The sequence below is a fragment of the Ruegeria sp. HKCCE3926 genome, from assembly GCF_017872515.1.
GTDB lineage: Bacteria > Pseudomonadota > Alphaproteobacteria > Rhodobacterales > Rhodobacteraceae > Ruegeria.
Genome location: NZ_JAEDOU010000008.1, coordinates 110,496 through 163,266 on the forward strand (window position 1 = coordinate 110,496; position 52,771 = coordinate 163,266).

Sequence of the window (52,771 nt, forward strand, 5' to 3'; positions counted from 1 at the left end):
CAACTTGTCAGCAACGTTTTTGAAACCCAGTTGCGTCAGGGCGCACAGCAATCCGGGCAGAATGCCGGGAACCTGGACGTCAAGGATACCCTGTCTGGCCTCACCTTACCCGAAGGGGGCGAGGTTTTTGTTTATGACGCCAGTGGCACGCTGATCGGCTGGACACGTGGTGCCCCGCAAGCCTCTGACATGCCGGTTCTTCTGCAATCCGAGGCCGAGATGCAGACCGGCAGTACGGTGATCAGCGACACGCTGAATGCCGTTTGGACGGGTTTGTCAAACCTGCTGAACTGGTCGACTGACACCGAGGCACCGACGCTGGCGCAGCGTGTTCAGACCATTATTCCACAAGCGATTGCCGGTCAAAGCCAGGTGCAGGCGGTACAAGATGGCGCGGGTGAGACGGTCATCGTGGCTGCGGCACCAGTTCTTTATCAGGATGTACCCGCCGGCGCGGTGGCGATTACCGGCCCAGCTGGTGAAATCGACGCGCTTGCCCGCCGCGAGCAGGAGCGCATTCTTCAGATGTTTGTCGTGGCCCTGCTGGTTTCCGTGGGCCTCAGCCTTGTCCTGGCCTCGACCATTGCGAACCCGCTGGCCGATCTGGCATCCGCGGCAGAGATGGGCAAAGACCGGGGCACGGGTGTCAATCCCGGGCGCATCCGCATTCCCGACCTCAGCGCCCGTCCTGATGAAATCGGACGTCTCAGCCGCGCTTTGCGGGGTATGGTGACCGCGCTCTACAACCGGATCGACGCAAACGAACAGTTTGCCGCCGATGTCGCCCATGAAATCAAAAACCCGCTGGCCAGCCTGCAATCCGCCGTGGGAACGCTGCGGATGGTCAAGCGCGAGGATCAGCGCGACAAGCTGCTGGACGTGATCGAGCATGACGTACGGCGTCTGGACCGGCTGGTCAGCGACATATCAAATGCGTCGCGTCTGGATGCGGAACTGGTCAAGGAAGAAGAGCAGCCCTTTGACCTGCTTAAGCTGCTGGGCAATCTCGGCCAGTATCTGGGTGAAGATGCACGCTCCAAGGGCATCGATTACATTACGGATCTGCCCTCTGAGCCAATTGTGATCAACGGGCTGGAAGCGCGTCTTGCGCAGGTCTTTGTCAATCTGATCACCAACGCCATTTCGTTCTGCGAGGAAAATGACGCAATTCGCGTTTGGGTCCGGCAGCGGGACAACCGCGTGCTGGTGGTTGTCGAAGACACTGGCCCGGGGATTCCCGAACAGGCGCTTACCAAAGTGTTCAAGCGTTTCTACTCGCAGCGTCCGGCGGAACATTTCGGCAATAACTCGGGTCTCGGCTTGGCGATCTCCAAGCAGATTGTCGAAGCGCATGGCGGGGTGATCTGGGCTGAGAACATCCGCCCGACAGAGGCCGATATCACATCGGATCCGCTGGGTGCCCGCTTTGTCGTGGGGTTGCCCGTCTAAATCCATGCATATTGATTCGTTGTCACTCGCGAAAGATCAGGACAGCGCCTGTGTTCATGCCTCCTGCGTTTCGGTTGCCGGACGCGGGCTTTTGATCATCGGTGCGTCCGGCACAGGGAAGTCCGGGCTGGCGTTGCAAATGATGGCGTTCGGCGCGAAACTGGTCGCCGATGACCGAGTCAATCTAGAGATGCAGCAGAATCGGGTGATCGCTTCGGCCGTATCGCAGATCCGCGGTTTGATCGAGGCGCGCCAAATTGGCCTGATCAAAGCCGAACCCAGTGGTCCGGTTCCGCTGGATTACGTGGTGGATCTGGATCAGCCTGAGCCCGAGCGTCTGCCCGACCCTTTGACGGTTTCCGTGCTGAGGCAAACTGTTCCCTTGCTTCGGGGTGAAGGCGTGCCCAACTTGGCTGTAGCGATGATGCAGCTTCTAGGAAATGGGCACGTAAACCCGGAATGGCCGAACACATGACATCGCAAAGACGGATCGTACTTGTCACGGGGCCCTCTGGGGCAGGCAGATCCACAGCCATTCATGTGTTGGAAGATCTGGGCTTTGAAGCCATCGACAATCTGCCGATGGGTCTTTTGTCGCGCTTGCTCGACAGTGCTGACAGCGACCGTCCGATGGCTTTGGGTATAGATGCCCGCAACCGTGATTTTTCGACGATCGGTTTCATAGAATTGGCTGAAAAGCTGGGCCGCTTGGCGCAGGTCGATCTGACGGTTCTGTATCTGGATTGCAGTGATGATGTTCTGGTGCGTAGGTTTTCAGAAACCCGAAGGCGGCATCCCGTCGCCAAGAATGCCAGCCCGGAAACCGGCGTTCAGCGCGAAAAAGAGCTGCTGGCGCCGATACGTGAGATTGCGGATACACTGATCGACACCAGCCTTCTGAACGTGCATCAACTGCGGGAAGAGGTCGAGAACTGGTTCGCCCCGCAAGGCGGGCGGCATCTGGCGGTTTCCATCGAATCCTTTTCTTACAAACGCGGTCTGCCGCGCGGATTGGACATGGTGTTCGATTGCAGATTTCTGGCGAATCCGTACTGGTGCCCGGAATTTCGCGCAGCGGATGGTCGAAACCCTGACGTTGCGCACTATGTGCAGTCAGACGCTAACTACTTACCGTTTTTTGAACGTGTGCTGGACTTGCTGACCCTGTTGCTGCCGGCTTTTCGGGCCGAGGGCAAAGCGCATCTTTCCGTGGCGTTTGGGTGCACAGGGGGCCAGCACAGATCAGTTGCCCTGGCAGAGGCCGTTGCAAAGGCCCTTGCGGAAGACGGGCAGCAGGTGGCAATTAGGCATCGCGAGATGGAACGTCGGTCGTTGAATGTGAGGTCGGATTGATCGGAATTGTGATCGTTGCACATGGTGGGTTGGCTCAGGAATACCTGGCCGCCACACAACACGTGGTCGGACCACAAGCCAGCCTCGTGGCGGTCGCGATCGAGGCTGACCATGATCGGGACGAAAAACAGGCCGAAATCTGCCGTGCCGCGGACGAAGTGGACACCGGAGATGGTGTCGTTGTTGTCACCGACCTCTTTGGCGGAAGCCCCTCGAATCTCAGCCTGCGTGCCTGCGCGCCTCAGGATCGGCGTATTCTGTATGGGGCAAACCTGCCGATGCTGATCAAATTGGCCAAAAGTCGCCACTTGCCCATTGGTGATGCCGTCCGTCAGGCAATGGAGGCTGGACGGAAGTACATCAATGCGCAGAATGTGACATTGGATTAAAAACGGATTATTGAATATGACGAGCCGAAGCCTGAAAATTATCAATGAAAAGGGCCTGCATGCACGCGCCTCGGCAAAGCTGGTTGAGGTTGTCGAGGGGTTTGATGCACATGCCGAGGTGTCAAAAGACGGACTTTCTGCATCGGGCGACAGCATCATGGGCCTTTTGATGTTGGCAGCATCGCGCGGAACAACTATTGACGTCGAGACGTCCGGGCCGGATGCTGAGGCATTGGCAGAAGCTCTGGAAACGCTTGTGAACGACAAGTTCGGAGAGGGGTTCTAAGCCACCCCGCCGGGACAGGAAGAACGGGAAGACCAGGAATTGGCGGAAACGACGCACGAGACCAAGACAAACCCGGTGGTGGATGGGACCACAGATCAGGGTGAGATCTACGACCGTAGAACGCTGACCTATGCGAATTCATTCGACGATGCCTGGACAGCGACCGCCATTCGGGCCATCGAGTGGTGCACAGGCAAGCTGACCATTTTGCGCATGGTCAACAAGTTCGAAAAAAAGAACGAATACTATCGCGGCCAGCGGTTCTGGGGCGGTGCCCTCAAGACTATGGGAATCGACCTGACCACACCGCAGGAACAGATTGACCGCATTCCCAAGACCGGCCCGGTTGTTGTTGTCGCGAACCACCCGCACGGTATGGTCGATGGCATGATTTTGGCAGAACTGATCGGCCGGGTACGCAGCGATTACCGCATCCTGACCCGTTCGGTCCTGACAGGGCTGGACGAAGCGGCCACGTCATTCATGATTCCGGTTCCGTTCCCACATGACCCCGAGGCGCAGGCCAAGATGCTGGAAATGCGCGGCAAAGCCATGGAACATCTTAAAAACGGCGGCGTTGTGGCGCTGTTCCCATCCGGTGTTGTGATGTCCTCGGATGATTGGTTCGGGCCTGCGATCGAGCGGGAATGGAACGTGTTCACCGCCAAGATGATCCGCCGTTCAGGCGCGCGTGTGGTGCCGATTTTCTTTCCGGGCAGCAATTCGCGCTGGTATCAGATCGCCAACCGTGTCTCTGCAATTCTCCGGCAGGGATTGTTGCTGCACGAGATCGTCCGATCCTGCAACAAACCTCAGTCGCCGGTGATCGGCCAACCGATTTCAGACCGCGACATGGAACTACTGGAACGCGACCCGCGCGGTTTCATGGCCTGGCTCAGAAATCACACCATGTCTCTGGGCAAGTCGGAACAGACCTGACCCGCGTCTTCATCTGGCCAAAAATATCCCGGGGGTGAGCCCGGACAAAGTCCGGGCGAGGGGGTTGGCCCCCTTCAGCGTGTCGGTACCGGAACATCACCACGGTAATCATAAAAGCCGCGCTCGGTCTTGCGCCCGAGCCACCCGGCCTCGACATATTTCGTCAGCAGGGGGCATGGGCGGTATTTGGTATCGGCCAACCCGTCATGCAACACGTTCATGATCGCCAGACAGGTATCCAACCCGATGAAGTCCGCCAATTCCAGCGGGCCCATGGGATGATTCGCCCCAAGTTTCATGGACTGGTCGATGGATTGAACGTTCCCCACACCTTCATAGAGTGTGTAGACAGCCTCGTTGATCATGGGCATCAGGATCCGGTTCACGATAAAGGCCGGAAAGTCCTCGGCGCTGGCCGCCGTTTTGCCCAACCGATCCACCACCGCTTTGCAGGCCTTGAAAGTTTCTTCATCCGTGGCGATGCCGCGGATCAATTCCACCAGCTGCATAACAGGGACAGGGTTCATGAAATGAAAACCCATGAACCGTTCGGGCCGATCCGTGCGGCTTGCCAGGCGGGTGATGGAAATCGAGGATGTATTTGACGTCAGAATCGTATGCGGCAGCAGGTGCGGTTGCAGGTCCTCGAAAATCGCCTGCTTGATCGTTTCCCGCTCGGTTGCTGCCTCGATAACCAGATCGGTTTGGCCCAGTTTCGGCAACTCAAGCGTGGTCGTAATCCGTTTCAGTGCAGCCTTCATCGCCTCTTCGGTGATTTTGCCACGCGACGCCTGCCGCGCCAGGTTACCTTCGATTGTGGCAATGGCGTTGTCCAGAGCATCCTGGCTGACATCGTTCAGCAAGACGTCGTATCCCGCCAACGCCATAACATGGGCAATGCCGTTGCCCATTTGCCCCGCGCCAATCACCCCGACCGATTTAACTTCCATGTTCAGCTGCCTTTGCCCTGTAGGATACCGCGACAGTATCGGCAGACCGGGGCAGGCGGCAAGAGGATCAAGGCGGTCAATTTCGCTTCAAATGCGCGCATTAGGAAAATCTCAATACCTAAGGCCGCAAGATGGCACCGGGTGAGAAAACGGGGGCTTGATATGAGCTTTCATCAGACAAACAGCGGCGGGGAGTCTGCCTGCCAATATGCCAACTCGAAACTTTGGTTCCGGGGTCCACCCGGCACGTTGAACCAGCCCTATGTGGCCTGTCTGGGAGGAGAGGAAACTTTCGGCAGATTCGTCGATTACCCGTTTCCTGCCGTGCTTGAGAAGCGATTGGGAAAGCCATGCGTAAACTTCGGCAGCCTGTTTTGCGGAATCGAAGCGTTGTCCACTGATCCGGGGGTGCTGAATCTGGTCAATCAGTCAGACCTGTGCGTGTTGCAGGTGCCCGATCTTCTGCGTCAATCGAACCGGTTTTACCGCGTGCACCCGCGTCGCAACGATCGGTTCCTTGAACCCACCGCGGACTTGCTGGGGCTGTACCCGGATGTTGACTTCACGGAAATCCATTTTGTGCGCCATTTGTTGGAGCAGCTGAGCGCAACAGAAGACGCACGATTTGAAGTCGTAACGCAGGAGCTGCGAGAGGTCTGGATACGCGCCACCGGGGACTTGATAGAACGGATCGAACCCGGCGTGGTTCTGCTTTGGCTGCATGTGCAGCGGCAAACCGGATCGCATGTCGACCATATCGTGCCCGACGCCGCCATGATCGAACAGCTACGCCCGCTATGCGCAGATGTCGTCGAGGTTTCGGTCGCTGTATCTGCGCGATCGGATGCTCTCGAAGACGTAATGTTCGGAACGCTTCAGCAGCCAATTGCGGAACATATGATCGGCCCGTCCGCGCATCGAGAAATTGCCGAACACCTGCTAATCGCCTTGCGGAACCTGAACTGAAAAAGGCCCGCCTGTTGGCGGGCCTTTACAGATCAATCCGGATATCCGGTTCAGCCGAGCTTTTCGGTCAGTTCCGGTACCGCCTGGAACAGGTCTGCGACCAGGCCGAAATCGGCGACCTGGAAGATCGGCGCCTCTTCGTCCTTGTTGATCGCCACGATGACCTTCGAGTCCTTCATGCCGGCCAGGTGCTGGATCGCGCCCGAAATACCGACGGCGACATACAGATCTGGGGCAACAACCTTGCCGGTCTGACCCACCTGCCAGTCGTTCGGCGCATAGCCCGAGTCAACGGCCGCACGCGACGCACCAACCGCAGCGCCCAGCTTGTCAGCCAGGGCTTCGATCAGTTTGAAGTCTTCTTCCGAGCCGACACCGCGGCCGCCCGAAACAACAACGCCGGCCGAGGTCAGCTCTGGACGGTCGCTTTCGGCAACCTTGTCCTCAACCCAGGACGACAGGCCGGGGTTCTCGCCGACCGACACGGTCTCGACCGCGGCCGAACCACCTTCGCCGGCAGCGTCAAAGCTGGCGGTCCGGATGGTGACGACCTTCTTGGCGTCGTTCGACTTCACGGTCTGGATCGCGTTGCCCGCATAGATTGGGCGCTCAAACGTAGAGCCATCGACCACGCCCGAGGCATCCGAGATCACCATCACGTCCAGCAGCGCTGCAACGCGCGGCATCACGTTCTTGGCGTCGGTGGTGGCAGGGGCAACGATGTGCTCATACCCATCGGACAGGCCCACGATCAGGGCTGCGGTCGATTCCGCCAGGCGGTGGCCCAGCGATGCGTCTTCGGCGACCAGAACCTTGGATACGCCGTCGATCTTGGCAGCGGCCTCACCGGCAGCAGCGGCAGACCCGCCTGCGGCCAGAACGGTCACGTCGCCCAGCACTTTCGCGGCGGTCACGGCCTTTGCGGTCGCATCCATCGCCAATTCGCCGTTGTTCACTTCGGCAAGCAGAAGTACAGCCATTACACAGCCCCCGCTTCTTTGAGTTTCTCGACCAGCTCGTCAACCGAGCCCACGATGATGCCCGCCGCGCGCGCCGGCGGCTCTTCGGTCTTGACGATTTCCAGACGCGGGGTGACGTCGACGCCGTAATCGGCGGCGGTTTTCTCGTCCAGCGGCTTTTTCTTCGCCTTCATGATGTTGGGCAGCGAGGCATAGCGCGGCTCGTTCAGACGCAGGTCGACGGTGATGATGGCGGGCATCTTGACGCTGATGGTCTGTAGGCCGCCATCGACCTCGCGAGTGACCTTGGCGGTGTCGCCTTCGATGTCCAGCTCGGACGCGAAGGTGCCCTGGGACCAGCCCAACAGCGCCGACAGCATCTGGCCGGTGGCGTTCATGTCGTTGTCGATCGCCTGCTTGCCTGCCAGAACAATGCCGGGCTGCTCTTCTTCGACCACTTTGGCCAGGATCTTGGCAACGGCCAGAGGCTCGATATCGGTGTGTACATCGTCAGTCGCCACAACCAGGATTGCGCGGTCAGCCCCCATGGCCAGCGCCGTGCGCAGCGTCTCCTGCGCCTGCTTCACGCCGATCGAAACAGCAACGACCTCGTCGGCCTTGCCGGCTTCTTTCAGGCGGATAGCTTCTTCCACCGCAATCTCGTCGAACGGGTTCATCGACATTTTGACATTGGCGAGATCAACACCGCTACCGTCCGCTTTCACGCGGACCTTCACATTGTAGTCAATCACGCGTTTGACAGGCACCAGTACCTTCATTGTAGCGCTTTCTCCTCAAAAAAACGGTAAGCCGCGCAGGCGACTCCACCAATGCTCTCGACCGACTAGATAGCGCCTGCCGCAGTGGCACAACAGAGCAAAATCGTCACGTCATGGCGTCGGGACGTCGCGTTTTGCAATTTTTTTGCCAAGTGGCGAAAGAATATTACCCGCGACTCTGTATTTCGCGATCAGCGGTTCGCGCCCGGAACCCACAACACGTCGTCTTTGCCGTTTGCGTTTGCGCAGCGTGCTGCAACAAAGAACCAGTCGCTGAGACGGTTGAGGTATTTGACCGCCACGTCGTTGACGGGCTCCATATTCGTCAGCTCGACCGCAAGCCGTTCCGCCCGGCGCGAAACGGTCCGGCAGACATGCAGATGTGCTGCCAAGCGCGAGCCACCGGGCAGGATGAAACTGCGCAGAGGTTCCAGCGTCTCGTTCATTGCGTCGATCTCGGCTTCCAGCCGGTCGATCTGGGCAGGCACGATGCGTAGGGGGGGATAATCGGCCTCGGCGTCTTTTTCCATGTCGGGGCGACAGAAGTCGGCACCCAGATCGAACAGGTCATTTTGAATGCGCGACAGCGCGGTTTCGACATCACCTTCGGCCTCGGTCCGTGCCACGCCGACAAAAGCGTTCAGTTCGTCCACGGTGCCATAGGCTGCAACGCGGCCCGAATATTTTGCCACGCGCTCTCCGTTGCCCAGGGCGGTTTTCCCGTCATCGCCAGTGCGTGTGTAGATTTTGTTGAGTACGACCATTTATTGAACTCCCTGTCCGCGCAGATACACGAAAAGCACGATCAGCAACACGGCGATGAACTGAAAGAGAATGCGCAGGCGCATCATCTTGTTGCTTTTCTTGGCCGCTTCCATGCCGCCTTTGCCGAAATTCGCGATGCCTAAGGCCAGCACTACGACAACTGCCGCCATAGCCAGAAGCAGAATGACCATCACAAGGTCCATTTGAAGTCACCGTCCGGTTTTTTTCGATTACCACCCATCTAGCGTCAGGGCGTCGAAAAGCGAACGGGAAATATCGTCTCAGATATCCGAAAGGATTCGATCAGAGGCGTTTGTAGGCAGAATGCGGCGCAGTATCCCGGCGATATATGTCGGAGTGGTCACATAGTAACGTGGTTTGGGGCGTCGGGCCTCGACCGCATGGGCCAGCTTGTCCGTGACGGCAGAGGCGGGCAATTCAAATCGGTCTGGCCCACTGCTTTCATAAAGGCGATTAAGCAGTGAGCCTTCATACTTCTCCCGAATGGCCGAGTTTTCCCAGTCGATGTATTTCTCGAACAATGGGATCGCCTTTTCCCGGAGTTTTGAGGTGATGGGGCCGGGTTCGATCAGGGCGACGTGGATGTCGGTATCCCGAAGTTCCAGCCGCAGCGTGTCGGTCAGCCCTTCGATCGCGTATTTCGTGGCGACATATGCGCCGCGCCACGGGAAGGCGACAAGACCCAGAACCGAGGAACACTGCACAATCCGGCCATGACCCTGTTCCCGCATGACGGGAATGACCTGTCGGGTCAGCTCGTGCCAGCCAAAGACATTGGTCTCAAATATATGGCGCAGGCCATCCGTCGGAACATCCTCAACCGCGCCGGGCAAGCCATGTGCGCCATTGTTGAAAAGGGCATCCAGAGAGCCGCCTGTAGCCTCGAGAACGTGGGACAAACCCAATGTAATGCTCTCTGCATCAGTGTAATCGATTCTGGGGCTTTCAAAGCCTTGTGCGCGTAGGCGATCACAGTCGCGTTGCTGGCGGCAGGATGCAAAAACGCGCCAGCCTCGTGCACGCATCCCGTGTGCTGCGTCCAGACCGATGCCTGACGAGCATCCCGTGATAAGAATCGATTTCTGCATATGCCTTCCGAGCCTAATCCCCGCCCATAGCTATGGCGGGGTTTGCGGCAGGGCAATGACACTTCGATGTCAGTTCGTTGTTTTCCGGACGAGTGATGCCGAAACCCACCCAACCTGTTGCCCCGGCAACACGCGCAGGCGCAACCAGCCGGTACCTGAATCCCCAAATACCTCAACCTGCTGGCCGATCCTGGCTTTGCCGATGATCGGATAGATCGTCCCCGGCCCATCGCGCAGGTTCACGCGGGTTCCCGAAATTTCACGGATATCCTTGGCGGCTTCAACAGGGGCGGGCAGTTCGACCGTTGGCAGCTCGGCGTCGGTGGTGACTTGTTCGAGAGAGGCCAGACCCTGTTCCAGCGACGCAAGGGTCAGAGTGACGTTTTCGTCAGCGAACAGTGAGGGGTTTGCCTTCAGACCAGCCGCGACTTGCGACAACAGCGCTTTGGTTTCTGCTTCGTCCAATTCGGCGACAGGTTCAGTGACCGGTGCGACCGGCGCCGGAGGCTTCACCGCGGCGCGCACGACCAACGTTTCCGCGGGCGCGGGTTCGATAGCTGGTCTTGAAGGTTTCGGGACAATGGCAACACGCTCGGGCTCCGCTGTGCGGACCCCGCGCGGCTCAAAGTCCGGACCTCCGCTCATCACGTAAAAAGCCCAGCCGAGTGCGGCGAAAGTAACAAGTACAAGGCGCGTCATGGCGCATCCCCCAATTCAATCGTAACAACAAAAAAGGCAGCAATCATTCAATTGTTGGAATGGTAGCATAATAGAAGGGCAGAGTCGAAAATTCGGGGAAAACACCGACTTGCCTCCCCCTGTTGCAAAAAGCCCGACTTGTCCCCAGTAAAATACGCGTTGCTTGCTTTACCAAGGCGTTCTTGCGTCGTATCACATCATATATGAACGATACGATCGACGACCCCAACATGGAGGCCCCCGACCACGGGGGTGAGGTTGCAGAACCGCTGCGCCGCGCGATAGGCGAGCGTTACCTGACCTATGCGCTGTCCACAATCATGCACCGCGCCCTGCCGGACGCGCGGGACGGATTGAAGCCGGTGCACCGGCGAATCCTCTTTGCGATGAGAGAGCTGCGACTCAGCGCAACCGGAGGTTTTCGCAAATCCGCCAAGATTTCCGGCGACGTGATGGGTAATTACCACCCGCATGGCGACGCCGCGATTTACGACGCAATGGCGCGCCTGGCGCAGGACTTCAACGTGCGTTACCCGCTGGTCGACGGGCAGGGGAATTTCGGGAATATCGACGGCGACAATCCGGCGGCCTCGCGATATACCGAGGCGCGGATGACCATCGTGGCCGAGGCGCTGCTGGAAGGTCTGAACGAAGACGCCGTGGATTTCCGCGACAACTATGATGGCACGCTGACCGAACCTGTGGTGCTGCCTGCGCAGTTTCCGAATCTTTTGGCAAACGGCGCCAGCGGTATCGCCGTCGGCATGGCCACGAACATCCCGCCGCACAACATCTCGGAGCTTTGCGACGCCTGCCTGCACCTGATCAAAACACCGGACGCGCGGGACGACACGTTGCTGAACTATGTCCCCGGCCCGGATTTTCCGACCGGTGGCGTGATCGTCGAACCGCCCGAGAACATCGCGCAAGCCTATCGCACCGGGCGCGGCTCGTTCCGACTGCGCTGCAAGTTCGAGGTCGAGGATCTGGGCCGTGGCCAGTGGCAGATCGTGGTCACCGAGATTCCCTATCAGGTTCAGAAATCCAAGCTGATCGAAAAGATCGCGGAACTGATCCAGACCAAGAAAATCCCGATCCTCGCAGATGTGCGCGACGAATCCGCCGACGATATCCGTCTGATCCTCGAGCCACGCTCCAAGAACGTGGACCCCGAGGTGCTGATGGGCATGTTATACCGCAACTCGGACCTCGAGGTGCGGTTCAGCCTGAACATGAACGTGCTGATCGATGGGGTGACGCCCAAGGTCTGTTCGATGAAGGAAGTTTTGCGAGCCTTCCTCGATCACCGGCAAGAGGTGCTGCTGCGCCGCTCGCGTCACCGCATGGCCAAGATCGACCACCGGTTGGAAGTGCTCGAAGGCTTTATCGTCGCCTTCCTGAACCTCGACCGTGTGATCGACATCATCCGTTATGACGACGACCCCAAGGCCGCGCTGATGCGCGAGGATTGGGGCATCGACCACGTTCGCGCCACCGACGAATCTGACTACGTCACGCCTAAGCCGGGCGAGGGCGAGCTGTCGGAAGTTCAGGTCGACGCCATCCTCAATATGCGCCTGCGCTCCTTGCGCCGTCTGGAAGAGATGGAGCTGGTTCGCGAACGCGACGCGCTGATGGAAGAACGCGCCAATCTCGAAGATCTGCTGGCCGACCCCGCCCTGCAATGGGCCAAGATTGCCGAGCAATTGAAAGAGACGAAAAAGACCTTTGGCAAAGATTATGAAGGCGGTGCGCGCCGCACCCGGTTTGCCGAGGCGGGGCAGGTCGAGGAAGTTCCGCTTGAGGCGATGATCGACAAGGAACCGATCACGGTCGTCTGCTCGCAGATGGGCTGGATTCGCGCCATGACCGGCCATATCGACCTGAAGCGAGAGTTGAAGTTCAAGGACGGCGACGGCCCGCGTTTCATCTTCCACGCGGAAACGACCGACCGGTTGCTGGTCTTTGCCTCGAATGGCCGATTCTATACTGTCAGCGCAGCCAACCTGCCTGGCGGGCGCGGCATGGGCGAGCCCTTGCGCCTGATGGTGGATTTGCCCAACGAGGCGCAGATCATCGACATCCTGATCCACAAGCCGGGGCGCAAGCTGCTGGTGGCCTCGGACGCGGGCAACGGCTTTATGGTGCCGGAAGATGACGTGCTGGCGCAGACGCGCAACGGCAAACAAGTGCTGAACGTCAAGGGTGATGAGACGGCCATGATCTGTAAGCCTGTGGAAGGCGATCATGTCGCTGTCGTGTCCCAAAACGGCAAATTCCTGGTCTTCCCCACGGAAGAACTGCCAGAGATGGGTCGCGGCAAGGGCGTGCGTTTGCAGAAATACAATATGGCGCGGGGCCGTCAGGGAACGCTTGAACTGGATGGGGGCTTGTCCGACATCACGACGTTCAACTGGGAAGACGGTCTCAAATGGTCCATGGGCGGCGACAAGACCCGACATGAGGCGGATATGACGCAATGGCTGGCAAAACGCGCCAGTGTCGGGAAAAAACCGCCCTATGGCTTCCCGCGCGACTATAAGTTTTCGTAATCGCGCTGCTGCGCGGGTGAATTTCCGCCGATGCGGCTTTGCACAACCCGTATCGGTGCGCTAGATCAACAAAAAACAGGCCTATCGAGACGACACATGTTGCGCATTCTGACGCTGATCACCGGACTGGCCCTGATGGCCGCTTGCACACAGACACAGGTGTATGAGCCGCCTGAATCCCTCGGAGAATTTAAGCTTCGTGTGAATTATGCCTTTGCGGACAAGGCCGTTCAGGGACCTGTATCGCGGGACGCCACACCTGACGAATGGACAAAAGCGATCCAGAACGCGGTTGATATTCGTTTGGGGCGTTACGAAGGCTCACAGGAATATGACCTTGGCATCAGCCTCGAGGGTTACATGCTGGCCCCGCCGGGGATCCCTGTGATCTACAACCCAAAAAGCACTGCGATTGTGTTGGTCAACGTCTATGACGTGAAGAAAAAAGAGTTTCTGGCCAAGGGTAAGCAATTCCAGGTGCTGGAAGACACCACCGGCGGAAGTGCCCTCAAAGGATCGGGGCATGAGCGCACAAAAGAAGAACAGATGAGCGGTCTGGCCCTCAAGATAGCCGACCGTGTCGAGGAATGGCTGGCTGAAGAGCACAAGGAAAACGGCTGGTTTGACAAACGGCCGGACCTTATCCAGCCGTTGGAATCTGTCGAGGTCACGCAAAATCCGGCAGGATAAGCGCTTTTCCCTCAGGATGTGCTTGATTTTCCCCTTTGAACCAAATATCTCGCGCGCGCAGATGTAACCACGGGACCAAGGGTCCCCCAAATCGCAAAAGGGCGCCTGAGGAATGGCAAAGGAAAAGTTTGAGCGTACAAAACCGCACGTCAACATCGGCACGATTGGCCACGTTGACCACGGCAAGACCACGCTGACCGCAGCAATCACCAAGTATTTCGGTGACTTCAAAGCGTATGACCAGATCGACGGTGCGCCGGAAGAGAAAGCGCGCGGCATCACCATCTCGACCGCCCACGTGGAATACGAGACCGACAACCGCCACTATGCGCACGTCGACTGCCCCGGCCACGCTGACTACGTCAAGAACATGATCACCGGTGCGGCGCAGATGGACGGCGCGATCCTGGTTGTGAACGCCGCTGACGGCCCGATGCCGCAGACCCGCGAGCACATCCTGCTGGGCCGCCAGGTTGGCATCCCGAAGATGGTCGTGTTCATGAACAAAGTTGACCAGGTCGACGACGAAGAGCTGCTGGAACTGGTTGAGATGGAAGTTCGCGAACTGCTGTCCAGCTACGAATACCCTGGCGACGATATTCCGATCATTGCAGGTTCGGCTCTGGCCGCGATGGAAGGCAACAACCCGGAAATCGGCGAAGCGAAGATCCGCGAACTGATGGCGGCTGTTGATGACTACATCGACACCCCTGAGCGTGAAGTCGACAAGCCGTTCCTGATGCCGGTTGAAGACGTATTCTCGATCTCGGGCCGTGGTACCGTTGTGACCGGCCGTGTCGAGCGTGGCGTGATCAATGTTGGCGACGAGATCGAAATCGTCGGCATCCGCGACACTCAGAAAACCACCTGTACCGGTGTTGAAATGTTCCGCAAGCTGCTGGATCGCGGTGAAGCGGGCGACAACATCGGCGCCCTGCTGCGCGGTATCGACCGTGACGGCGTTGAGCGTGGCCAGGTTCTGTGTAAGCCGGGTTCGGTGACACCGCACACCAAGTTCGAAGCCGAAGCCTATATCCTGACCAAGGAAGAAGGCGGCCGTCACACCCCGTTCTTCGCAAACTACCGTCCGCAGTTCTACTTCCGGACCACTGACGTGACCGGCACCGTGACCCTGGCGGCTGGCACCGAGATGGTTATGCCTGGCGACAACGTCGGCTTCACCGTCGAGCTGATCGCTCCGATCGCGATGGAAGACGGCCTGCGCTTCGCCATCCGCGAAGGCGGCCGCACCGTCGGCGCCGGCGTCGTGTCGAAAATCATCGAGTAAGTCGGCTTTGCCGACTGGTGGGCGGCAGTTGCTCTGAAAGAGCAATGAGAGCCCACACCATCGAACTAAAGAAGGCCGCTCCAACACAGGGGCGGCCTTTTTCGTTTATCGGTTTGAGATGGGGTTACTTTGAGTTCATAAATTTGACAGAACTCGTGCAAGCGTCAATCAAATTGAATTTGGATCTTAATATCGAATTAGTTGAATGACGACATTTTGAATGACAGAAACATCGGTGCGAATGAGCAGAGAGAAGGTACACAATGGAAGCAATACTTACTCTGCTGTTCCTTGCTTTCATACTCTGGGTGATCTGGCAATTGTTTGCGCTGGTGGGTGATATGGCAGAGCGGCGGGGGCAAGATCGACTGCTTTGGCAAGTGGCAGCACTTTTTATCAACCCGTTTGGAGCAATTGTCTTGCTTTGGCTTTTCGTTTCTGTCCGAGAAAATCCCTAGGCGTTCTGTCCCGTCACTGGTGGATCAGATTTAGATTGGTGGCGACCTATAGGTTTTAGAGTTAAAAGATGCCGAAATTTACATTCGATACAAATTGTTTGATCGACGTGGAGTTGAGCCGAGACGGTAGTCTTTCGATAATGGAAATAGTTGCCGCTCACAGAGAAGGGCATTGTGACGCAGCTTTTGTCGCCGTTAGTGCCTCGGAAAGACAAGAGGGTGACTCCTACTTGAATTCGTATCGAGAATTTGAGGAGAGGCTGGCCAAATCAGGATTCAACGATATACCGCACATTTTGGGTATGGCGTACTTTGACATCAGCTATTTTGATCACGCGCTGATTGCAGGTGCTGATATGGTTGAAAGGGAGCGACAGTTTCACGAGGCATTGTTTGCAAATATCGATTTCAAGTCGTCGGAGTACATTGAAAGGGTGTCTCCATGTTCTGATGATATGTTGAACAAGTATCGTAAGAAATGGCGCAATGCTTGGTGTGATAGACAAATGATCTGGGCGCATGAACACCACAAGCGAGATGTATTCGTCACAAGTGACAAGAACTTCGACAAAAAGCTCTCAGGAAAGCTCGGATTTGAGCACTTGAAGATATGCTCACCAGATGAGGCCGCTGCTATGCTCTGATAAGCAGGTGAGCGTTCCATTTCCCCCTTGCCAAACCCCCTCAACCCCACTAATACGCGCGAGTTCTCAACAAGAACGTCAAGGCGGGGTGATTCCCGCCTTTTGGGTTCGATGAGGGTTGGCGATGCGCGTCTGTCCTCCTCTCAACTCCAACGCCTGAATAAAAGGCTGTTAATATGCAAAGCCAAAACATCCGTATTCGGCTGAAGGCATTTGACTATCGCGTTCTGGATGCCAGCACGCAAGAGATCGTCAACACTGCCAAGCGGACCGGCGCGAACGTGCGCGGCCCGATCCCGCTGCCGAACAAGATCGAGAAGTTCACGGTTCTCCGTGGCCCTCACGTTGACAAGAAATCCCGCGACCAGTTCGAGATCCGCACGCACAAGCGTCTGCTCGACATCGTTGATCCGACCCCCCAGACCGTTGACGCGCTGATGAAGCTCGACCTCGCTGCTGGTGTGGACGTCGAGATCAAGTTGCAGTCGTAATCGGAGGGTATGAGAATGCGCTCTGGTATTATCGCAAAAAAAGTTGGCATGACCCGCCTGTTCATGGAAGACGGCAAGCAGATCCCTGTGACCGTTCTTCACCTGGACAACCTGCAGGTCGTTGCACAGCGGACCGCTGAAAAAGACGGCTACACCGCCGTTCAGCTGGGCGCCGGTGCTGCCAAGGCAAAACGCACCTCGAAAGCCATGCGCGGTCACTATGCCGCTGCCAAGGTCGAGCCCAAGCGTAAGCTGGCTGAGTTCCGCGTCTCCGAAGATGGCCTGATCGAAGTGGGCGCCGAAATCTCGGCAGAACACTTCCTGGCTGGTCAGAAGGTTGACGTTTCGGGTACCTCGATCGGTAAAGGCTTTGCCGGTGCAATGAAGCGCCACAACTTCGGTGGTCTGCGCGCCTCGCACGGTGTTTCGATCAGCCACCGTTCGCACGGTTCGACCGGTCAGTGTCAGGACCCGGGCAAGGTGTTCAAAGGCAAGAAGATGGCCGGTCACATGGGTGCTGCCCGTGTTACCACCCAGAACCTCGAGGTTGTCAAAACCGACGCCGACCGTGGTCTGGTCTTCATCAAAGGCGCCGTTCCCGGACCGAAATCGGGCTGGGTCACCGTCAAGGACGCCGTAAAGAAGAAAGCACCGGAAGGCCTGCCTTTCCCGGCTGCTGTGAAATCGGCTGCAACCGAAGCACCTGCGGAAGAAGTATCCGCGGAAGGTGGTGAAGCATGAAACTTGATGTAATCAAACTGGACGGCGGCAAGGCCGGCGACATCGAGCTGGATGCAGACCTGTTCGGCCTCGAGCCGCGCGCGGACATCCTGCACCGTGTGGTCCGTTGGCAGCGCAACAACGCGCAGGCCGGCACCCACAAGGTCAAGACCCGCTCGGAAACCAGCTACTCGACCAAGAAGATCTATCGCCAGAAGGGCACCGGTGGCGCACGCCATGGTGACCGTAACGCACCGATCTTCCGCAAGGGTGGTATCTACAAGGGCCCGACCCCGCGTTCGCACGGCCACGACCTGCCGAAGAAGTTCCGCAAGCTTGGCCTGCGCCACGCTCTGTCGGCCAAAGCCAAAGCAGGTGAACTGGTTGTGATCGAGAACGCCGAAGCCGAAGGCAAGACCGCCGCACTGGCCAAACAGGTTGCAAACCTGGGCTGGAAACGCGCTCTGGTCATCGACGGCGCGACCGTGAACGAAGGTTTCCTGAAGGCGTCGCGCAACATCGAAGGTCTGGATATCCTGCCGTCGATGGGTGCAAACGTTTATGACATCCTCAAGCGTGACACCCTGGTGCTCACCAAAGCGGCTGTCGAAGCACTGGAGGCTCGTCTGAAATGAGCGCGAAGGCAGAACACTACGACGTGATCCGCAAGCCGATCATCACCGAAAAGTCGACCATGGCGTCCGAAAACGGCGCGGTTGTCTTTGAAGTGGCGATCGACAGCAACAAGCCGCAGATCAAAGAGGCCGTCGAGGCGCTGTTTGGTGTGAAGGTCAAAGCGGTGAACACCACCGTGACCAAAGGCAAGGTCAAGCGGTTCCGCGGCCAGCTGGGCCGTCGGAAAGACGTCAAAAAAGCATATGTGACCCTGGAAGAGGGTAACACCATCGACGTGTCCACCGGTCTCTGATCGGACCCGTCTTTGGAGAGAGATAAAGGCCCCCGCGAAAGCGGGGGTTTTTTGTTGGGCTGATATTGAAGCCCAAAACCAACTTGATAATGGACGGGGTTGTGCTGTCGAAGCTATAGCACAACCTATCGTCATTGCTCTTCGTTTCGCATTCTGAGAATAGAAGAGCAATCTCATGTTGATAGGTTGATATATGTCCGCGAACGCAAAACAAATTCTGGGCGATATTGTAGATCAATGAAGGCAAGAAAGTTTGCCCGAAATGTCTATTCAAGACTATTTTGAGGTATTTGCTGCCGAGCAAATTACCAAAGGCTTCTCGCTTACATTTGAGGAACTTGAAAACGGTATCGTCGATGGCGAGCACGACGGTGGCATTGATGCAGTCTATGTTTTCGTTAACGGTGATTTGGTAAGAGAGGACTCCGACTTTAACGTCTATAAAAAGAACATAGAAATTGAACTTGTAGTCATTCAAAGCAAAACAGCTGGTGGATTTTCGGAAGATCCGATAAATCGATTGAAATCATCACTTGCCCGTCTTCTAGACCTGACGTCAGACTACGACCAACTTCCGCAATATAGCGCGACTGTTAAAGAGGCGCTGGAGTTGTTCCGCACAACTTATCGCAGGCTGGCGGCGAGGTTCCCTCGCCTGAGCATCCGAATGATCTATGCCGCGATGAACGCCGACAGCGAAGTTCATACGAATCTCGGATTAAAGCGAGATGAGATTGTCGCTGAAGTGCAGGCAATGTTCGAGGAAGCCTCAATCGACTTTTCGTTCCTCGGAGCGCGTGAGCTACTGGCTCTTGCACGGCAGCAGCCCAACCAGTCTTTTGAACTGAAGTTTGTCAAAGCAGTGCCGGACGACAATGGCTACGTCGTATTGTCGCTTTTGAAAGACTACAACCGATTTTTGAGAAACGATGGGGCAAACGTACGTCACGATTTGTTCGATGCAAACGTCCGTGACTACCAGGGTTCAACGGAAGTAAACTCTGAGATAAGTCATACTCTAGAAGGGCCGAAAGATGTGGACTTCTGGTGGTTGAACAACGGTGTAACGATACTTGCCAGCCAAGCCACCCAAGCGGGAAGCGGTGTGACAATCGAGAATCCACAGATTGTAAACGGACTGCAAACCAGCTCTCAAATTGCCAAGTACTTTGACGAGGGTGGTGAAGATGATGACAGGATGGTGATGGTTAAGATCGTCGCCTCGGAGGATGAAGCGGTTCGAGACCAGATTATCAAAGCTACAAACAGCCAGAATGCTGTTCCTCCGGCTTCATTGAGAGCTACAGACAAGGTTCAAAGAGACATTGAGCATGCGCTTAAGATGGGTGGTTACTATTATGACCGCCGAAAAAACTACTACAAAAACCAAGGGCGGCCAGCCGCCAAGATCGTGAGTATTCCGCTTTTGGCGCAGACTATGATGTCTCTGCTTCGCGCAGAGCCGGACAATGCGCGGGCAAGACCTTCATCTCTGATCAAAGATGACGCGGTGTATGGATCGTTGTTTTCCGAGGCATATCCTATCGATTGCTATTTGGTGGCGTCGGACTTGATCAAGCGGCTTGAAGTAGCCTTAAAAGCCAGAGCGACGTTTACTGCTGCAGACCGAAACAACTTGAGATTCTATTGCCTGTTTTGGGTTGCTGGTTGGGTTGCCAAATCTTCCTCATTATCTGCGACCAAAGTCGCCGAACTGAAGGATAAAGTCACCGGTGCCGATATTGAGCAGGCCATAGACAGGGTGGCGACGGAATTTCAAGCTGCGGGCGGCACAGACAAAGTTGCAAAGGGGTCTGATTTTAAGGACCATTTGATCAGTAGGCTGGCAGAAGAAATAAAAGCTCATTTTACTAGCTAGACACCCACCGCCAACCCAGTTTCACGCACCCAATCTTGCGGCCTCGGATTCGTTCCGGGGCCATAGATATTTTGAACCGGGGACCTTTGCGGCCCTATACCCTTGGCACCTGCGGGGGCCTCTCACATAGCGGGGAAACTCCCTTCACTTGCTAAACGGAAGACAGAAAGCATGGCACTCAAGTCGTATAAGCGCGTTATTTTTTGACCGCCGCAAAGACGGCTGGACGTCAGGTGCAGTTCTGGAAAAGAGCAATGAAATCGATCTGAGCACCGGTTTTTGACCCAACATGAGTGGCTGATCACGGCCCCGGCGGTTTCACCCGTCGGGGCCGATTTCATTTCAGCCCTGAAATTCTGCGCCGTCTGGCTTTGGGAACAAATGCGCGGTGTCAGCGCCGAGCCCGTTTTCAGGTTGCCGATAAAAAGATGGGGCCGTTCTCCGTTTCCGATAGCCTGAAATAGGACCGTGCCGATGTGGATACGATTTCTTTGATGAAGGGTCGCCATACGGTCGGAAAGACTGATCCGTCCGGGTTCGCCCAGACTTCTGGCACGTTGTTGGACCATGCGAGGGCAGATCTGCGCCTGCGTATCTCCAGGTTTCATGCACCGGCCACGTCCCCTTTTGGGCTGCCCGTTACACCGAGAATCGTCCGCAGGGGCATTGCCTGCACGGCCCAACGCACGTGGCCCGTCGGTTCGTGGATCACTGTGACCAGGACTGCGCAGTGCAGAGGATAACGGTGCAGATGACAAACCACCCGATCAACCTGTTCAAGTGTCGAATGCCAATCCGGACACCGTGTGTTTCAAGACGTTTCGGCCGTGAGATGCGCCAGCAGCTACCGCAGGCGGCCATTGGGCCCGGTGGCCTCCGGCGCGTCAGCAGAGCGCTTACGCATATTGCGGCCTTGCCATGTTCGGTCGAGCCACGAGCTTTGAGATGGTGCCATAGCCCCCGACATCCAGCAGGGGGCATGGACCCGATATTAGCGTCACACAGTAGGGGTAGCGTACTTCGGCAGAATGAGGGGGCGTTCAGGTGCTCTGTGGCCGTTCTGCGGGCTTCTCCCGGAAACAGAAAAGGCGCCGTGCGGCGCCTTTGTGTCTTGCACTGGGATATCCGCGATCACGAGCAGTAAACATGCTTGTGCGCAATATCTGCAATGTCGCAGCGGCGGATGCCGATGTCATCCAGTTCGCGGTTGGTCAGGCGCTGCAACTCGGTATAGGTGCGCTGATACTCAGCAGCACGTGCACGGGCTGTTTTGATCCGTGTGACCATGTCAGCGATCCGGGTGCCGAAGTTGAAGCCAGTATGGGTCAGTGTTGCAGTTGTCATCTCTGTATTCCTTTCTCGTATCAGGGCGTATTCCCTGACGTTTCCTTTTGAGTTCCTTCATTGGACAAGGCAGAGATAGGAGCGTTTGCTATCGCTAACAACGCAGATTTTGGTCTAGCCGATATGCATCTGTTGAATGGCTATACATGTCGTGGGCCACGTCAATCACACGCCGCTTTCATTTCTTTCGCGCGTTTTATTGCGGGCGGCCATCGCCCGACCATCACGTATGCTCAGCCCCATCAGTGTCAGATTGGTCGCCCCGGCAATCAGTTCGATGATCTGTACAATATAGAAGCTGGTATCAAACGAGCCCGCGTTTGCCTTTGCGCTCAGGTAGACGGCGGCTGGAACAAGGACGATGAGACCGTTCATAGCAATGATCGGCATCCGTTTCTTTTTGGTGAGCGTAGGGGCATCTTTTCGACGACGCCCAAGTGTCGCCCCGGATGCACCGACAATCACCATTGCAGGCACCAGAACAAAGAGCCCGCTGACGATCATGGACTTTACTGCCGCGACGGTCGCATGGTTTGCAAATAACTCACTGTACAAAGTGGATGTCCAGAATACGAGGATCGTAAGAAAGCCTACTACTCCGGCGATGGGGTGGATGGTTCTTAACATATTGCTACTCCCAAATGAGGGTCAGGCGACGCAGTGGTTTTCGACTGCGAGCTTGCGAAGAAGATGTGGCCTGGCCACTGCGCTTGCTGGACAGTCCGCGATCCGACGCTGGAACTCGGGATGAGTGAATGCGTCGCGAAAGCTTTGCACGTTTTGCCAGATCGCGTAGTTCACAAAGGTCGAACTGCCCGCGATACCCTGATGGAGCTGGGTCGAGATATATCCCGGTTGCGATTTCATGAAATCCACATCATGCGCCCATGCCCGAAGCAGCGCCTTTTCGTCTTCGGCGTCCACCGTAAACAGGTTGATCAGCACCACCGGTCCTTCCTCGGTCTGCATCTGATCTGCCAGCGTGACGATCGTGTCCAACTCTTTGATACGAGCCATTTCGATTCCCTTCGATTCTGAAGTATAGCAAGCTATATAAAATTGCATAGCATGCTATTCAAGTGTAAATCTAGGACATGGACTTCGAAAAAGAAAACTCGGCCGGGTATCTGGTTAATCACATGGCACGATTGTTCGCAAAGGAGTTGCAGCAACGCATTGCGCCCTTTGGCATCGTCGTCGGACAATTCCCAATCTTGCTGGAACTCTGGCTCAAAGACGGTGTGACGCAAAAGGATCTGCTGACCAAAATTGACGTCGAACAGGCGACATTGGCCAACACGCTCAACCGTATGGAACGTGATGGCTTGATCAAAAGAACGAAAAACCCTGCTGACGCTAGGGCTCAATTGATTTGGTTGACCGAGAAGGCCGCAGCACTTCGCAGCAGCGCCTACGAGGCAGCTCAGAACGTGAATGCCGATGCATTACAGGTCTTGAATGACCCTGAGCGCACACAATTCATGAACTATATGCGTCGAGTCATAGGCGGCATGCGCTCAAGGTGAATTGAAGGAGGATCAGTTTACGGCACCGGCAGGCAAGCCATTAAACAAAAACACCCCCGACCGAGGTCGGAGGCGTTTCTAAGTCTTCAAAGCTGCGGGATTAGCCGCGCTCTTCGACGATCTCTACCAGATGCGGGATCTTGCGGATCATGCCGCGGACCGAAGGGGTATCTTCCAGCTCACGGGTTTTGTGCATCTTGTTCAGGCCCAGGCCGATCAGGGTTGCGCGCTGTTCGGCGGGGCGGCGGATCGGAGAACCGATCTGCTTGACGACGATGGTTTTTGCCATGGGTCGCTCTCCTTACGCTTCGGCTTCAGCAGCCGGTGCTTCGTCCCGCTTGGGCAGGATGTCGGCAACTTTTTTACCACGACGTGCGGCAACCGAACGCGGGCTCTGCTCTTTCTGCAGGCCGTTGATGGTGGCGCGGATCATGTTGTACGGGTTCTGCGAGCCCAGCGATTTGGACACAACGTCCTTGACGCCCAGCATTTCGAACACAGCACGCATCGGACCACCGGCGATGATACCAGTACCTTCAGGCGCGGTGCGCATTACCACTTTACCAGCGCCGTGACGGCCCTCGATGTCGTGGTGCAGGGTCCGACCTTCGCGCAGTTGCACGCGGATCATCTGACGCTTGGCTTGCTCGGTCGCCTTACGGATGGCTTCAGGTACTTCTTTCGCTTTACCTTTGCCAAAGCCGACGCGGCCTTTCTGATCGCCGACAACCACCAGAGCGGCGAAGCCAAAGCGCTTACCACCTTTTACGGTTTTCGACACGCGGTTGATCGCAACCAGACGATCTGCAAATTCCGGTGCTTCTTCACGGTCGCGGCCACGGCCCCGACGGTTTTCACGTTCTGCCATTTGGCATCCCTTTTCTCATGTGGCGCATACGGCGCCGTTTCTTCAATCCAAGTGAGCCCCGACTGTTGCCGAGGCCCCCGGATCATCGGGGCAGCCGCAAAGCTGCCCGCAAGTCTTAGATCTTCAGGCCGCCTTCACGCGCAGCGTCGGCCAGAGCCTTCACTTTGCCGTGGAACAGGAAGCCGCCACGATCGAAATAGGCCTCTTCGACGCCTGCCTTCTTGGCACGCTCGGCGATGGCCGCGCCCACTTTGGTGGCCGCTTCGACGTTGTTCTTGCCAACTACACCCAGATCTTTTTCCAGGGTCGATGCCGAGGCCAGGGTCACGCCACGCACGTCGTCGATCAGCTGAACAGAGATGTTCTTGTTCGAACGGTGTACGGACAAACGCGGACGACCCGCGTTGACCTTGCGAAGTTTGTTCCGAACGCGCAGGCGGCGCTTCAGAAACAGGGTTCTTTTGCTGTTTGCCATTGTGTTCGTCCTTACTTCTTCTTGCCTTCCTTGCGGAAGATGAACTCGCCCTTGTAGCGGATGCCTTTGCCTTTGTAAGGCTCGGGGCGGCGCCACTCGCGGATTTTCGCCGCGGTTTCGCCCACCAGCTGCTGGTCGATACCTTCCACAACGATCTCGGTCTGCTTCGGGGCGGTGATGGTGACACCTTCCGGAGCAGTGAAATCAACATCGTGGCTGTAACCCAGGTTCAGCTTCAGGGTGTTGCCCTGCATCTGAGCCCGGTAACCAACACCCTGGATCTCCAGCTCTTTTTTGAAGCCGGTCGTCACACCGGTTACCAGGTTGGCAACCATGGTGCGGCTCATGCCCCACTGCTGGCGGGCACGTTTGGACATGCCGCGGGGGTCGATCTTGACCACGTTGTCTTCAACCGACAACGTTACGTCGTCGGTGGCGGTAAAGCTGCGGGTGCCTTTCGGACCTTTCACTTCGATGGTCTGACCCGACACAGTGGCAGTAACGCCGCTGGGCAGCTCGACCGGCTTTTTACCAATACGAGACATTGCAGACCTCCTTAGAAGACGGTGCAGAGCACTTCGCCGCCAACATTGTTGGAGCGAGCGTTTGCGTCCGACATCACACCTTTCGGAGTGCTGACAATCGACACACCCAGTCCCTGACGGACCTGCGGGATGTCATTGACGCCCATGTATACGCGACGGCCGGGCTTCGAGACCCGCTTCAGTTCGCGAATAACAGGGGTGCCTTCGTAGTACTTCAGGCTGATTTCGATGGCCGGATGACCGTTTTCACCGGTCGTCTTTTCATAGCCACGGATGTAGCCTTCGTCCGCCAGCACGTCCAGAACCCAACCGCGCAGCTTGGAAGCCGGGGTGGAAACGGTGGACTTGCCGCGCATTTGCGCGTTGCGGATACGGGTGAGCATATCGCCGATAGGATCATTCATATCTATGTCTCCCTTACCAGCTCGATTTCACCATGCCGGGGATCTGACCAGCAGAACCCAGCTCGCGCAGCGCGATACGGCTGACCTTCAGCTTACGGTAGTAAGCGTGGGGACGACCTGTCAGCTGACAGCGGTTGTGCAGACGAGTGGCCGAGCTGTTGCGCGGCAGTTTCGCCAGTTTCAGACGCGCCTTGAAGCGCTCTTCCATCGGCTTGCTCTCGTCATTCGCGATTTCTTTCAGCTCGGCACGCTTTGCGGCATATTTGGCCACCAGGCGTTCGCGCTTCTTTTCGCGTTCGATCATTGCTTTTTTAGCCATGTCTCAATCCTCCCGGCGCTTATGCGTTGAACGGCATGTTGAACGCTTTCAACAGTGCCTTTGCTTCAGCGTCGGTTTTCGCTGTGGTGGCAATTACGATATCCAAGCCCCAGACCTCGTCGACCTTGTCGAAATCGATTTCCGGGAACACGATGTGCTCTTTCATGCCCATGGCAAAGTTGCCCTGACCATCGAAAGAAGGCTTTACACCGCGGAAGTCACGAACGCGCGGCAGCGCGATGGTGATCAGACGATCCAGGAATTCGTACATCCGGTCACCGCGCAGGGTCACTTTCGCACCCAGCGGCATGTCTTCACGGACGCGGAAACCCGCGATCGACTTCTTCGCCTTGGTTGCAACGGCCTTTTGACCGGCAATCGCAGTCAGATCCTCGACGGCAGCTTTTGCTTTCTTCGAGTCTTTGACGGCCTCGGCACCACAACCGATGTTCAGAACGATCTTATCCAGCTTGGGCAGCTGCATGTCGTTCTTGTAACCGAACTCTTCTTTCAGAGCGGCACGGATGGTTTCGACGTACTGAGCTTTCAGACGCGGGGTGTAGGTTGCGGAATCAAGCATCGATCACGTCCCCTGTGGTCTTGGCGAAGCGCACCTTCTTGTCACCTTCCATGCGGAAGCCAACGCGGGTTGCTTTGCCGTTCTTGTCCAGCAGTGCCAGGTTCGACAGGTCGATCGGGTTTGCCTGAGGCAGGCGACCACCTTGCGAGTTCTGCGACTGACGGGTGTGGCGGATGGCGATGTTGATGCCATCGACAACAGCTTTACCGGCCTTGGGGTCAACCGAGGAAATGGTTCCCTCTTTGCCCTTGTCCTTGCCGGCCAGCACGACGACCTTGTCGCCTTTGCGGAGTTTAGCAGCCATGATTACAGCACCTCCGGAGCCAGCGAGATGATTTTCATGAAGTTCTTGCCGCGCAGTTCACGAACAACGGGGCCAAAGATACGGGTACCGACTGGCTCGTTGTTGTTGTTCAGGATGACGGCGGCGTTGCGATCAAAACGGATCGCGGTGCCGTCTTCGCGACGGACTTCCTTGGCGGTGCGCACGACGACGGCCTTGCGGACGTCACCTTTCTTTACGCGGCCGCGTGGGATGGCTTCCTTCACCGAGACGACAATGATGTCGCCGACGGAGGCGTATTTACGCTTGGAACCACCCAGGACCTTGATGCACTGAACTCGGCGTGCGCCGGAGTTGTCAGCGACATCCAGATTGGTCTGCATCTGGATCATGTGGTTTCTCCCGACCTGTGGGGGCTGGTCTTGTTAATTCCCCCAGGGTTTCGACAAATGGAAAGGTCTGGGGGCTTACGCCTCCAGAACTTCCCAACGTTTCGTCTTCGATTTCGGCGCGCATTCGATGATGCGTACAGTGTCGCCGACCTTGAAGGCGTTCTTTTCGTCATGAGCCCGGTATTTCTTGGACTTACGAACGGTTTTTTGCAGCAGCGGGTGCTTGAAACGGCGTTCAACCGAAACAGTCACGGTCTGCTCGTTGGCGTCGCTGGTTACTACTCCGGACAGGATACGCTTGGGCATAGGATTACTCCTCCGATGCCGCGGCAGCGGCCTTTTCGTTCAGAATGGTTTTGACGCGGGCAGCATTGCGGCGGGCCGCTTTGATACCAGCTGTATTTTCCAGCTGACCGGTTGCCTGTTGAAAGCGCAGGTTAAAGCTTTCTTTCTTCAGGTTGGCCAGTTCCTCGCGGAGCTGGTCCGGGGTCTTGTCACGCAGTTCTTGGGCGTTCATCGCCTTTTTCCTTTGCTCAAAACACCAGAAGGCCCCCTTGCAGGGTCACCTTGGACCTGGTGGATGAATGATAGACATACGAACCCCCCGACTCGGCCGGGGGACTTGCAGGATGCCGTCGTATAAGGGTTTAGGGGGTGGGTGGCAAGGGTAAGTTTGACGTCTTCTTTACGCCAAGGGAATAAGTTGCTCCCGGTCGCTGAGCAGGTGGCCAACCACAAAGGTTCCGCGAAGTATTCCTCCTCCAAACTCAGGCCAAGGTCTGTATTGCCAACAGGCCGCGTTCGGCGCCCAATAGAGAAGGCCCAAAAGCCTGAAGTTCACAGAGGAGGCAAGAAAATGACCAGTCCTTATTCAGGAGGATGTGAACACGTCAAGATAGTCGCAGCGGCAGAACCGATAGACAACCATGAATGCCATTGTGATGTCTGTAAGTCCGTGACCGGACAGCACACAACCCATGTTGCGTTTTTTAACTACTCAGACCTGTCAGCAGACCCCGAAGATAAGATGAACCGTCAACCATTCAACGCCAACAATCCCGATGGCCCTTTAGAGCTTTGCACATGTTCAGAGTGCGGGGCCGCGCTGATGCTTGATGATAAGCAAAAGCGCATACGCGTGGCTGTACCCAACGTGATGGGGTATGATGACAGCCAGTTTCCGGCAGCGACTTACCACGCGTTTTATGATGACAGCAAAGGGTACCCCAAGCCTGATGACGGACGACCGGTATATGAAGCGCTTCGTCCAGAATTTGCTTGGCCTTCACCTGCCAGCTGACAGGGCGTAAGCTCATTCTGAGCGAAGTACCAACGGTGTTCGCTGACATTCAAGATGCCGGTATTCGGTGGGAGCGTTCAGTCCCACCGATAGTTGAAACTGACCGATATCCGCTCTTCCTCGGCCATGTTCATCGGCACCTCGTGGCGTAGCCAGCTTTCCCACAGCAGCACGTCGCCGACCTGAGGCTTCATATAGATAAAGGGCTGCAAATCGCGCCGCCCACCTTTGATCCGCGTTGGGGCCGCCATCATACGGCCCGAGCGGGGGTCTTCCAGCTTCAGCGCACTTGCCCCCTCGGGCATCGACACGTACGTCGTGCCCGAGATCACGCTGTGCGGGTGCAGGTGGCTGGAGTGCATGCCGCCCTCGGGCAGGATATTGATCCAGAGGTCCTCGAGCTTCAACTCTCCCTCGCCCAGATCGAATTCCAGATCCTTGGCGAAGGCCGCCACATGCTGATCCAGCACTTTGACCAAATCGGCAAAGATCGGGAACCGCCATGGCAGATCAGTCAGCGAGGCATAACTGGTATAACCGGGATAGCCGTTTTCCTCACACCAATCCTGCCCGGCCTCATCGTCCGCGGCAATGACAAGGCACGAGTTTTCCAGTTCTTCCGGGTCGATCCTGGGATCAAACTCAGACAATGCAGCGCGGTAGAGACGGGTTACGAAGAGTGATTCAATCTGTGCCATAGCGCCCTCTTAACCCAGCTTCACCGCGATTGCGATGGCTCTTTTGCGAGGCTCTGCCTCGCGCTCCGGGATATTTTTTGCCAGATGAAATCCGGATCCCCTGCTTCATCTGGCCATAAATATCCCGGGGGAGTCGCGGCTTGCCGCGGCGGGGGCAGCGCCCCCAAATGATAACCCCCGCCGGTTTCCCGACGGGGGTCAAATATATCACGAACGGGGAAACCCCCGGATCGCTTACCAGTCTTCGCGAACCACGACGCGGGTCTTGATCGGCAGCTTCATCGCGGCCAGGCGCAGGGCCTCGCGGGCGATGTCGTCATTGACGCCGTCGATTTCGAACATCACGCGACCGGGCTTGACCTTGCAAACCCAGCGGTCCACCGAACCCTTACCTTTACCCATACGAACTTCGATCGGCTTTGCAGTGACCGGAGTGTCGGGGAAGATACGGATCCAGACACGACCCTGACGTTTCATGTGACGGGTCATGGCACGACGTGCAGCTTCGATCTGGCGTGCGGTGACGCGCTCGGGCTGCAGGGCTTTCAGACCGTAGGTGCCAAAGTTCAGATCAGAGCCGCCCTTGGCTTCGCCCTTGATCCGGCCTTTGTGCATCTTGCGGAATTTAGTACGCTTTGGTTGAAGCATATCTTTCCCTCCTTAGCGACGACCGCCACCAGCACCACGAGGTGCAGGGCCGTCCTGGAGTTCCTGTGCTTTACGGTCACGTGCCTGCGGATCGTGCTCCATGATCTCACCTTTGAAGATCCAGACCTTGATCCCGATGATCCCGTAGGGGGTCATCGCTTCGGCATGTGCGTAATCGATGTCGGCACGCAGGGTGTGCAGAGGCACGCGGCCTTCGCGGTACCATTCGGTCCGTGCGATTTCGGCGCCGCCCAGACGGCCAGCGACGTTCACCCGGATACCCAGGGCACCCATGCGCATGGCGTTCTGAACCGAGCGCTTCATTGCGCGACGGAACGAAACACGACGTTCCAGCTGCTGAGCGATCGACTCGGCAACCAGCTGCGCGTCAAGCTCGGGCTTGCGCACTTCGACGATGTTCAGGTGCAGTTCGCTGTCGGTCATCTGGGCCAGCTTCTTGCGCAGAACTTCGATGTCTGCACCTTTCTTGCCGATGATGACACCCGGACGTGCGGTGTGGATCGTGACGCGGCACTTCTTGTGCGGACGTTCGATGATCACACGTGCAACACCGGCCTGCTTGCACTCTTTCTGGATGAACTCACGGATCTTGATGTCTTCCAGCAGAAGATCACCGTAATCCTTGGTGTCAGCGTACCAGCGGCTGTCCCAGGTGCGGTTGACCTGCAGGCGCATGCCGATCGGATTGACTTTATGTCCCATTAGGCTTGCTCCTCAACTTGACGCACCTTGATGGTGATCTCCGAGAACGGCTTCATGATCTTGCCGAAACGGCCACGGGCACGCGGGCGACCGCGCTTCATGACCAGGTTCTTGCCAACCCATGCTTCGGCGACGATCAGCTCGTCAACGTCCAGGTTGTGGTTGTTTTCGGCATTCGCGATTGCGGACTGCAGGCACTTTTTGACGTCCTGCGCGACACGCTTGTTCGAGAAAGTCAGGTCGGTCAGAGCCTTCTCGACTTTCTTGCCGCGGATCATTTGCGCAACCAGGTTCAGTTTCTGCGGGCTGGTGCGAAGCATGCGGGTTTTCGCCATTGCTTCGTTTTCAGCCACGCGGCGGGGGTTCTTTTCCTTGCCCATGACTTACTTCCGCTTCGCTTTTTTGTCTGCGGCGTGACCATAATAGGTCCGGGTCGGCGAGTACTCACCGAACTTCTGACCAATCATGTCTTCCGTGACGTTTACCGGGATATGCTTCTGGCCATTGTACACACCAAAGGTCAGACCCACGAACTGGGGCAGAATGGTGGAACGACGCGACCAGATCTTGATGACTTCGTTGCGGCCCGACTCGCGCGCTGCTTCGGCTTTTTTAAGCACATAAGCATCGACGAAAGGACCCTTCCAAACAGAGCGAGACATAGATTAACGTCCCTTCTTCTTGGCGTGCCGCGAGCGGATGATCAGCTTCTGGGACGCTTTGTTCTTGTTGCGGGTACGCTTACCCTTGGTGTCCTTACCCCACGGTGTAACCGGTGTACGGCCACCCGAGGTACGACCTTCACCACCACCGTGCGGGTGATCGATCGGGTTCATTGCAACACCACGAACCGACGGACGTACGCCTTTGTGGCGCATACGACCGGCTTTACCGAGGTTCTGGTTCGAGTTGTCGGGGTTGGACACGGCACCAACGGTGGCCATGCATTCCTGACGGACCATGCGCAGCTCGCCCGAGCTCAGACGGATCTGAGCGTAGCCGCCATCGCGACCAACGAACTGAGCGTATGTACCGGCCGCACGTGCGATCTGACCGCCTTTGCCAGGCTTCATCTCGATGTTGTGGACAATGGTACCGATCGGCATGCCCGAGAAAGGCATTGCGTTGCCCGGCTTGATGTCAGCTTTTGCCGACGCGATGACCTTGTCACCAACAGCCAGACGCTGCGGAGCCAGGATGTATGCCTGCTCGCCGTCTTCGTATTTTACCAGTGCGATGAATGCGGTCCGGTTCGGGTCATATTCGATCCGCTCGACGGTTGCCGCGACATCAAATTTGTTCCGTTTGAAGTCAACGATCCGGTAGAGACGCTTTGCGCCACCGCCGCGGCGGCGTGAAGTGATCCGTCCGGTGTTGTTCCGGCCGCCCGATTTGGTCAAACCCTCTGTGAGAGACTTGACCGGACGTCCTTTCCAAAGCTCCGAACGGTCGATCAGCACCAGCCCGCGCTGGCCCGGCGTCGTCGGCTTGTACGACTTAAGTGCCATGCTTTCTGTCTTCCGTTTAGCAAGTGCAGGGGATTTCCCCGCTATGTGAGAGGCCCCCGTAGGTGCCAAGGGTATAGGGCCCCGAAGGTCCCCGGTTCAAAATATCTAAGGCCCCGGAACGAATCCGAGGCCGTAAGATTGGGTGCGTTTAGCAGTGTTGGGACCGGGTGACAAGAGAGAGTATCAAACTTCTTCTGCGGCCTTGAATACCGCATCCTGCCAAACGCGTTGTGGTTTACGGCCTGGATGCTAAACCCAGAAATGTTCGAACTGTTGCTGGAACTCACAGAGCGGGAACAGGACCTGACAGAAAAGGTTGAAATTGTTTCCTGTGAACTTTGGTGCAGTGAGCCCCCATGGGAAGGCTCGGAGACCGGGCTTATTGGTGCCGGGCCAAAAGGTTTCGCGGAAACCGATCTGGCAAGGTGCTGCCCCCGTAATCAGTCCAATGTATTTTATGTTGAGCCGCTGCTGCTTGGCGGCCGCATTCATGAGCGGGCTGGGGAAGCACTTTACCGAGTGACCGTAATCGTCAATCTATCGCGATATCCGCGCGGGTTAGGTTGATCCAGAATGGAGCGGCGGTGTGACGGACGGCGCATTCGGAGAGCCGTGATACAAAGAACACCCCCGTAGGCCGGGCTTCAGCCCGGCATTCACAATTCCCCTCAGAGCGATTGAAGGGTTTTGAGGCCATTCATCGGCGGATGTTGGTAAAGGTGTGGGTGTTTCGAGGGGTGCCGGGCTGAAGCCCGGCCGACCAGTTGGCGTGAGGGGTGCGAGCGCTCATCCTATGTTTGCAGTTTATCACTTCTGTGCATCAAAGTCGGCAATCGCAATAGATGCCAACTCGCGCAACTTGAGCTGTTCCTGAACTTTCTTATCTTCATCCAGGATTATCTTCATGGATAATTTAATCGGCTCAAATGCCCGCAAACACACATCCTCAGATAACTCGTGTATTCCTTTGCTAAGGATAGAATAAAGCCTTTTGTTTTCAACGAGAAAACTTGGAAGGTGACCCGCAAGAAAATGAACTTTTTCATCCATTCTCAGTTTGAAGAAATCCTCGTCATTCCATCCTTCTTGCTCCTTGAACTGTAGGAACCTTTTAGTAATCAAACGCTCAAAAATTCGCCGAAGATAAACGAATGATCCAATGCCAACACCATGTGCCGCAAGTCCTATAGCCTTGTGTAGTTCGGCGGCGTCATCTCTGTCTAGAACATCCCGGTATGTTGCTGCTTCATCGTTAGCAATGTCTGCAAGCGATGGGTATTGACCGACCTTTGTGATTGTAAGCCCATTAATGTAAAAGAAATAAAGTAGTCGATGGCCGGCTCGAGTGCACACCAAGTCAACACGGTCAAATGAACGACGGTCAAATACATTGCTCCAAGGATCGCCACTTGGGATGGTGGTTGCAGCTGCAATTTCAAATGTCGCGCTTTGCTTGCAAAACGGACAATGGCCATCAACACGTGTTTGGCGCGCTGGACTAAGGCCCTCCGTACCATTCCAAACAGATCCACGCTTCTGATATAGCGTTGCGTGCATGGATGCGTCCGTAGGCAGTTGTGCCTCCGCGTACAGCGGTAACTCAAAAAAGAAGGATGCGGGGGTCATGTCTCGCATTTGACTACCGCGCAAACTTCTTATGTTTCAACCGCTTGGGCTCCAGCGCGTCCGGCCCCAACCGCCGTTTTTTGTCCTCTTCGTAATCCTCGAAGTTGCCCTCGAACCATTCCACATGCGCGTCGCCTTCAAACGCCAGAATATGCGTGCAGATCCGATCGAGGAAAAAGCGGTCGTGTGAGATCACCACGGCGCAGCCGGCGAAATCGACCAGCGCGTCTTCCAGTGCGCGCAGGGTTTCGACGTCGAGGTCGTTGGTGGGTTCGTCGAGCAGTAGGACGTTGCCGCCCTCTTTCAGCAGGCGGGCCATGTGGACACGGTTGCGCTCACCCCCGGATAGCAGCGAGACCTTTTTCTGCTGGTCGCCGCCCTTGAAGTTGAAGGACGAGCAATAGGCGCGGGAATTGACCTGCGCGTCGCCCAGCTGGATGATCTCGGCGCCGCCGGTGATCGCCTCCCACACTGTGTCGTTGTCTTTCAGGTCGTCGCGGGACTGGTCGACATAGGACAGCTCGACCGTGTCGCCGTATTCGATGGTGCCGGCATCGGGCTTTTCATGGCCGGTGAGCATTTTGAACAGGGTCGATTTACCGGCGCCGTTGGGGCCGATCACGCCGACGATGCCACCGGGCGGCAGGCTGAACGAGAGATTTTCGATCAGTTGCTTGTCGCCCATGTGCTTGGCCAGCCCGTTGACCTCGATCACCTTGCTGCCTAGGCGCGGGCCGTTGGGGATGACGATCTGAGCGCGGGTCAGCTTTTCGCGCTCGGACTGTTCCGCCAGCTCGTTATAGGCGTTGATCCGGGCTTTGGATTTGGCCTGACGCGCCTTTTGACCCTGACGCATCCATTCCAGTTCGCGCTGTAGCGTCTTCTGCTTGGATTTGTCCTCGCGTGCTTCCTGCTCAAGCCGTTTTGCTTTCTGCTCCAGCCACGAGGAATAGTTGCCTTCGTACGGAATGCCACGGCCGCGGTCCAATTCGAGAATCCAGCCGGTGATGTCATCCAGGAAATAACGGTCGTGGGTGACGATCAGGATGGTGCCTTTGTAGTCGATCAGGTGCTGTTGCAGCCAGGCGATGGTTTCCGCGTCCAGGTGGTTGGTCGGTTCGTCCAGAAGCAGCATGTCGGGCGCTTCCAGCAGCAGCTTGCACAGCGCCACGCGGCGTTTCTCACCACCCGAGAGGTTGGCGATGTTGGCATCGTCCGGCGGGCAGCGCAGCGCCTCCATCGAGACATCGATCTGGCTGTCCAGATCCCACAGGTTTTCCGCGTCGATCGCGTCCTGCAGGGTGGTCATTTCCTCCATCAGCTCGTCCGAGTAGTTCTCGGCGATCTCCATCGCGATCTCGTTGAAGCGGTCGACCTTGGCCTTTTTCCCGGCCACGCCCAGCATGACGTTTTCGCGAACGGTCAGGGATTCGTCCAGTTGCGGTTCCTGCGGCAGATAGCCGACCTTGGCCCCCTCGGCGGCCCATGCCTCGCCGGTGAAGTCGGTGTCCAGGCCGGCCATGATCTTCATCAGCGTCGATTTACCGGCGCCGTTGACGCCGACGACACCGATTTTCACGCCGGGCAGAAAGCTGAGGTGGATGTTTTCAAAACACTTCTTGCCACCGGGATAGGTCTTGGAGACACCCTGCATGTGGTAGACATATTGATAGGCAGCCATGTCGCGTCCTCTGGGTCGGGGAATTTGGTTGAAACGCTGGATATCCGAGCGGGACGGGCGGGGCAAGCTGGTGGTTTTGTGAATTTCGTCTTTGGGTCGGGCGGCATAGTGTGGGTGCGTTGTAAATGGGGGTGTTATGTCGGAACTGGCCGAGTTGATTGCGGGTTGGGCGCAGCCCGGTTGCGTGACTTGGATCGGAGCGCGACCAGAGCGCCGGGCCGAGATGGTGTCACTGGAGGAATCCGTGATTACTGAGGCCGGTCTGATCAGTGACCGCGCCCGCGTTGGCAAGAGAGCAGTGACTTTGATCCAGCAGGAGCATCTGGCGGCGATTGGGTCGTATCTGGGGCAGGGGCCGGTTGCGCCTGAAATCCTGCGGCGCAACCTGGTGGTTTCGGGGATCAATCTGACGGCGCTCAAAGGGCGCGAGGTGCAGGTGGGCGAGGCAATTTTGCGCCTCACCGTGATTTGTGCGCCGTGCAGCCGGATGGAAGAAGCGCTGGGCAAAGGCGGCTATTCCTCCGTGCGTGGGCACGGAGGATGGTGCGCCGAAGTCGTGCGACCCGGGCGGGTTCGGCTGGGTGATGTGGTGCAACCTGTTGATTGACAACGCCTCGCAGTTCTGAACATCAGCAGGGTATGGAGCGGTACGGCATACCCTATGCGCGACCTGGGCAGGTCGTCGGTCTGTTCGGTGGGTCGTTTGATCCACCGCATCAGGGCCATGTGCATGTCACGCTTCAAGCGATGAAGGCGTTCGGGCTGGATCGGGTTTGGTGGCTGGTATCGCCGGGCAATCCGTTGAAGGAACGCGGGCCCGCGCCCATGGACAAGCGAATGGCGGCAGCGCGGAATGTGATGCAGCATCCGCGTGTCGAAGTGACGGACATCGAGGCGCTCACAGGTACACGCGCGACTGCGGATACTCTGACAGTGTTGCAGCGATTGTATCCACAGGTCCGATTTGTGTGGCTGATGGGGGCGGACAATCTGGCGCAGTTTCACCGCTGGAAAGACTGGCGAGGGATCATGGACAGTGTCCCTGTCGGTGTGGTCGCGCGGCCCGGCGACCGGATATCTGCCCGGATGTCCAGGGCGGCACGGGTCTATGCCAAGTACAGGATCGACGGGCAGGCGCGGCATCTTTTGGGGCGGGCGCAGGCTCCGGCCTGGTGTTTCGTGAATGTGCCGATGGTTGATGTCAGTTCCACTGAGATTCGGACGCGCGGCGAATGGCGCGCGGAAGTGTTGCCGGAATAGCCTTGCCCGGCGCATAATCGCAGCGAGTGGTTGCGCGCATTTGATCTGTGGGATTTTATTCCAACTATGGCTGGTCGTTTTTCACGTCGTGAGTTTCTGGGAGGATTGGGGGCGTCTCTGATCCCGGCAACTGGTTTGGCGCAGGCGCCGCTGGTCTCGCTCAGACCGCGCGCGCGTGCGGCGCTGTTGAGTGGTGCCGAGCGTTTGGTTGCAGCCGCAGGGTTGACGGGCGAAGTTGTTTTCGCCGTCGCGGATGTGGCGACCGGAAAGCCGCTGGAGGTTTTTGGTGAAGGTGCGGGCTTGCCCCCGGCCAGTGTCGGCAAGGCGATGACCGCGCTTTACGCGCTGGACGTTCTGGGGCCTGACCACCGGTTCGAAACCCGTTTGATCGCAGATGGGCCAATTGAAAACGGGATTCTGCATGGCGATCTGATACTGGCAGGCGGGGGTGACCCGCTGTTGGATACGGATGCGCTGGCCACGCTGGCGGCCAACCTGCGCGAGGCCGGAATCACCGAGGTTCGAGGAGCTTTCAAGGTCTATGACGGGGCGCTGCCCTTCGTGTTCAGCATTGATCCCGGACAGCCGGATCATGTGGGGTACAGCCCGGCGGTAAGCGGGATATCGTTGAATTTCAATCGGGTCCATTTCGAGTGGAAGCGTGCCGGCAAGGGGTACGATGTGACCATGGATGCACGCAGCGCACGATATGTGCCGGCAGTGGATGTGGCAGCCATGCGGGTCGAGAACCGCAGCTTGCCTATCTATACCTATCAGCCAAGTGCGCGGCAGGACCGCTGGACCGTGGCCAAGGGCGCGCTGGGCAATGGCGGGGCGCGCTGGCTGCCTGTGCGCAAGCCCGCATTGTACGCGGGTGATGTGTTTCGTACTTTAGCCCGATCCAATGGAATCGTTTTGAATCCGGTGCAAGTGACACGAGAGACGCCAAAAGGCGTCGACCTTGTGGTGCATCGCAGCGATCCATTGAACAGTATTTTGCGCGGGATGCTGAAATACTCGACGAACCTGACGGCCGAGATGGTTGGGCTGGCCGCAACCAAAGCGCGGGGCGTTGACCCGCGCAACCTGGCGGAGTCGGCGGCCGAGATGAACCGTTGGGCGTCTCAGAGCTTTGGCGTGAACGGGATCGCGATGGTCGATCATTCCGGTCTTGGCGATGCCTCGCGTATGGTGCCGGCGGATCTGGTTGCGGCCCTGGTCGCGGCCCGGAAAATGGGCGCATTGCGCCCATTGATGAAGCCTTTTGCCTTGACGGATCGCAATGGGCGGCCGGTCAAGAACCACCCGATCAAGGTCGATGCCAAGACAGGCACATTGAACTTCGTATCCGGGTTGGGCGGTTTCCTGACAACGGCGGACGGGGTCGATCTTGCCTTTGCCATTTTTACGGCGGACGTGGCCCACCGCGCCAAGATTCCTCGCGCACAACGCGAACGGCCTGAAGGCGCGCGCAGCTGGAACCGCAGGTCGCGGAAACTGCAACGGGCCTTGCTGGAACGTTGGGGTTCGCTCTACAGAAGCTGAAACCCTTAGATTGCCCAGATCAGACCGTGTGGCGCGCGCGTGCCCCGCGTTCGATTGCGGCGGCATGCAGCCGGTCGATATTCAGTTCGTACCGGATTTCTTCCAGCAGGCGCAGTTCCGTTTCAGCGAGCGAACCGTCGGCGGCTGCAACATCGCAAGCCAGCGCATAGGCCGTTTCGTTCAGACGCTCGGGCAGGTTTTCACGGATCAGGCCAAACAGCGCATCCAAACCGTCTTCTTGTTCGAACAGGTCAAAAACAATCTGTGATACACGACGGGTCCGATCGATGTCATACCCGGCAAAGACCGGCAGCATGTTCACGGCGACTTCGATCTTGACCAGCTCGGCGGTTCGGATGTTTTCGTCAGACGCCGAGACTGCAACCATGATCGCCACAAGGCAATCCTGCGGGGACATCGGGTGGGGCACTTGCTCGGTCATGGGATGGTCCTGATTGGGGTCGTTCGAGGACGCACGATATGAGCGCAGCGGGTCAGGTTCAACACCTTGTTTCATCCACCCCCGCGCGATCAGGTATTCATGACCATCATTCCCGAAATCAAAAGCGCGGCCCCCAGCCAGTAGCGCAGCCCAAGTGTTTCGCCGAAGAAGACGTGCGAGGCCAGTGGCACAAGAACGAAACTGAGGGCCATGAAAGGGTAGGCCTGGGACAGGGTCAGATACCGCAGGACATACACCCACAGCACCGTAGCCGAGCCATAGATGGCAAAGGCTGTCAGAAGGAAAGGATCGAACAGCGTCTGGATGAGGCCCGCAATTCCGGTGGCTTCGCGCCCGTCAATCCGGTTTCCTGCCAGTTTGAACAGGATTTGCCCGGCCGAGATCATAACTGGTGTGCACAGCAAACCAGCCCAGACCAGTGTCGTTGGGGCGGGCGGAGTCATCCTTGATGCTCCGGTTCCGGTTTTTCCCCGGGGCGGTCTTCGCAATAGTAGATGTCGCGCCCCAGATCTTCGCAGACATGGGTGTCCGGGCTGGGATGCACCGCGCGCAGAAAGCTGTGGGTGTAGGGGAAAAAGTTGAAATGCGGATTGAAGGTGTACCTGCTTTCGCGTTCACGCGGGACGACGATAATGACGCGTTTTCGCGCGACACGACGCAGTTCAGCGATTGCTTGCCGGTAATCCAGAAGATGCTCGATCACGTGGGTGCAGATTACGGTGTCAAAGCTGTTGTCTTCGAACGGCAGTTCTTCGATCCGAGCTGCGACATAGTCGATATTGTCGATGGCTGCCGCATCATCGACGACGAAATCCACTCCTGTCAGTTGCGTGATGTCGGGTCGGGCGGCCTTTATGCGTTGCAAAAGAACTCCGGTGCCGCAGCCGACATCGCAGATGCTTTGCCCGACGATATCCTTGGCAATCCGCTTGATGCAGGCTTCGGAATTGTCGGTGCCCTGATGCACACGCGGATGATCGCGGTAGAGTCTTTCGTATTCGTCATCCGTCAGATAGGTTGCACGTTCACGGAATTCGGCAAGGCGCGTGATATGGTCGCCCCAAACCCTGCATGCCAGCCAATGAAAGGCGGCGCTGTCACGCAGGATAGGCGGCACGATATCTTCGAGTACAAAGCGTATACGGTTGGTGGTTTCGCGTCGCATCCCGTTTCCTCTGGTCCGGGGAACCCCCCGTGTCGCCTTTGTCTAACACTGCCCGGTGAGCGTGCGAAACAACCGGGTCAAGTTTGCGCCCGCGCCCGTGTCTTTTTTGTTTCGGAGGAACAATCGGCCCACCATTGTGGCCTGAGCAAGGCTGGCCGGTGAAAATGCAGCGCAGATATCCCGGGCAGAGTGTTTGCGGGCCATGGAACGTTTCCCTACCTGCCCGAGGGCGACTGTTTTTTGGCGCAGTGTGTCGCGAATTGCGCCACTGCTTTATTGACTCATGCTGCACTGGCACAATAGGAGGGGCCGGTCCGGTTGCATGGGGTGACCGCGGCACTTTCCCCGATGGAGCACATTGAAATGTCTGAACTGCGTGAAACCGCGATGTCGTCCAAGGCCTGGCCTTTTGAAGAGGCGCGCCGGTTGCTCAAACGCTATCAGAAGGGTGCTCCGGAAAAGGGGTATGTGCTGTTCGAAACAGGTTACGGCCCGTCTGGCTTGCCGCATATCGGAACGTTCGGCGAGGTCGCGCGGACCACGATGGTCAAGCGCGCGTTCGAGGCGCTTTCGGACATGCCGACCAAGTTGATCTGTTTTTCAGACGATCTGGACGGGATGCGCAAGGTGCCCAGCAATGTGCCCAACCCGGAGGCGCTTGAGGAACATTTGCAGCGCCCGTTGACTTCGGTTCCCGATCCGTTTGGCGAATACCCCAGCTTCGGCGAGCACAACAACGCGATGCTGCGCCGGTTCCTCGATACCTTCGGATTCGAATATGAGTTCTATTCGGCGCGTGATTTCTATCGCTCGGGCCAATTCGACGAGATTCTGAAGCGTGCAGTTGAACGCTATGACGACGTGATGGCCATCATGTTGAAAAGCCTGCGGGAAGAACGCCAGCAGACCTATTCGATCTTCCTGCCGATCCACCCGGAAACCGGTCGGGTTCTGTATGTGCCGATGAAGAAAGTGTGTGCAGAGACCTATACCGTCACATTCGATGATGAAGACGGCAAGGAATGGACCGTTCCCGTCACCGGTGGCAACGTGAAGCTGCAATGGAAGCCGGATTTCGGGGCGCGCTGGGCAGCGCTGGGTGTCGATTTTGAGATGTACGGCAAAGAACATGCTACCAACGAAAAGATCTATGACGCGATCTGCCGTGCATTGGGTGGCCGCGCGCCCGAGCATTTCAGCTATGAGCTGTTTCTGGATGAGAATGGCCAGAAGATCTCGAAATCGTCGGGCAATGGTGTCTCGATTGACGAATGGCTGACCTATGCGCCGACTGAAAGCCTAGCGTATTTCATGTACCAAAAGCCCAAGACGGCCAAGCGGATGCATTTCGACGTGATCCCGAAAGCCTATGATGAGTATCATCAGCAGCTGCGCGCCTATCCGGGGCAGGACCTGAAAGCTCAGTTGAACAATCCGGTCTGGCACATTCACGGTGGCGACGTTCCAGAATCGACCCTGATCGTACCGTTTGCGATGTTGCTGAACCTGGCGTCGGTCTCGGGCGCGGAAGACAAGGAGACGCTGTGGGGCTTTATTCGCCGCTATGCGCCGGAAGCAACGGCTGAAAGCCATCCCGATCTGGATCAGGCCGCGGGCTTTGCGGTTCGCTACTTCAACGATTTCGTCAAACCAACGCGCAAACATCGCGCACCCACGGATCAGGAGCGCGAGGCGCTGGAAGCGCTGAAAGCCGCGCTTGAGGCTTATGATGGCCCGACCGAGGACGAGGCGCTCCAATCAGTGGTCTATTCCATCGGGCGTGAGCGGTTCGACCCCATGCGCGGTTGGTTCACGGCGTTGTACGAAGTGCTTCTGGGTGCATCGCAGGGCCCGCGTTTTGGCGGCTTTATCGCGCTGTACGGTGTGCCAGAGACAATTGGTCTGATCGACAAGGCGCTGGCCGGAGAGCTGGTCTGATTTGACCTGATCCCCTATGGGGCTACTCTTTTTTGCAGGAGGTGGCCCCATGCGTCGATTTTTGCTTGCTGTATCCCTGAGTGTTGGGCTGGGGTCGGGCGCGTTTGCGCAAAACGCAAAGATCGAAGCAAACATTTCGGCGCAGATACAGGCCTTCAAGGCGGATGATTTTGCCACGGCCTTCACCTTTGCCAGCCCCAGCATCCAGCGCCTTTTTCAGAACCCCGACAATTTCGGACAGATGGTGCGCAATGGATATCCGATGGTCTGGCGTCCTGCCGACATACGTTTTCTGGAGTTGCGTGAAATTGCAGGAGCCTTGTGGCAGAAGGTGATGATCACGGATGCAAACGGGCGTGTGCACATATTGGACTATCAGATGATCCATCTGGAGGACGGTTGGAAAATCAATGGCGTCCAATTGTTGGGCAACGCTGACACTGCGGCCTGAGGCAACACCACCGTCACGGTGATATGAGCCGTGGTTAATTCTCTTTCGGTATTCAGACTGACGCGTTCGGGGCGGACCTGGACACGGGGTTTGGACGCGTCGCCAGATTGGCGTGGCGCGATTTAGAAAGGGTTTTCAATGAACAAGGCAATCACTGACGGCATCGTCTTCATGCCGCCTCAATTCGCGAATGGCCTGAACGTTTGGTCTGCGGGGGACGGAACGCCCGGCTCGCCCACATATGGTGGATCCGGCACGGGGGTTTTCGTGCCTGCGGATGCCGATTTTGGTGGCTGTCTGGAGATCCTGAAAGTCCAAACCACCCAACAGCTTCGATACATGGGCCAGACGCCGATTTTGCCTGGTTGCTATTTGCAGATCAAAGCGCGGGTCAAGGCGATCAGCGGCCCTTTGCCGTCGGTGCGCATAGCGGCCTGGGCCGGGGGCGCGGGGGACACGCATGTGTCAGGTGTCGTGGAGCAGGGGCCTGCAACACAGCTGTCGGGCTATGGAGGAGTGCATGAAATAACGGCGATTGTCGGAACCGGCAAACGCCCCGGCGTGGACATGCCTTGGGGGCTGGCCGCCCTGTATGGCCATTTTGGTCTGGATATTGAGGGCGCGAATGGGGCGCTGGTGCGTGTCGACGACCTGGAGATCACGGATGTCACCGGTGTCTTCCTGCGTGAGATGATCAGTGTTGTGGATGTGCGCGACTATGGGGCCATCGGCGACGGTGTGACGGATGATTCAGCTGCGTTTGAAGCGGCCGATCAGGCGGCGGGTGGCCGTCGGGTTTACGTTCCGCAAGGGACTTATCATCTGGCCGAAAACACCAGTATGACGTCCGAAATGGACTTTGAAGGCACAGTCACCATGCCGGATGACAAGATGCTGTTGCTGACAAAGGATTTCCATCTGCCGGCTTACATCTCGGCTTTCGGAGACGAAGAACTGGCGTTCAAAAAAGCGTTTCAGGCCCTTCTGAACAATTCGGATCATGACTCGCTGGATTTGGGTGGTCGCAAGATTTCCGTCACCGCGCCGATCGACATGGCCGCAGCGGTTCCCAACAAGCAGAGTGGTTTTTCAACCCGTCGCGTGATCCGGAATGGTCAGTTTGATGTCAAAAGCAGTTCGGCGTGGGATACCGAAACGTTCACCTCGACTGCGACCTATGATCCGTCGGACAAAACGCGTCTGACCAATGTCGCGAATGTCGCCAACGTTCCTGTTGGGTCCTACGTTGCCGGCAGCGGAGTCGGGCGCGAAATCTATGTACGGTCAAAGAATGTCGGTGCGGGTGAGATCACACTGAGTGCGCCTCTTGTGGGGGCTTCGGGGACCCAGTCTTTCACATTCTATTCACTCAAGTACCTGCTGGATTTCAGCGGCTTCAGCACGCTCCGGAAATTCGGCATGGAACAGATCGAATTTCAGTGCAACAGCCGATGCAGCGGAATTCGTTTGGCGGCCTCCGGCAGTACGTTTTCGTTGAGCGACTGTTTTATCAGCCGCCCGAAAAACCGGGGGATCACGTCGACCGGAACGGGGTGCAAGGGTATGCTGATCGATAATTGCCAGTTCCTGTCAGCAGAAGAATCCCTTGTCGTCACGGACCGATATTCCATTGCGTTGAATACCAATTCAAACGATGTGAAGTTGCGCCACAACCGAGCGGTGCGTTTCAGACATTTCGCCGTTCTGGGCGGTGACAACAACATGATCCTGGGCAACCATGTCTTTCAGGGCGATAGCATCCCGCAAGGTGTGCGTACGGCCGGTTTGATCATGATCGGCACCTACAACAGTTCCACTATCGCCGAGAATTATGTCGACAACTGTTTCGTCGAATGGACGAATGAACGCGACCCGTCGCCGACCTACACGAGTGGCTTTTCGTTCAGTGCAATGAGCATCACGGACAACATCTTTTATTCCAGTCAGGCCCCGTCCTGGTTCAGTTTCATCGTCATTCGTCCCTATGGGCCCGGGCATTTTCTCAATGGCCTGGTCGTGACTGGCAACAAGTTCCGTGCCACGAGCGGTGAAATCTTTCGAGCGGATCGGGTGGATACAAGCTTTGCCGACTTGAACAAAGACAGGCACTCGAACGTGACCTTCCAGAACAATACGTATCATGGCGTAACAAGGAAATCCGCAAACCCGTTGAGGGTTCGTTATACGCAGAACTCGGTGTCCAATCTTTGGCCTGTTTCGGCAAACGGGCAGTTGCCTTTCGACGGCAAAGCAAGAAGCTGCGATGGGGTTGCGACGATCGGTGTGCTCTCGGGGGTGTTCAACAACCACGTCTTCAGCGCGCCTCATGTTGAGGTCGAACAGGGGGCGACAGGCGACAGTTTTCTGTTGCGTTGGCCAGAGCATGTGAAGGGTACGGCCTCGGTTCTGATGCGCATGGAACGTTAAAAGGCTGTCTGGCCACCCCGAAACGGGTGGCCATTTCACTCTGATCTGACCGTAAAATGACAGACCCGGTTTGCAAGGTCGGCAGGAAATAGGCGACGTTTCATTTTGATGTGTTAGGCTTGGGACAGAAAGTGGAGAATCCCGATGCTGAAAATCGCCAAAAACGCCAGTGTTCAAACAGTTATCACGACCTTTGAAATGACGCCCGGCACCTGTCAGGACCTTCTGGAAGCTCTGACGGATGCCTATGCCGAATTCATTTCGAAGCAGCCAGGTTTCGTTTCCGCCGGGCTGCACGTCAATGACGCGCAAACCCGAATAGCAAACTATTCGCAATGGGAACGCCGCGAAGATTTCCTTGCCATGCTGCGCACGCCTGAAATGCGCGATCGCAACCGCAAGATCAACGAACTCTGCAAAAGCTTTGAACCGGTCATGTATGACGTCGCTGAGACATTCGGCAGTTCCTGACCTGAATCAAAGCCTGCAATTCGTATCTGTTTCAAAGTTAGCCTGCAACAACGGAGGCTCACATCATGTATCACAACATTCTGGTCCCCATCTCGTTCGATGTTGAAAGAGATACATCTGGGCCTTTGAAGCTGGCCCAGATTCTGGCCACGCCAGACGCGCAGGTGACCTTGTTGCATGTGGTCGAGCATATTCCTAACTATGCAATCTCGTACATGCCGTCAGAATATCTGACAGAGGCGCGTAAGGCGATTCAGACAGAACTGGATGAACTGGCATCGCAGCTGCCGAATGCAAAGGGTTTGGTGATCGAGGGACATTCCGGCCGGACCATTCTGGATTGGGCCGAGGCGAACAAACCCGATCTGATCATAATTGCGTCCCACCGGCCGGGGATGCAGGACCTGCTACTGGGCTCTACCGCGTCTCATGTCGTTCGTCATGCGGCATGTGCCGTGCATGTGGTCCGCTGATGGCTAGAAATCCTGTGCGGTAAGGCGGCAGGCCCTGCCAAATCCGGCGTTCAAAAGACCGCCCTGGGTTGCGAACCGGACCAGTCCGAAATCGGCGAAATCGATATAGAGTTTCGCTTTGGGCCGTCGCGCCAAGTACCGGTCGCGCAAGTCACCATAGCCTGCCATGTCCCGGTGAACTGGCTGAGCGATCACGTGCAATGTCAGGCGCGGATGGGTCAGCGGGTCGCCCTTGTCTGCGGGCTCTCCGATCAGAAGGGCGCAGTTGGGACAAGCGCTCAGCGCGCGCGTGTGTTCCGCAAGGGTTGAAATCAGCGAAACAGGGCAACCTGCTTCATCCGTGGCCAGCGCGATCCGCGAGACAGACGGCAACCCGGTGTCAGGGCGCAGAAAGGCCAGCGCGGCAAATTTGGCCTGAAAGAGAAGGTCCTGTGCTTGCAAGCGCGCCGCTGCGTCGGGCGTCTGATAAGGATCGGATTGGGTCACGATATCGGTTCGGCAGCAAAAAATCGGGCAGATGACGGTTCCCTGTCATTTTAAGTGCCTGAAATGGATTGCGCCATTTGTTTTACCTCAGCGATATGGGATTGCCTCGGCTTTGCCACAAATCGACGTTACAGATCAGACAATGCTGTTCAAGAAACCCTCGCAGGATACGCCTGATCCGAAGCCGCGGCCGTCCAGACGACACCGGCGCGCAGAGGCGACGCGCAGGCATGCGCTGTCTCCGATACGCATTCTGGTCATGGTTCTGTTGTTGCCGCTGACCACCGTGCTGATCGCCACGGGTGTTTTTCTGCGCCTGTCCGAATTTGAGCGGGAAGAGGCGGTGATCCACCTGATCGCATTGGCAGGGTGTGATGCAACGCAGTCGCTGGGGGTGGGGCCGTTTTACGAGGGGCAGGCGGGTTATCACAAGCGTAATGACCCGGATGGCGACGGGGTCGCCTGTGGCGCTACCAGCCCGCCCCGGGCAACTGCGCCGCAAGTTCACAACAGTCCCGAACCGCAACAGCGGTCTCTTGGAACGGCCAAGTTCGTGCGCCCCTGACGGTTGTAATCGCGAAGTCCAGAAAATCTGCTCGGGACGGGGCCGGTTGCCTGTGTCATCCAGTTAGCCTCAAGCGAACGGGCGTCATGTCACAGTGGGATGGCAATGCAGCGGATCAACCCCATCTCATATGGATGGCAAAACAGGAGATCGTATGATGCAATGCCCGATTGACGGAACTCAACTGGTCATCACGGACAGAAACGGGGTTGAAATCGACTATTGTCCGCAATGCCGAGGTGTCTGGCTGGATCGGGGCGAACTGGACAAGATCATCGAGCGTTCGACAGCGTATTCTTCGCCACAACCCGGCTACGATGACCGGGCGGATCACGGCCATCGCAAGAAAAAGAAAAGAGGCGGCTTTCTGGAAGATCTGTTCGATTTCTGACCCGGTTAGGACAGCTGGGCCCCGGCACATTCGCGGAAAATGCGAACCTGGGGCGCTGCACCGTCCAAGGGAAATTCACTCACCCTGTCCTGCGTAAACGCATAGGCGGTCAGGTTGTATTCCAGCCCGTCCAGCACGTTTCCAAATCCGGTATCGGTAACCGTCAGCATCGATGCACCGTCAGATAGGACATGATGCGGAGTGGCGATTTCGATAGGGTTTGGCCCCTGGAACCGCATCGCGAACCATGGGGTATTGGTCCAACCTTCGGTCTTGCGGGTAACGGACAGGGTATAGAGCGGCTTTGCGGGGTCATAGGTCAGGAATATCTCTGCCGTGCCCGTCACGTGTGACAGGGTGCAGATCTGGCCCACCGTTGCTTCCCACGCGGCGGCGGGTGTTCCGAGGATCAATGATAACAGGACAACGCGCATGGTGCGGAGTCTAGCGGCCGAAAGGTCCGGGGCAAGGGCTGCGTCAGCCTTTCATCGCATTCAGCAGGTCCAGCAACCCCTTGCGGTCGTCATCATCGGCGTAATCGCCGGCGGCCAACCGTTCGGCGATGCGCAGGCGCAGACGCTCGTGCTGGGTGCGCACCTCTTCGCCTGCGGTTTCGGCCAGGGTCTTCATGATCACCGCCACCGCTTGCTGGCGTTTGGTGGTGGGGTTGGCGATGTAATCGACCAGGCTCTGCTGCCCGGAATCGAGGATGTTTTCGGCCAGATCGCGCAGTTGCTGGCCATTGGGCAGCAGCGGGGCGGGGGCGTCTTGGGGCGGCAGGATCTCGGGCGCGCTGCGCGGGGTCTCGGCCAGGGCGTTGGCGCCGTCGACGAAGGCCTCGGTGATCATCCGGGTGATCCTGATCGCGCGCGGATCCTTGAACAGGGTCGAGGCGATGGCCACGCCGTAATCGGTATAGACCCAAGGATTGACCCGCCGCCCGCCGCGGCCTTTGGGCTTTGAAATCACATTCCGTGATGTCAAATCGGCCACCTCGGCGTCGGTCAGCTGAAAGCGGTAACCTTCGAACAGGTCCTTGTTGCGCGAGACGGCCTGATTGAAGGCGCTGACGGACTTTCCGTAGAACCGCGCCAGATCCTCGGCCAGCACCACGCGGGTGCCGCGCACCCGGTGAATGGCGCTTTGGACTTCATGGGTGCTGGGCAGGCTATTGGGTTTCGTCATGGTAACCGTTTGGAATCACAATTTGTGATTTCAAACGTGGAGGAGGGTGGAGCGGGGTGCAAGTTTGAAAAGTTTAGATGCAGACGTATCCAGTGCTTGCTTCCAGCAGGTGATTGAATGGCTCGGTGTGCCGATATAGGTTGCATTCAGTAAATTATGTGAGGTGAATGTGAGCATTTCTAGCGCGAGGGAGTTTATTGGAGAGGTCAAGAAGCACCCTGAGAATTTCTATTTGATTCATTACTCTTGCCAAAACTTGAATGACGACAACGAAGGGCTGTCGCCGAGGATTACATCGATTGCTGTGTCTCACTATGCGACGGAGCAAAGTGTAAGCTTCTCGACCCACGCTATCGCCGAAGAGTTGGGAATACCAAGAGAACAAGTCATCGAACGATTTGATGACGTCGAAAAAGAACTATTGGATCAATTTTATAAGTTCATTCGTGATAGAAGAGACAAGTTTTGGGTGCATTGGAATATGCGAAATGCCACTTACGGCTTTGAGCATATCGAGCACAGATATCGAGTGCTTGGCCAAAAGGATGCTCCCATAATTCCTGTAGAACGCAGGGTTAATCTGAGTGACATGATTTCTCAAAGGTACGGCAGTGACTACGTTGCTCACCCTAAGCTACCGAATCTTATGGACCTGAATGGAGGCAAGCACAGAGACTTTTTATCCGGAGCTGACGAGGTAACAGCATTCAATAACAGTGAGTTTATGAGAATGCACAAATCCACTTTGTCTAAGGTGAGCTTTTTTCACACCGCTCTGAGAAAATTGGTCAAAGGAAAGCTACACACGTCTTCAAGAGGCTGGGGCGTTAGGCTTGATCGCCTCTTCGAAAGTCGCGGAGTCAAAGCGGCAGGCCTGTTAGGTGTTGTGCTGTCACTTGTATTGGGCGTGAATCAGATTTGGAATTTGGCCTACTCAGAGCAGATCGACGAGTCGAGTGCTCCACCAATTATAGAGCAGGGTGTAGAAACAAGCGAATAGAACGCCATTCACCTCTTCCTTCTCTTCACATTCCCACCCCGCTGCCCTGGTCGTCCAGCCGTTGACCGCCCCCGCGATTTCACTGCGTCTTCCGAGGCTTTCTCGACCGCCCATTGGCGCGCCATTGGGTCGTCGGCGACGGCGAGGTCGACCGCTTCCAGACGTTTGATCTCATCCCGGATGCGGGCGGCCTCTTCGAATTCCAGGTTCTCGGCCGCCTTGCGCATCTGCTCGCGCAACCCGTCCAGATGGGCCTCGAGATTGGCGCCGTGCATCGGTTTGTCGATGGTGGCGGTGACGCGGTTCATGTCGACGTCGCCTTCGTAGAGACCGGCCAGAACGTCCTCGACATTCTTCTTCACGGTCTCAGGCGTGATGCCGTGTTCTTCGTTATAGGCGATCTGCTTGGCGCGGCGGCGGTTGGTTTCCTCCAGCGCGCGTTCCATGCTGCCGGTGATGCGGTCGGCATACATGATCACGCGGCCTTCGGCGTTGCGGGCGGCGCGGCCGATGGTCTGGATCAGCGAGGTTTCCGAGCGCAGGAAGCCTTCCTTGTCGGCGTCCAGAATGGCGACCAGGCCGCATTCGGGGATGTCGAGCCCCTCGCGCAGCAGGTTGATGCCCACCAGCACGTCGAAAGCCCCCAGTCGCAGGTCGCGCAGGATTTCGATCCGCTCGATCGTGTCGATGTCGGAATGCATGTAGCGGACCTTGATGCCCTGTTCGTGCAGGTATTCGGTCAGGTCCTCGGCCATTCGCTTGGTCAGCGTTGTGACCAGCGTGCGGAACCCCTTGGCCGCGACCTTGCGCACCTCGTCCAGCAGGTCGTCCACCTGCATCTCGACGGGGCGGATCTCGACCTCAGGGTCCAAGAGGCCCGTGGGGCGGATCACCTGTTCGGTGAAGACACCGCCGGTCTGTTCGATTTCCCACTTGGCCGGGGTGGCGCTGACGAAGACGGATTGCGGGCGCATGGCGTCCCATTCCTCGAACTTGAGGGGTCGGTTGTCCATGCAGGAGGGCAGGCGGAAGCCGTGTTCGGCCAGGGTGAATTTCCGCCGATAGTCGCCCCGATACATGCCGCCGATCTGCGGGACGCTGACGTGGCTTTCGTCGGCAAACACGATGGCGTTGTCGGGGATGAATTCGAACAGGGTCGGGGGCGGCTCTCCGGGCGCGCGGCCGGTCAGATAGCGCGAGTAGTTCTCGATCCCGTTGCAGACGCCGGTGGCCTCGAGCATTTCCAGATCGAAATTGGTGCGCTGTTCCAGCCGCTGCGCTTCCAGCAGCTTGCCCTCGCCCACCAGTTGATCCAGCCGCTGGCGCAGTTCCTTTTTGATGCCGATGATCGCCTGCTGCATCGTCGGTTTCGGCGTCACGTAGTGCGAGTTCGCATAGACGCGCACCTGTTCCATCGTCGCGGCGCGCTCGCCGGTCAGCGGATCGAATTCGGTGATGCTTTCCAGTTCCTCACCGAAGAACGAGAATTTCCAGGCGCGATCCTCAAGGTGGGCAGGCCAGATTTCAAGGCTGTCGCCCCGCACCCGGAAGCTGCCGCGCTGGAAGGCCTGATCGTTGCGGCGGTATTGCTGGGCCACCAGATCGGCCATCACCTGCCGCTGGTCGTATTCGTGCCCGACCTTCAGATCCTGTGTCATCGCCCCGTAGGTCTCGACCGAGCCGATGCCATAGATGCACGAGACCGAGGCCACGATGATCACGTCGTCACGCTCCAGCAGCGCCCGCGTGGCCGAGTGGCGCATCCGGTCGATCTGTTCGTTGATCTGCGATTCCTTCTCGATATACGTGTCCGATCGCGCGACATAGGCCTCGGGCTGGTAATAGTCGTAGTAGGAGACGAAATATTCGACCGCGTTTTCCGGGAAAAACCCCTTGAACTCTCCGTAAAGCTGCGCCGCCAATGTCTTGTTGGGGGCGAGGATGATGGCCGGGCGTTGGGTTTCTTCAATCACCTTGGCCATGGTGAAGGTTTTGCCCGTACCGGTCGCCCCCAACAGAACCTGATCGCGCTCTCCATCCAGAATGCCGCCTGCAAGTTCCTTGATCGCGGTTGGCTGGTCTCCTGCGGGGGCGAACTCCGTATGCATGACAAACCGTTTGCCGCCTTCCAGTTTCAGGCGGGCCCGAACATCTTCGGTTGTCATTTGAGTCTTGTCGGAATGGGCGTATGGCATGGGCAGGCTCCGGATCAGGCCCCTACATTTGTTCTTATTTTGTCCAACTGCAAGGGCTGATCCGGTACAAATTCCCCAGTTTTGAAACTGGGCAGATACGCATCCGGATTGTGATCCGAACCAACCTTGCCGGCCAACGCGGCAAGGTCGCCGATGAGAGCCTTCGTCATCATCGGTTTGCCGGCGATCACGGCATGGGCTTCGGTCGAGGGCATCGCCCGGTTGTTCCCGGGGTTTGCGTTGACGTCCAGAATGCATTCACGATGGATCATCTGCTTATCCTTCGGCTGACTTGTCGAAGATCATAGTTGGCTCTGATGACAGTTTCTGTCATTGGCTTGCTTCGACAATCCGCGACAATTGTTGTCTTGTCCCGGGCTGCGCTCTGACGCATAAACAGGTCCAGCCAAGTGAGTACGGAGAGGCGACATGCGCGCACGGATTTACCAGCCTGCAAGGAATGCGATGACTTCAGGAATGGCCAAGACCCGCAAGTGGGTTCTGGAATATGCCCCCGCTTCGGCACGTGAGGTTGATCCGCTGATGGGCTGGACATCATCCAATGACACGCAAACCCAGATACGCCTGAAATTCGACACCAAGAAAGAGGCGATGGATTATGCCAGGGACAATGGCATCGATGCGCAGGTCAGCGAGCCGCACAAGCGCAAACCCAACCTGCGCGCACGCGGATACGGAGAAAACTTCGCCACCGACCGCCGTGGGCCCTGGACACACTGAATGATCGAAATTCGCGAGGCAGACCCGACCTCGGACGTGTTGCGCCCGATTGTGGAAGCTCATTTCGCTCACAGCGAATCGGCCGGCCCTGCGGAAAGCAACCATACGATGAGCGCAGAATCACTGGCCGGATCGGGCATTCGATTCTGTGCGATTTACGACGATCAGCAGGCTTTGGGCTGCGGCGCCTTGAAGCTGTTGCCCGATGGCACGGCCGAGGTGAAATCGGTGCATATCCTCGCACAGGCACGGGGGCGCGGACTGGCGCGTGTCATGATGGCTCATCTGGCCGATCTGGCGCGCGCAGAAGGCGTCAAAGCTTTGGTTTTGGAAACCGGGGCAGAGCATCTTCCAGAGTATGATGCCGCCCGCAAGCTTTACGAAGCGTTGGGTTATTCCTATTGCGGACCGATCTTTGGGTACAGTGACGATCCGAACAGCGCATTCATGCGCTTGGCTCTTGAACCCCGCTCGTAAAAACCGCAAGAAGGGTGCAGCGGTCCCTTAGCTCAACTGGATAGAGCAGCTGACTTCTAATCAGCAGGTTGAGGGTTCGAGTCCTTCAGGGATCGCCATTCTCGAATTTCGATTTCGATGAACACGTCAGGCCGCAATGCGGGCTGTTTCTTCGCGGTTGTCGGGTAAGGTATGAAGGGCTGGACGAGGGGGTCATGCCAGCCCTTCTAAGGGGTCACAGAGTGGTAGTGTGTGTTCCTTAACCAAACATTAACCTGATTCACCATGTTCCGAAATTGGGGGATTCCCGTAGGATGGCCAATGCGCGGATTTCAGCGTGTGGGTT

At 57.2% G+C, this 52,771-nt stretch carries 70 protein-coding genes, 1 tRNA gene and 1 pseudogene (1 of these 72 running past the window's edge); 34 read left to right on the forward strand and 38 right to left on the reverse strand.

The window, feature by feature from the left end; all coding sequences use genetic code 11:
* The 6 genes in view from I9184_RS17620 to I9184_RS17645 are tightly spaced (at most 39 nt apart) and all read left to right on the forward strand, a layout consistent with a single transcriptional unit that may run on beyond the window.
* Window positions 1-1,449, forward strand: the 3' portion of a protein-coding gene (locus I9184_RS17620; protein ID WP_171724862.1) for a sensor histidine kinase. The gene continues 270 nt to the left of window position 1, outside the view; only the last 1,449 of its 1,719 coding nucleotides appear in the window; its start codon lies off the left edge, out of view; the stop codon is at window positions 1,447-1,449.
* A gap of 4 nt (window positions 1,450-1,453) precedes the next feature.
* Window positions 1,454-1,924, forward strand: a complete 471-nt coding sequence (locus I9184_RS17625; protein WP_209835298.1) for an HPr kinase/phosphatase C-terminal domain-containing protein — start codon at window positions 1,454-1,456, stop codon at window positions 1,922-1,924.
* Window positions 1,921-2,802 (forward strand): RNase adapter RapZ, encoded by an 882-nt coding sequence (rapZ, locus tag I9184_RS17630; protein WP_209835299.1) that lies wholly within the window; start codon window positions 1,921-1,923, stop codon window positions 2,800-2,802. Before I9184_RS17625 ends, rapZ begins: the two co-directional genes overlap by 4 nt.
* Entirely contained in the window at window positions 2,799-3,191 is a 393-nt protein-coding gene (locus I9184_RS17635; protein ID WP_152457103.1) for a PTS fructose transporter subunit IIA, read from the forward strand. Before rapZ ends, I9184_RS17635 begins: the two co-directional genes overlap by 4 nt.
* Window positions 3,192-3,207: 16 nt before the next feature.
* Window positions 3,208-3,477, forward strand: coding sequence for an HPr family phosphocarrier protein (locus I9184_RS17640; RefSeq protein WP_152457104.1), 270 nt, complete (start codon window positions 3,208-3,210; stop codon window positions 3,475-3,477).
* Between the two features lie 39 nt (window positions 3,478-3,516).
* Window positions 3,517-4,416, forward strand: coding sequence for a lysophospholipid acyltransferase family protein (locus I9184_RS17645; RefSeq protein WP_209835300.1), 900 nt, complete (start codon window positions 3,517-3,519; stop codon window positions 4,414-4,416).
* A gap of 74 nt (window positions 4,417-4,490) precedes the next feature.
* On the opposite strand, the gene I9184_RS17650 is transcribed toward I9184_RS17645, so the two are convergent.
* Window positions 4,491-5,366 carry a 3-hydroxybutyryl-CoA dehydrogenase gene (locus I9184_RS17650; RefSeq protein WP_209835301.1) on the reverse strand — a complete coding sequence of 292 codons (876 nt, stop codon included), beginning with the start codon at window positions 5,364-5,366 and terminating at the stop codon, window positions 4,491-4,493.
* 162 nt (window positions 5,367-5,528) lie between these two features.
* Between I9184_RS17650 and I9184_RS17655 the strand changes: the two genes are divergently transcribed.
* On the forward strand, window positions 5,529-6,332 hold the full coding sequence (locus I9184_RS17655) for a DUF6473 family protein (RefSeq protein WP_245218197.1): 804 nt from the start codon (window positions 5,529-5,531) through the stop codon (window positions 6,330-6,332).
* A 50-nt stretch (window positions 6,333-6,382) separates the two neighbouring features.
* Here I9184_RS17655 and I9184_RS17660 read toward each other — a convergent pair whose 3' ends face one another.
* The 6 genes from I9184_RS17660 to I9184_RS17685 form a co-directional block, all read right to left on the reverse strand.
* On the reverse strand, window positions 6,383-7,312 hold the full coding sequence (locus I9184_RS17660) for an FAD-binding protein (RefSeq protein WP_209835302.1): 930 nt from the start codon (window positions 7,310-7,312) through the stop codon (window positions 6,383-6,385).
* Window positions 7,312-8,070 (reverse strand): electron transfer flavoprotein subunit beta/FixA family protein, encoded by a 759-nt coding sequence (locus tag I9184_RS17665; RefSeq protein ID WP_171637528.1) that lies wholly within the window; start codon window positions 8,068-8,070, stop codon window positions 7,312-7,314. The genes I9184_RS17660 and I9184_RS17665 overlap by 1 nt, the downstream gene beginning before the upstream one ends.
* A 191-nt stretch (window positions 8,071-8,261) precedes the next feature.
* A complete protein-coding gene (locus tag I9184_RS17670; protein ID WP_152457109.1) occupies window positions 8,262-8,834 on the reverse strand; it encodes a cob(I)yrinic acid a,c-diamide adenosyltransferase in 573 nt (190 codons plus the stop codon).
* The gene (locus I9184_RS17675) at window positions 8,835-9,038 is read right to left on the reverse strand and encodes a twin transmembrane helix small protein (protein ID WP_152457110.1); all 204 of its coding nucleotides are present in this window, start codon (window positions 9,036-9,038) and stop codon (window positions 8,835-8,837) included. It lies immediately after the preceding gene.
* Between the two features lie 78 nt (window positions 9,039-9,116).
* On the reverse strand, window positions 9,117-9,944 hold the full coding sequence (locus tag I9184_RS17680; protein WP_209835303.1) for an SDR family NAD(P)-dependent oxidoreductase: 828 nt from the start codon (window positions 9,942-9,944) through the stop codon (window positions 9,117-9,119).
* 69 nt (window positions 9,945-10,013) lie between these two features.
* The gene (locus I9184_RS17685) at window positions 10,014-10,643 is read right to left on the reverse strand and encodes an SH3 domain-containing protein (RefSeq protein ID WP_245218198.1); all 630 of its coding nucleotides are present in this window, start codon (window positions 10,641-10,643) and stop codon (window positions 10,014-10,016) included.
* A 203-nt stretch (window positions 10,644-10,846) separates the two neighbouring features.
* Between I9184_RS17685 and parC the strand changes: the two genes are divergently transcribed.
* From parC to I9184_RS17735, 10 genes are all read left to right on the forward strand, one after another.
* Window positions 10,847-13,195, forward strand: coding sequence for a DNA topoisomerase IV subunit A (gene parC / locus I9184_RS17690; protein WP_171724866.1), 2,349 nt, complete (start codon window positions 10,847-10,849; stop codon window positions 13,193-13,195).
* Between the two features lie 96 nt (window positions 13,196-13,291).
* A complete protein-coding gene (locus tag I9184_RS17695; RefSeq protein ID WP_171637519.1) occupies window positions 13,292-13,885 on the forward strand; it encodes a hypothetical protein in 594 nt (197 codons plus the stop codon).
* 112 nt (window positions 13,886-13,997) lie between these two features.
* Window positions 13,998-15,173, forward strand: a complete 1,176-nt coding sequence (gene tuf, locus I9184_RS17700; RefSeq protein WP_171725214.1) for an elongation factor Tu — start codon at window positions 13,998-14,000, stop codon at window positions 15,171-15,173.
* Window positions 15,174-15,436: 263 nt separating this feature from the next.
* A complete protein-coding gene (locus tag I9184_RS17705; RefSeq protein ID WP_209835304.1) occupies window positions 15,437-15,631 on the forward strand; it encodes a hypothetical protein in 195 nt (64 codons plus the stop codon).
* A gap of 68 nt (window positions 15,632-15,699) precedes the next feature.
* Window positions 15,700-16,275, forward strand: coding sequence for a hypothetical protein (locus I9184_RS17710; protein WP_209835305.1), 576 nt, complete (start codon window positions 15,700-15,702; stop codon window positions 16,273-16,275).
* A gap of 176 nt (window positions 16,276-16,451) precedes the next feature.
* Window positions 16,452-16,766 (forward strand): 30S ribosomal protein S10, encoded by a 315-nt coding sequence (gene rpsJ / locus I9184_RS17715; RefSeq protein WP_008756422.1) that lies wholly within the window; start codon window positions 16,452-16,454, stop codon window positions 16,764-16,766.
* Window positions 16,767-16,781: 15 nt separating this feature from the next.
* A complete protein-coding gene (rplC, locus tag I9184_RS17720) occupies window positions 16,782-17,507 on the forward strand; it encodes a 50S ribosomal protein L3 (RefSeq protein WP_171638102.1) in 726 nt (241 codons plus the stop codon).
* Complete coding sequence (gene rplD, locus I9184_RS17725; RefSeq protein WP_171638100.1) at window positions 17,504-18,121, forward strand: 50S ribosomal protein L4; 618 nt, start codon at window positions 17,504-17,506, stop codon at window positions 18,119-18,121. The genes rplC and rplD overlap by 4 nt, the downstream gene beginning before the upstream one ends.
* The gene (locus I9184_RS17730; RefSeq protein ID WP_008757532.1) at window positions 18,118-18,414 is read left to right on the forward strand and encodes a 50S ribosomal protein L23; all 297 of its coding nucleotides are present in this window, start codon (window positions 18,118-18,120) and stop codon (window positions 18,412-18,414) included. Before rplD ends, I9184_RS17730 begins: the two co-directional genes overlap by 4 nt.
* Before the next feature lie 262 nt (window positions 18,415-18,676).
* Entirely contained in the window at window positions 18,677-20,293 is a 1,617-nt protein-coding gene (locus I9184_RS17735; protein WP_209835306.1) for an AIPR family protein, read from the forward strand.
* 122 nt (window positions 20,294-20,415) lie between these two features.
* On the opposite strand, the gene I9184_RS17740 is transcribed toward I9184_RS17735, so the two are convergent.
* The 4 genes from I9184_RS17740 to I9184_RS17755 form a co-directional block, all read right to left on the reverse strand.
* Window positions 20,416-20,901, reverse strand: a complete 486-nt coding sequence (locus I9184_RS17740; RefSeq protein ID WP_209835307.1) for a hypothetical protein — start codon at window positions 20,899-20,901, stop codon at window positions 20,416-20,418.
* 523 nt (window positions 20,902-21,424) lie between these two features.
* Entirely contained in the window at window positions 21,425-21,637 is a 213-nt protein-coding gene (locus I9184_RS17745) for a DUF1127 domain-containing protein (protein ID WP_171638095.1), read from the reverse strand.
* A gap of 165 nt (window positions 21,638-21,802) precedes the next feature.
* Window positions 21,803-22,264 carry a hypothetical protein gene (locus tag I9184_RS17750; protein ID WP_209835308.1) on the reverse strand — a complete coding sequence of 154 codons (462 nt, stop codon included), beginning with the start codon at window positions 22,262-22,264 and terminating at the stop codon, window positions 21,803-21,805.
* Between the two features lie 21 nt (window positions 22,265-22,285).
* Complete coding sequence (locus I9184_RS17755; RefSeq protein WP_209835309.1) at window positions 22,286-22,654, reverse strand: antibiotic biosynthesis monooxygenase family protein; 369 nt, start codon at window positions 22,652-22,654, stop codon at window positions 22,286-22,288.
* A gap of 77 nt (window positions 22,655-22,731) precedes the next feature.
* Between I9184_RS17755 and I9184_RS17760 the strand changes: the two genes are divergently transcribed.
* On the forward strand, window positions 22,732-23,163 hold the full coding sequence (locus tag I9184_RS17760; RefSeq protein ID WP_171638089.1) for a MarR family winged helix-turn-helix transcriptional regulator: 432 nt from the start codon (window positions 22,732-22,734) through the stop codon (window positions 23,161-23,163).
* A gap of 100 nt (window positions 23,164-23,263) precedes the next feature.
* Here the strand turns inward: I9184_RS17760 and rpmD are convergent, their stop codons facing one another.
* The 11 genes from rpmD to rpmC form a co-directional block, all read right to left on the reverse strand.
* Entirely contained in the window at window positions 23,264-23,452 is a 189-nt protein-coding gene (gene rpmD, locus I9184_RS17765) for a 50S ribosomal protein L30 (protein ID WP_050605831.1), read from the reverse strand.
* Window positions 23,453-23,464: 12 nt separating this feature from the next.
* Window positions 23,465-24,031 carry a 30S ribosomal protein S5 gene (gene rpsE / locus I9184_RS17770; protein WP_170328768.1) on the reverse strand — a complete coding sequence of 189 codons (567 nt, stop codon included), beginning with the start codon at window positions 24,029-24,031 and terminating at the stop codon, window positions 23,465-23,467.
* Window positions 24,032-24,146: 115 nt separating this feature from the next.
* Window positions 24,147-24,506, reverse strand: coding sequence for a 50S ribosomal protein L18 (gene rplR, locus I9184_RS17775; RefSeq protein WP_058283506.1), 360 nt, complete (start codon window positions 24,504-24,506; stop codon window positions 24,147-24,149).
* Between the two features lie 11 nt (window positions 24,507-24,517).
* Window positions 24,518-25,051, reverse strand: a complete 534-nt coding sequence (gene rplF / locus I9184_RS17780; RefSeq protein WP_152459161.1) for a 50S ribosomal protein L6 — start codon at window positions 25,049-25,051, stop codon at window positions 24,518-24,520.
* Window positions 25,052-25,062: 11 nt separating this feature from the next.
* On the reverse strand, window positions 25,063-25,455 hold the full coding sequence (gene rpsH / locus I9184_RS17785) for a 30S ribosomal protein S8 (RefSeq protein ID WP_068340741.1): 393 nt from the start codon (window positions 25,453-25,455) through the stop codon (window positions 25,063-25,065).
* Between the two features lie 13 nt (window positions 25,456-25,468).
* Window positions 25,469-25,774 carry a 30S ribosomal protein S14 gene (gene rpsN / locus I9184_RS17790; RefSeq protein WP_010437098.1) on the reverse strand — a complete coding sequence of 102 codons (306 nt, stop codon included), beginning with the start codon at window positions 25,772-25,774 and terminating at the stop codon, window positions 25,469-25,471.
* A 19-nt stretch (window positions 25,775-25,793) separates the two neighbouring features.
* The gene (gene rplE / locus I9184_RS17795; RefSeq protein ID WP_171638087.1) at window positions 25,794-26,354 is read right to left on the reverse strand and encodes a 50S ribosomal protein L5; all 561 of its coding nucleotides are present in this window, start codon (window positions 26,352-26,354) and stop codon (window positions 25,794-25,796) included.
* Window positions 26,347-26,658, reverse strand: coding sequence for a 50S ribosomal protein L24 (gene rplX, locus I9184_RS17800; RefSeq protein ID WP_152459159.1), 312 nt, complete (start codon window positions 26,656-26,658; stop codon window positions 26,347-26,349). The genes rplE and rplX overlap by 8 nt, the downstream gene beginning before the upstream one ends.
* Window positions 26,659-26,660: 2 nt before the next feature.
* Window positions 26,661-27,029, reverse strand: coding sequence for a 50S ribosomal protein L14 (gene rplN, locus I9184_RS17805; protein ID WP_008757934.1), 369 nt, complete (start codon window positions 27,027-27,029; stop codon window positions 26,661-26,663).
* Window positions 27,030-27,104: 75 nt separating this feature from the next.
* The gene (rpsQ, locus tag I9184_RS17810) at window positions 27,105-27,335 is read right to left on the reverse strand and encodes a 30S ribosomal protein S17 (protein ID WP_171638085.1); all 231 of its coding nucleotides are present in this window, start codon (window positions 27,333-27,335) and stop codon (window positions 27,105-27,107) included.
* A gap of 4 nt (window positions 27,336-27,339) precedes the next feature.
* Window positions 27,340-27,546 carry a 50S ribosomal protein L29 gene (gene rpmC, locus I9184_RS17815; RefSeq protein WP_010437082.1) on the reverse strand — a complete coding sequence of 69 codons (207 nt, stop codon included), beginning with the start codon at window positions 27,544-27,546 and terminating at the stop codon, window positions 27,340-27,342.
* A gap of 339 nt (window positions 27,547-27,885) precedes the next feature.
* On the opposite strand from rpmC, the gene I9184_RS17820 reads away from it, so the two are divergent.
* Window positions 27,886-28,329, forward strand: coding sequence for a GFA family protein (locus I9184_RS17820; protein WP_209835310.1), 444 nt, complete (start codon window positions 27,886-27,888; stop codon window positions 28,327-28,329).
* A 77-nt stretch (window positions 28,330-28,406) separates the two neighbouring features.
* Here the strand turns inward: I9184_RS17820 and I9184_RS17825 are convergent, their stop codons facing one another.
* From I9184_RS17825 to rplB, 6 genes are all read right to left on the reverse strand, one after another.
* Complete coding sequence (locus tag I9184_RS17825; RefSeq protein ID WP_171725088.1) at window positions 28,407-29,027, reverse strand: 2OG-Fe(II) oxygenase family protein; 621 nt, start codon at window positions 29,025-29,027, stop codon at window positions 28,407-28,409.
* Window positions 29,028-29,261: 234 nt separating this feature from the next.
* On the reverse strand, window positions 29,262-29,675 hold the full coding sequence (gene rplP / locus I9184_RS17830; RefSeq protein WP_117872242.1) for a 50S ribosomal protein L16: 414 nt from the start codon (window positions 29,673-29,675) through the stop codon (window positions 29,262-29,264).
* Window positions 29,676-29,687: 12 nt separating this feature from the next.
* The gene (gene rpsC, locus I9184_RS17835) at window positions 29,688-30,398 is read right to left on the reverse strand and encodes a 30S ribosomal protein S3 (protein ID WP_171638079.1); all 711 of its coding nucleotides are present in this window, start codon (window positions 30,396-30,398) and stop codon (window positions 29,688-29,690) included.
* Window positions 30,398-30,778, reverse strand: coding sequence for a 50S ribosomal protein L22 (rplV, locus tag I9184_RS17840; protein ID WP_039538267.1), 381 nt, complete (start codon window positions 30,776-30,778; stop codon window positions 30,398-30,400). The genes rpsC and rplV overlap by 1 nt, the downstream gene beginning before the upstream one ends.
* Window positions 30,779-30,781: 3 nt before the next feature.
* Window positions 30,782-31,060 carry a 30S ribosomal protein S19 gene (gene rpsS / locus I9184_RS17845; protein WP_068348022.1) on the reverse strand — a complete coding sequence of 93 codons (279 nt, stop codon included), beginning with the start codon at window positions 31,058-31,060 and terminating at the stop codon, window positions 30,782-30,784.
* Between the two features lie 3 nt (window positions 31,061-31,063).
* Window positions 31,064-31,906 carry a 50S ribosomal protein L2 gene (rplB, locus tag I9184_RS17850; RefSeq protein WP_170356688.1) on the reverse strand — a complete coding sequence of 281 codons (843 nt, stop codon included), beginning with the start codon at window positions 31,904-31,906 and terminating at the stop codon, window positions 31,064-31,066.
* Between the two features lie 261 nt (window positions 31,907-32,167).
* Between rplB and I9184_RS17855 the strand changes: the two genes are divergently transcribed.
* A complete protein-coding gene (locus I9184_RS17855) occupies window positions 32,168-32,473 on the forward strand; it encodes a hypothetical protein (protein WP_209835311.1) in 306 nt (101 codons plus the stop codon).
* A 240-nt stretch (window positions 32,474-32,713) separates the two neighbouring features.
* Here I9184_RS17855 and I9184_RS17860 read toward each other — a convergent pair whose 3' ends face one another.
* Window positions 32,714-33,463, reverse strand: a complete 750-nt coding sequence (locus I9184_RS17860) for a short-chain dehydrogenase (protein ID WP_171638075.1) — start codon at window positions 33,461-33,463, stop codon at window positions 32,714-32,716.
* 82 nt (window positions 33,464-33,545) lie between these two features.
* Window positions 33,546-35,213 carry an energy-dependent translational throttle protein EttA gene (ettA, locus tag I9184_RS17865; RefSeq protein WP_171638073.1) on the reverse strand — a complete coding sequence of 556 codons (1,668 nt, stop codon included), beginning with the start codon at window positions 35,211-35,213 and terminating at the stop codon, window positions 33,546-33,548.
* Between the two features lie 136 nt (window positions 35,214-35,349).
* Here ettA and I9184_RS17870 point away from each other — a divergent pair, with 136 nt between their 5' ends.
* The 3 genes from I9184_RS17870 (at window position 35,350) to dacB (ending at window position 38,018) form a co-directional block, all read left to right on the forward strand.
* Window positions 35,350-35,820 carry an MOSC domain-containing protein gene (locus I9184_RS17870; RefSeq protein WP_171638071.1) on the forward strand — a complete coding sequence of 157 codons (471 nt, stop codon included), beginning with the start codon at window positions 35,350-35,352 and terminating at the stop codon, window positions 35,818-35,820.
* Window positions 35,821-35,852: 32 nt separating this feature from the next.
* Window positions 35,853-36,473 (forward strand): nicotinate-nucleotide adenylyltransferase, encoded by a 621-nt coding sequence (locus I9184_RS17875; RefSeq protein WP_171638069.1) that lies wholly within the window; start codon window positions 35,853-35,855, stop codon window positions 36,471-36,473.
* A 66-nt stretch (window positions 36,474-36,539) separates the two neighbouring features.
* Complete coding sequence (dacB, locus tag I9184_RS17880; RefSeq protein WP_209835312.1) at window positions 36,540-38,018, forward strand: D-alanyl-D-alanine carboxypeptidase/D-alanyl-D-alanine-endopeptidase; 1,479 nt, start codon at window positions 36,540-36,542, stop codon at window positions 38,016-38,018.
* A gap of 19 nt (window positions 38,019-38,037) precedes the next feature.
* Here the strand turns inward: dacB and I9184_RS17885 are convergent, their stop codons facing one another.
* The 3 genes from I9184_RS17885 to I9184_RS17895 form a co-directional block, all read right to left on the reverse strand.
* Window positions 38,038-38,460: a tellurite resistance TerB family protein gene (locus tag I9184_RS17885; RefSeq protein WP_152459150.1), complete on the reverse strand. Its 423-nt coding sequence runs from the start codon at window positions 38,458-38,460 to the stop codon at window positions 38,038-38,040.
* An 89-nt stretch (window positions 38,461-38,549) separates the two neighbouring features.
* Entirely contained in the window at window positions 38,550-38,924 is a 375-nt protein-coding gene (locus I9184_RS17890) for an EamA family transporter (RefSeq protein WP_209835313.1), read from the reverse strand.
* Window positions 38,921-39,646: a class I SAM-dependent methyltransferase gene (locus I9184_RS17895; protein WP_209835314.1), complete on the reverse strand. Its 726-nt coding sequence runs from the start codon at window positions 39,644-39,646 to the stop codon at window positions 38,921-38,923. The genes I9184_RS17890 and I9184_RS17895 overlap by 4 nt, the downstream gene beginning before the upstream one ends.
* 363 nt (window positions 39,647-40,009) lie before the next feature.
* On the opposite strand from I9184_RS17895, the gene I9184_RS17900 reads away from it, so the two are divergent.
* From I9184_RS17900 to I9184_RS17920, 5 genes are all read left to right on the forward strand, one after another.
* A complete protein-coding gene (locus tag I9184_RS17900; protein ID WP_171638063.1) occupies window positions 40,010-41,584 on the forward strand; it encodes a lysine--tRNA ligase in 1,575 nt (524 codons plus the stop codon).
* Window positions 41,585-41,633: 49 nt separating this feature from the next.
* Window positions 41,634-42,035 carry a DUF4864 domain-containing protein gene (locus I9184_RS17905; protein WP_209835315.1) on the forward strand — a complete coding sequence of 134 codons (402 nt, stop codon included), beginning with the start codon at window positions 41,634-41,636 and terminating at the stop codon, window positions 42,033-42,035.
* 138 nt (window positions 42,036-42,173) lie between these two features.
* Window positions 42,174-44,462 carry a glycosyl hydrolase family 28-related protein gene (locus I9184_RS17910; protein ID WP_209835316.1) on the forward strand — a complete coding sequence of 763 codons (2,289 nt, stop codon included), beginning with the start codon at window positions 42,174-42,176 and terminating at the stop codon, window positions 44,460-44,462.
* A 144-nt stretch (window positions 44,463-44,606) separates the two neighbouring features.
* The gene (locus I9184_RS17915) at window positions 44,607-44,933 is read left to right on the forward strand and encodes an antibiotic biosynthesis monooxygenase family protein (protein WP_152459145.1); all 327 of its coding nucleotides are present in this window, start codon (window positions 44,607-44,609) and stop codon (window positions 44,931-44,933) included.
* A gap of 65 nt (window positions 44,934-44,998) precedes the next feature.
* Window positions 44,999-45,406: a universal stress protein gene (locus I9184_RS17920; RefSeq protein ID WP_171725080.1), complete on the forward strand. Its 408-nt coding sequence runs from the start codon at window positions 44,999-45,001 to the stop codon at window positions 45,404-45,406.
* 3 nt (window positions 45,407-45,409) lie between these two features.
* On the opposite strand, the gene I9184_RS17925 is transcribed toward I9184_RS17920, so the two are convergent.
* The gene (locus I9184_RS17925) at window positions 45,410-45,892 is read right to left on the reverse strand and encodes a pyridoxamine 5-phosphate oxidase (protein WP_209835317.1); all 483 of its coding nucleotides are present in this window, start codon (window positions 45,890-45,892) and stop codon (window positions 45,410-45,412) included.
* A 142-nt stretch (window positions 45,893-46,034) separates the two neighbouring features.
* On the opposite strand from I9184_RS17925, the gene I9184_RS17930 reads away from it, so the two are divergent.
* The gene (locus I9184_RS17930) at window positions 46,035-46,457 is read left to right on the forward strand and encodes an excalibur calcium-binding domain-containing protein (RefSeq protein ID WP_209835318.1); all 423 of its coding nucleotides are present in this window, start codon (window positions 46,035-46,037) and stop codon (window positions 46,455-46,457) included.
* Window positions 46,458-46,614: 157 nt separating this feature from the next.
* Window positions 46,615-46,848, forward strand: coding sequence for a zf-TFIIB domain-containing protein (locus I9184_RS17935; protein WP_209835348.1), 234 nt, complete (start codon window positions 46,615-46,617; stop codon window positions 46,846-46,848).
* A gap of 5 nt (window positions 46,849-46,853) precedes the next feature.
* Here I9184_RS17935 and I9184_RS17940 read toward each other — a convergent pair whose 3' ends face one another.
* Window positions 46,854-47,282: an excinuclease ABC subunit B gene (locus I9184_RS17940; RefSeq protein ID WP_209835319.1), complete on the reverse strand. Its 429-nt coding sequence runs from the start codon at window positions 47,280-47,282 to the stop codon at window positions 46,854-46,856.
* A gap of 43 nt (window positions 47,283-47,325) precedes the next feature.
* Entirely contained in the window at window positions 47,326-48,033 is a 708-nt protein-coding gene (locus I9184_RS17945; RefSeq protein ID WP_209835320.1) for an ORF6N domain-containing protein, read from the reverse strand.
* A gap of 169 nt (window positions 48,034-48,202) precedes the next feature.
* On the opposite strand from I9184_RS17945, the pseudogene I9184_RS17950 reads away from it, so the two are divergent.
* Window positions 48,203-48,955 (forward strand): annotated as a pseudogene (locus I9184_RS17950) (hypothetical protein); the annotation flags it as partial.
* Between the two features lie 86 nt (window positions 48,956-49,041).
* On the opposite strand, the gene uvrB reads toward I9184_RS17950, so the two are convergent.
* Window positions 49,042-51,228 (reverse strand): excinuclease ABC subunit UvrB, encoded by a 2,187-nt coding sequence (gene uvrB / locus I9184_RS17955; RefSeq protein ID WP_280922505.1) that lies wholly within the window; start codon window positions 51,226-51,228, stop codon window positions 49,042-49,044.
* Between the two features lie 14 nt (window positions 51,229-51,242).
* Window positions 51,243-51,500 carry a hypothetical protein gene (locus tag I9184_RS17960; protein WP_171638041.1) on the reverse strand — a complete coding sequence of 86 codons (258 nt, stop codon included), beginning with the start codon at window positions 51,498-51,500 and terminating at the stop codon, window positions 51,243-51,245.
* 157 nt (window positions 51,501-51,657) lie between these two features.
* Here I9184_RS17960 and I9184_RS17965 point away from each other — a divergent pair, with 157 nt between their 5' ends.
* From I9184_RS17965 to I9184_RS17975, 3 genes are all read left to right on the forward strand, one after another.
* On the forward strand, window positions 51,658-51,969 hold the full coding sequence (locus tag I9184_RS17965; protein ID WP_152459136.1) for an ETC complex I subunit: 312 nt from the start codon (window positions 51,658-51,660) through the stop codon (window positions 51,967-51,969).
* Complete coding sequence (locus I9184_RS17970) at window positions 51,970-52,446, forward strand: GNAT family N-acetyltransferase (RefSeq protein ID WP_171638037.1); 477 nt, start codon at window positions 51,970-51,972, stop codon at window positions 52,444-52,446. It begins immediately after the preceding gene.
* Between the two features lie 21 nt (window positions 52,447-52,467).
* Window positions 52,468-52,544: transfer RNA gene (locus I9184_RS17975), tRNA-Arg, on the forward strand.
* The last annotated feature ends 227 nt before the right edge of the window (window positions 52,545-52,771 follow it).

Coding starts and splice junctions, on each gene's coding strand:
- I9184_RS17900 (WP_171638063.1), top strand. CDS start 40,010: ATGTCTGAACTGCGTGAAACCGCGATGTCGTCCAAGGCCTGGCCTTTT.
- I9184_RS17755 (WP_209835309.1), bottom strand. CDS start 22,654: ATGGCTCGTATCAAAGAGTTGGACACGATCGTCACGCTGGCAGATCAG.
- rpsC (WP_171638079.1), bottom strand. CDS start 30,398: ATGGGACATAAAGTCAATCCGATCGGCATGCGCCTGCAGGTCAACCGC.
- rpmD (WP_050605831.1), bottom strand. CDS start 23,452: ATGGCAAAAACCATCGTCGTCAAGCAGATCGGTTCTCCGATCCGCCGC.
- rapZ (WP_209835299.1), top strand. CDS start 1,921: ATGACATCGCAAAGACGGATCGTACTTGTCACGGGGCCCTCTGGGGCA.
- dacB (WP_209835312.1), top strand. CDS start 36,540: ATGGCTGGTCGTTTTTCACGTCGTGAGTTTCTGGGAGGATTGGGGGCG.
- I9184_RS17870 (WP_171638071.1), top strand. CDS start 35,350: ATGTCGGAACTGGCCGAGTTGATTGCGGGTTGGGCGCAGCCCGGTTGC.
- rplC (WP_171638102.1), top strand. CDS start 16,782: ATGCGCTCTGGTATTATCGCAAAAAAAGTTGGCATGACCCGCCTGTTC.
- rpsJ (WP_008756422.1), top strand. CDS start 16,452: ATGCAAAGCCAAAACATCCGTATTCGGCTGAAGGCATTTGACTATCGC.
- I9184_RS17860 (WP_171638075.1), bottom strand. CDS start 33,463: ATGCACGCAACGCTATATCAGAAGCGTGGATCTGTTTGGAATGGTACG.
- rpmC (WP_010437082.1), bottom strand. CDS start 27,546: ATGAACGCCCAAGAACTGCGTGACAAGACCCCGGACCAGCTCCGCGAG.
- I9184_RS17905 (WP_209835315.1), top strand. CDS start 41,634: ATGCGTCGATTTTTGCTTGCTGTATCCCTGAGTGTTGGGCTGGGGTCG.
- I9184_RS17685 (WP_245218198.1), bottom strand. CDS start 10,643: ATGACGCGCCTTGTACTTGTTACTTTCGCCGCACTCGGCTGGGCTTTT.
- I9184_RS17760 (WP_171638089.1), top strand. CDS start 22,732: ATGGACTTCGAAAAAGAAAACTCGGCCGGGTATCTGGTTAATCACATG.
- tuf (WP_171725214.1), top strand. CDS start 13,998: ATGGCAAAGGAAAAGTTTGAGCGTACAAAACCGCACGTCAACATCGGC.
- I9184_RS17625 (WP_209835298.1), top strand. CDS start 1,454: ATGCATATTGATTCGTTGTCACTCGCGAAAGATCAGGACAGCGCCTGT.
- I9184_RS17945 (WP_209835320.1), bottom strand. CDS start 48,033: ATGACGAAACCCAATAGCCTGCCCAGCACCCATGAAGTCCAAAGCGCC.
- I9184_RS17710 (WP_209835305.1), top strand. CDS start 15,700: ATGCCGAAATTTACATTCGATACAAATTGTTTGATCGACGTGGAGTTG.
- I9184_RS17670 (WP_152457109.1), bottom strand. CDS start 8,834: ATGGTCGTACTCAACAAAATCTACACACGCACTGGCGATGACGGGAAA.
- I9184_RS17660 (WP_209835302.1), bottom strand. CDS start 7,312: ATGGCTGTACTTCTGCTTGCCGAAGTGAACAACGGCGAATTGGCGATG.
- I9184_RS17970 (WP_171638037.1), top strand. CDS start 51,970: ATGATCGAAATTCGCGAGGCAGACCCGACCTCGGACGTGTTGCGCCCG.
- rplV (WP_039538267.1), bottom strand. CDS start 30,778: ATGGGCAAGGAAAAGAACCCCCGCCGCGTGGCTGAAAACGAAGCAATG.
- I9184_RS17895 (WP_209835314.1), bottom strand. CDS start 39,646: ATGCGACGCGAAACCACCAACCGTATACGCTTTGTACTCGAAGATATC.
- rplB (WP_170356688.1), bottom strand. CDS start 31,906: ATGGCACTTAAGTCGTACAAGCCGACGACGCCGGGCCAGCGCGGGCTG.
- parC (WP_171724866.1), top strand. CDS start 10,847: ATGAACGATACGATCGACGACCCCAACATGGAGGCCCCCGACCACGGG.
- I9184_RS17735 (WP_209835306.1), top strand. CDS start 18,677: ATGTCTATTCAAGACTATTTTGAGGTATTTGCTGCCGAGCAAATTACC.
- I9184_RS17640 (WP_152457104.1), top strand. CDS start 3,208: ATGACGAGCCGAAGCCTGAAAATTATCAATGAAAAGGGCCTGCATGCA.
- rplR (WP_058283506.1), bottom strand. CDS start 24,506: ATGGCAAACAGCAAAAGAACCCTGTTTCTGAAGCGCCGCCTGCGCGTT.
- I9184_RS17890 (WP_209835313.1), bottom strand. CDS start 38,924: ATGACTCCGCCCGCCCCAACGACACTGGTCTGGGCTGGTTTGCTGTGC.
- I9184_RS17745 (WP_171638095.1), bottom strand. CDS start 21,637: ATGACAACTGCAACACTGACCCATACTGGCTTCAACTTCGGCACCCGG.
- ettA (WP_171638073.1), bottom strand. CDS start 35,213: ATGGCTGCCTATCAATATGTCTACCACATGCAGGGTGTCTCCAAGACC.
- rpsE (WP_170328768.1), bottom strand. CDS start 24,031: ATGGCAGAACGTGAAAACCGTCGGGGCCGTGGCCGCGACCGTGAAGAA.
- I9184_RS17740 (WP_209835307.1), bottom strand. CDS start 20,901: ATGAAACCTGGAGATACGCAGGCGCAGATCTGCCCTCGCATGGTCCAA.
- rpsH (WP_068340741.1), bottom strand. CDS start 25,455: ATGAATGATCCTATCGGCGATATGCTCACCCGTATCCGCAACGCGCAA.
- rplX (WP_152459159.1), bottom strand. CDS start 26,658: ATGGCTGCTAAACTCCGCAAAGGCGACAAGGTCGTCGTGCTGGCCGGC.
- I9184_RS17730 (WP_008757532.1), top strand. CDS start 18,118: ATGAGCGCGAAGGCAGAACACTACGACGTGATCCGCAAGCCGATCATC.
- uvrB (WP_280922505.1), bottom strand. CDS start 51,228: ATGCCATACGCCCATTCCGACAAGACTCAAATGACAACCGAAGATGTT.
- I9184_RS17960 (WP_171638041.1), bottom strand. CDS start 51,500: ATGATCCATCGTGAATGCATTCTGGACGTCAACGCAAACCCCGGGAAC.
- I9184_RS17675 (WP_152457110.1), bottom strand. CDS start 9,038: ATGGACCTTGTGATGGTCATTCTGCTTCTGGCTATGGCGGCAGTTGTC.
- I9184_RS17820 (WP_209835310.1), top strand. CDS start 27,886: ATGACCAGTCCTTATTCAGGAGGATGTGAACACGTCAAGATAGTCGCA.
- I9184_RS17855 (WP_209835311.1), top strand. CDS start 32,168: ATGTTCGAACTGTTGCTGGAACTCACAGAGCGGGAACAGGACCTGACA.
- rplN (WP_008757934.1), bottom strand. CDS start 27,029: ATGATCCAGATGCAGACCAATCTGGATGTCGCTGACAACTCCGGCGCA.
- I9184_RS17825 (WP_171725088.1), bottom strand. CDS start 29,027: ATGGCACAGATTGAATCACTCTTCGTAACCCGTCTCTACCGCGCTGCA.
- I9184_RS17930 (WP_209835318.1), top strand. CDS start 46,035: ATGCTGTTCAAGAAACCCTCGCAGGATACGCCTGATCCGAAGCCGCGG.
- I9184_RS17695 (WP_171637519.1), top strand. CDS start 13,292: ATGTTGCGCATTCTGACGCTGATCACCGGACTGGCCCTGATGGCCGCT.
- I9184_RS17915 (WP_152459145.1), top strand. CDS start 44,607: ATGCTGAAAATCGCCAAAAACGCCAGTGTTCAAACAGTTATCACGACC.
- I9184_RS17705 (WP_209835304.1), top strand. CDS start 15,437: ATGGAAGCAATACTTACTCTGCTGTTCCTTGCTTTCATACTCTGGGTG.
- I9184_RS17655 (WP_245218197.1), top strand. CDS start 5,529: ATGAGCTTTCATCAGACAAACAGCGGCGGGGAGTCTGCCTGCCAATAT.
- rpsS (WP_068348022.1), bottom strand. CDS start 31,060: ATGTCTCGCTCTGTTTGGAAGGGTCCTTTCGTCGATGCTTATGTGCTT.
- rplF (WP_152459161.1), bottom strand. CDS start 25,051: ATGTCTCGTATTGGTAAAAAGCCGGTCGAGCTGCCCAGCGGCGTTACT.
- I9184_RS17965 (WP_152459136.1), top strand. CDS start 51,658: ATGCGCGCACGGATTTACCAGCCTGCAAGGAATGCGATGACTTCAGGA.
- rplE (WP_171638087.1), bottom strand. CDS start 26,354: ATGCTTGATTCCGCAACCTACACCCCGCGTCTGAAAGCTCAGTACGTC.
- I9184_RS17650 (WP_209835301.1), bottom strand. CDS start 5,366: ATGGAAGTTAAATCGGTCGGGGTGATTGGCGCGGGGCAAATGGGCAAC.
- I9184_RS17750 (WP_209835308.1), bottom strand. CDS start 22,264: ATGTTAAGAACCATCCACCCCATCGCCGGAGTAGTAGGCTTTCTTACG.
- rpsQ (WP_171638085.1), bottom strand. CDS start 27,335: ATGCCCAAGCGTATCCTGTCCGGAGTAGTAACCAGCGACGCCAACGAG.
- I9184_RS17935 (WP_209835348.1), top strand. CDS start 46,615: ATGCAATGCCCGATTGACGGAACTCAACTGGTCATCACGGACAGAAAC.
- rpsN (WP_010437098.1), bottom strand. CDS start 25,774: ATGGCTAAAAAAGCAATGATCGAACGCGAAAAGAAGCGCGAACGCCTG.
- I9184_RS17875 (WP_171638069.1), top strand. CDS start 35,853: ATGGAGCGGTACGGCATACCCTATGCGCGACCTGGGCAGGTCGTCGGT.
- I9184_RS17910 (WP_209835316.1), top strand. CDS start 42,174: ATGAACAAGGCAATCACTGACGGCATCGTCTTCATGCCGCCTCAATTC.
- rplP (WP_117872242.1), bottom strand. CDS start 29,675: ATGCTTCAACCAAAGCGTACTAAATTCCGCAAGATGCACAAAGGCCGG.
- I9184_RS17680 (WP_209835303.1), bottom strand. CDS start 9,944: ATGCAGAAATCGATTCTTATCACGGGATGCTCGTCAGGCATCGGTCTG.
- rplD (WP_171638100.1), top strand. CDS start 17,504: ATGAAACTTGATGTAATCAAACTGGACGGCGGCAAGGCCGGCGACATC.
- I9184_RS17940 (WP_209835319.1), bottom strand. CDS start 47,282: ATGCGCGTTGTCCTGTTATCATTGATCCTCGGAACACCCGCCGCCGCG.
- I9184_RS17885 (WP_152459150.1), bottom strand. CDS start 38,460: ATGACCGAGCAAGTGCCCCACCCGATGTCCCCGCAGGATTGCCTTGTG.
- I9184_RS17665 (WP_171637528.1), bottom strand. CDS start 8,070: ATGAAGGTACTGGTGCCTGTCAAACGCGTGATTGACTACAATGTGAAG.
- I9184_RS17920 (WP_171725080.1), top strand. CDS start 44,999: ATGTATCACAACATTCTGGTCCCCATCTCGTTCGATGTTGAAAGAGAT.